The sequence below is a fragment of the Leptolyngbya sp. UWPOB_LEPTO1 genome (assembly GCF_017302695.1).
Lineage (GTDB): Bacteria > Cyanobacteriota > Cyanobacteriia > Leptolyngbyales > Leptolyngbyaceae > Leptolyngbya > Leptolyngbya boryana.
The window spans coordinates 173,014-230,269 of record NZ_JAFLCJ010000007.1 but is presented as its reverse complement, the minus strand read 5'-3'; the positions used below and the strand labels follow the sequence as shown (position 1 = coordinate 230,269).

56 protein-coding genes are annotated in these 57,256 nt (G+C 47.3%); 23 read left to right on the top strand and 33 right to left on the bottom strand.

All coding sequences use genetic code 11. The annotated features are described in order from the left end of the window. Window positions 1-179 precede the first annotated feature (179 nt). The 5 genes from J0L70_RS13495 to J0L70_RS13475 all read right to left on the bottom strand — a co-directional run bounded on the left by J0L70_RS13495 (window position 180) and on the right by J0L70_RS13475 (window position 6,053). Window positions 180-1,682 carry a mannitol dehydrogenase family protein gene (locus tag J0L70_RS13495; RefSeq protein ID WP_287454967.1) on the bottom strand — a complete coding sequence of 501 codons (1,503 nt, stop codon included), beginning with the start codon at window positions 1,680-1,682 and terminating at the stop codon, window positions 180-182. Beyond that, a complete protein-coding gene (locus J0L70_RS13490) occupies window positions 1,639-2,796 on the bottom strand; it encodes an ABC transporter ATP-binding protein (protein ID WP_017287271.1) in 1,158 nt (385 codons plus the stop codon). The genes J0L70_RS13495 and J0L70_RS13490 overlap by 44 nt, the downstream gene beginning before the upstream one ends. Before the next feature lie 36 nt (window positions 2,797-2,832). Beyond that, window positions 2,833-3,654, bottom strand: coding sequence for a carbohydrate ABC transporter permease (locus J0L70_RS13485; RefSeq protein WP_017287272.1), 822 nt, complete (start codon window positions 3,652-3,654; stop codon window positions 2,833-2,835). 14 nt (window positions 3,655-3,668) lie between these two features. Further along, the gene (locus tag J0L70_RS13480; RefSeq protein ID WP_017287273.1) at window positions 3,669-4,586 is read right to left on the bottom strand and encodes a carbohydrate ABC transporter permease; all 918 of its coding nucleotides are present in this window, start codon (window positions 4,584-4,586) and stop codon (window positions 3,669-3,671) included. Between the two features lie 120 nt (window positions 4,587-4,706). Next, window positions 4,707-6,053 (bottom strand): ABC transporter substrate-binding protein, encoded by a 1,347-nt coding sequence (locus tag J0L70_RS13475; RefSeq protein WP_017287274.1) that lies wholly within the window; start codon window positions 6,051-6,053, stop codon window positions 4,707-4,709. Between the two features lie 157 nt (window positions 6,054-6,210). On the opposite strand from J0L70_RS13475, the gene J0L70_RS13470 reads away from it, so the two are divergent. Both J0L70_RS13470 and J0L70_RS13465 read left to right on the top strand, forming a co-directional pair. Continuing rightward, window positions 6,211-7,014, top strand: a complete 804-nt coding sequence (locus tag J0L70_RS13470; protein ID WP_287454965.1) for an SDR family NAD(P)-dependent oxidoreductase — start codon at window positions 6,211-6,213, stop codon at window positions 7,012-7,014. Between the two features lie 135 nt (window positions 7,015-7,149). After that, window positions 7,150-8,112 carry a sugar-binding transcriptional regulator gene (locus tag J0L70_RS13465; RefSeq protein WP_287454964.1) on the top strand — a complete coding sequence of 321 codons (963 nt, stop codon included), beginning with the start codon at window positions 7,150-7,152 and terminating at the stop codon, window positions 8,110-8,112. Between the two features lie 100 nt (window positions 8,113-8,212). On the opposite strand, the gene J0L70_RS13460 is transcribed toward J0L70_RS13465, so the two are convergent. Next, window positions 8,213-8,515 (bottom strand): hypothetical protein, encoded by a 303-nt coding sequence (locus tag J0L70_RS13460; protein WP_287454963.1) that lies wholly within the window; start codon window positions 8,513-8,515, stop codon window positions 8,213-8,215. A gap of 108 nt (window positions 8,516-8,623) precedes the next feature. On the opposite strand from J0L70_RS13460, the gene J0L70_RS13455 reads away from it, so the two are divergent. Next, a complete protein-coding gene (locus tag J0L70_RS13455) occupies window positions 8,624-9,853 on the top strand; it encodes an ROK family transcriptional regulator (protein WP_287454962.1) in 1,230 nt (409 codons plus the stop codon). A gap of 26 nt (window positions 9,854-9,879) precedes the next feature. Here J0L70_RS13455 and xylB read toward each other — a convergent pair whose 3' ends face one another. The 8 genes from xylB to J0L70_RS13415 form a co-directional block, all read right to left on the bottom strand. Next, complete coding sequence (xylB, locus tag J0L70_RS13450; RefSeq protein WP_287454961.1) at window positions 9,880-11,346, bottom strand: xylulokinase; 1,467 nt, start codon at window positions 11,344-11,346, stop codon at window positions 9,880-9,882. Continuing rightward, window positions 11,339-12,691, bottom strand: coding sequence for an NAD(P)/FAD-dependent oxidoreductase (locus J0L70_RS13445; protein ID WP_353736638.1), 1,353 nt, complete (start codon window positions 12,689-12,691; stop codon window positions 11,339-11,341). Before J0L70_RS13445 ends, xylB begins: the two co-directional genes overlap by 8 nt. A 328-nt stretch (window positions 12,692-13,019) precedes the next feature. Then, window positions 13,020-13,364, bottom strand: a complete 345-nt coding sequence (locus J0L70_RS13440) for a hypothetical protein (RefSeq protein ID WP_287454960.1) — start codon at window positions 13,362-13,364, stop codon at window positions 13,020-13,022. A gap of 341 nt (window positions 13,365-13,705) precedes the next feature. After that, window positions 13,706-14,092, bottom strand: a complete 387-nt coding sequence (locus J0L70_RS13435; protein ID WP_287454959.1) for a hypothetical protein — start codon at window positions 14,090-14,092, stop codon at window positions 13,706-13,708. 212 nt (window positions 14,093-14,304) lie between these two features. Continuing rightward, on the bottom strand, window positions 14,305-15,297 hold the full coding sequence (locus tag J0L70_RS13430; protein ID WP_017287283.1) for an ABC transporter permease subunit: 993 nt from the start codon (window positions 15,295-15,297) through the stop codon (window positions 14,305-14,307). After that, complete coding sequence (locus J0L70_RS13425) at window positions 15,294-16,847, bottom strand: sugar ABC transporter ATP-binding protein (protein WP_287454957.1); 1,554 nt, start codon at window positions 16,845-16,847, stop codon at window positions 15,294-15,296. Before J0L70_RS13425 ends, J0L70_RS13430 begins: the two co-directional genes overlap by 4 nt. After that, window positions 16,847-17,926, bottom strand: coding sequence for an ABC transporter substrate-binding protein (locus tag J0L70_RS13420; RefSeq protein ID WP_017287285.1), 1,080 nt, complete (start codon window positions 17,924-17,926; stop codon window positions 16,847-16,849). Before J0L70_RS13420 ends, J0L70_RS13425 begins: the two co-directional genes overlap by 1 nt. A 424-nt stretch (window positions 17,927-18,350) precedes the next feature. Continuing rightward, window positions 18,351-18,476, bottom strand: a complete 126-nt coding sequence (locus J0L70_RS13415) for a hypothetical protein (protein ID WP_287454956.1) — start codon at window positions 18,474-18,476, stop codon at window positions 18,351-18,353. 212 nt (window positions 18,477-18,688) lie between these two features. On the opposite strand from J0L70_RS13415, the gene J0L70_RS13410 reads away from it, so the two are divergent. Then, complete coding sequence (locus J0L70_RS13410) at window positions 18,689-19,105, top strand: DoxX family protein (RefSeq protein WP_287454955.1); 417 nt, start codon at window positions 18,689-18,691, stop codon at window positions 19,103-19,105. Window positions 19,106-19,201: 96 nt separating this feature from the next. On the opposite strand, the gene J0L70_RS13405 is transcribed toward J0L70_RS13410, so the two are convergent. From J0L70_RS13405 to J0L70_RS13395, 3 genes are all read right to left on the bottom strand, one after another. After that, window positions 19,202-20,257, bottom strand: a complete 1,056-nt coding sequence (locus J0L70_RS13405; RefSeq protein WP_287454954.1) for an NAD(P)-dependent alcohol dehydrogenase — start codon at window positions 20,255-20,257, stop codon at window positions 19,202-19,204. Window positions 20,258-20,499: 242 nt separating this feature from the next. Beyond that, the gene (locus J0L70_RS13400; RefSeq protein ID WP_190651597.1) at window positions 20,500-20,982 is read right to left on the bottom strand and encodes a hypothetical protein; all 483 of its coding nucleotides are present in this window, start codon (window positions 20,980-20,982) and stop codon (window positions 20,500-20,502) included. Between the two features lie 51 nt (window positions 20,983-21,033). Beyond that, window positions 21,034-21,771 (bottom strand): phycocyanobilin:ferredoxin oxidoreductase, encoded by a 738-nt coding sequence (locus J0L70_RS13395; RefSeq protein WP_017287290.1) that lies wholly within the window; start codon window positions 21,769-21,771, stop codon window positions 21,034-21,036. Window positions 21,772-21,898: 127 nt separating this feature from the next. Between J0L70_RS13395 and J0L70_RS13390 the strand changes: the two genes are divergently transcribed. After that, entirely contained in the window at window positions 21,899-22,717 is an 819-nt protein-coding gene (locus J0L70_RS13390; RefSeq protein WP_017287291.1) for a serine/threonine protein kinase, read from the top strand. Window positions 22,718-22,928: 211 nt separating this feature from the next. Here the strand turns inward: J0L70_RS13390 and obgE are convergent, their stop codons facing one another. Next, window positions 22,929-23,996 (bottom strand): GTPase ObgE, encoded by a 1,068-nt coding sequence (gene obgE / locus J0L70_RS13385; protein WP_287454952.1) that lies wholly within the window; start codon window positions 23,994-23,996, stop codon window positions 22,929-22,931. Window positions 23,997-24,119: 123 nt separating this feature from the next. Here obgE and J0L70_RS13380 point away from each other — a divergent pair, with 123 nt between their 5' ends. Next, entirely contained in the window at window positions 24,120-25,103 is a 984-nt protein-coding gene (locus J0L70_RS13380) for a cysteine synthase A (RefSeq protein WP_268242041.1), read from the top strand. Further along, a complete protein-coding gene (locus J0L70_RS13375; RefSeq protein WP_287454950.1) occupies window positions 25,100-25,381 on the top strand; it encodes a (2Fe-2S) ferredoxin domain-containing protein in 282 nt (93 codons plus the stop codon). The genes J0L70_RS13380 and J0L70_RS13375 overlap by 4 nt, the downstream gene beginning before the upstream one ends. A gap of 122 nt (window positions 25,382-25,503) precedes the next feature. Here J0L70_RS13375 and J0L70_RS13370 read toward each other — a convergent pair whose 3' ends face one another. The 4 genes from J0L70_RS13370 to J0L70_RS13355 all read right to left on the bottom strand — a co-directional run bounded on the left by J0L70_RS13370 (window position 25,504) and on the right by J0L70_RS13355 (window position 28,657). After that, window positions 25,504-25,752 (bottom strand): hypothetical protein, encoded by a 249-nt coding sequence (locus J0L70_RS13370; protein WP_017287295.1) that lies wholly within the window; start codon window positions 25,750-25,752, stop codon window positions 25,504-25,506. Further along, on the bottom strand, window positions 25,734-26,756 hold the full coding sequence (locus tag J0L70_RS13365) for a ParM/StbA family protein (RefSeq protein ID WP_017287296.1): 1,023 nt from the start codon (window positions 26,754-26,756) through the stop codon (window positions 25,734-25,736). The genes J0L70_RS13370 and J0L70_RS13365 overlap by 19 nt, the downstream gene beginning before the upstream one ends. A 209-nt stretch (window positions 26,757-26,965) precedes the next feature. Next, window positions 26,966-28,261, bottom strand: a complete 1,296-nt coding sequence (locus J0L70_RS13360) for a D-alanyl-D-alanine carboxypeptidase (protein ID WP_287454948.1) — start codon at window positions 28,259-28,261, stop codon at window positions 26,966-26,968. 162 nt (window positions 28,262-28,423) lie between these two features. Continuing rightward, window positions 28,424-28,657: a Nif11-like leader peptide family natural product precursor gene (locus J0L70_RS13355; RefSeq protein ID WP_017287299.1), complete on the bottom strand. Its 234-nt coding sequence runs from the start codon at window positions 28,655-28,657 to the stop codon at window positions 28,424-28,426. Between the two features lie 171 nt (window positions 28,658-28,828). Here J0L70_RS13355 and J0L70_RS13350 point away from each other — a divergent pair, with 171 nt between their 5' ends. The 6 genes from J0L70_RS13350 (at window position 28,829) to J0L70_RS13325 (ending at window position 36,997) form a co-directional block, all read left to right on the top strand. Beyond that, window positions 28,829-29,461: an HAD-IA family hydrolase gene (locus J0L70_RS13350; protein ID WP_287454946.1), complete on the top strand. Its 633-nt coding sequence runs from the start codon at window positions 28,829-28,831 to the stop codon at window positions 29,459-29,461. Between the two features lie 183 nt (window positions 29,462-29,644). Continuing rightward, window positions 29,645-30,706 (top strand): class 1 fructose-bisphosphatase, encoded by a 1,062-nt coding sequence (fbp, locus tag J0L70_RS13345; RefSeq protein ID WP_017287301.1) that lies wholly within the window; start codon window positions 29,645-29,647, stop codon window positions 30,704-30,706. Window positions 30,707-30,717: 11 nt separating this feature from the next. Beyond that, window positions 30,718-31,866 carry a transaldolase gene (gene tal, locus J0L70_RS13340; RefSeq protein WP_287454944.1) on the top strand — a complete coding sequence of 383 codons (1,149 nt, stop codon included), beginning with the start codon at window positions 30,718-30,720 and terminating at the stop codon, window positions 31,864-31,866. Window positions 31,867-32,058: 192 nt separating this feature from the next. Further along, window positions 32,059-33,588 (top strand): glucose-6-phosphate dehydrogenase, encoded by a 1,530-nt coding sequence (zwf, locus tag J0L70_RS13335; protein WP_017287303.1) that lies wholly within the window; start codon window positions 32,059-32,061, stop codon window positions 33,586-33,588. A 155-nt stretch (window positions 33,589-33,743) separates the two neighbouring features. Next, window positions 33,744-35,105: a glucose-6-phosphate dehydrogenase assembly protein OpcA gene (gene opcA, locus J0L70_RS13330; RefSeq protein WP_017287304.1), complete on the top strand. Its 1,362-nt coding sequence runs from the start codon at window positions 33,744-33,746 to the stop codon at window positions 35,103-35,105. Window positions 35,106-35,362: 257 nt separating this feature from the next. Further along, window positions 35,363-36,997: a mechanosensitive ion channel family protein gene (locus tag J0L70_RS13325; protein ID WP_051077786.1), complete on the top strand. Its 1,635-nt coding sequence runs from the start codon at window positions 35,363-35,365 to the stop codon at window positions 36,995-36,997. Between the two features lie 24 nt (window positions 36,998-37,021). On the opposite strand, the gene J0L70_RS13320 is transcribed toward J0L70_RS13325, so the two are convergent. The 5 genes from J0L70_RS13320 to J0L70_RS13300 form a co-directional block, all read right to left on the bottom strand. Further along, window positions 37,022-37,930 (bottom strand): succinate--CoA ligase subunit alpha, encoded by a 909-nt coding sequence (locus J0L70_RS13320; RefSeq protein WP_017287306.1) that lies wholly within the window; start codon window positions 37,928-37,930, stop codon window positions 37,022-37,024. Window positions 37,931-38,303: 373 nt separating this feature from the next. Continuing rightward, the gene (locus J0L70_RS13315) at window positions 38,304-39,587 is read right to left on the bottom strand and encodes a succinate--CoA ligase subunit beta (RefSeq protein ID WP_242044454.1); all 1,284 of its coding nucleotides are present in this window, start codon (window positions 39,585-39,587) and stop codon (window positions 38,304-38,306) included. Then, window positions 39,497-40,405 (bottom strand): SDR family NAD(P)-dependent oxidoreductase, encoded by a 909-nt coding sequence (locus J0L70_RS13310; RefSeq protein WP_287454940.1) that lies wholly within the window; start codon window positions 40,403-40,405, stop codon window positions 39,497-39,499. The genes J0L70_RS13315 and J0L70_RS13310 overlap by 91 nt, the downstream gene beginning before the upstream one ends. A 75-nt stretch (window positions 40,406-40,480) precedes the next feature. Then, window positions 40,481-41,815 carry a sensor histidine kinase gene (locus tag J0L70_RS13305; RefSeq protein ID WP_287454938.1) on the bottom strand — a complete coding sequence of 445 codons (1,335 nt, stop codon included), beginning with the start codon at window positions 41,813-41,815 and terminating at the stop codon, window positions 40,481-40,483. A gap of 6 nt (window positions 41,816-41,821) precedes the next feature. Beyond that, window positions 41,822-42,373 (bottom strand): heme NO-binding domain-containing protein, encoded by a 552-nt coding sequence (locus J0L70_RS13300; protein ID WP_287454937.1) that lies wholly within the window; start codon window positions 42,371-42,373, stop codon window positions 41,822-41,824. 173 nt (window positions 42,374-42,546) lie between these two features. On the opposite strand from J0L70_RS13300, the gene J0L70_RS13295 reads away from it, so the two are divergent. Genes J0L70_RS13295 through J0L70_RS13285 form a run of 3 tightly spaced genes read left to right on the top strand, consistent with a single transcriptional unit; the run spans window position 42,547 to window position 43,997 of the window. Continuing rightward, the gene (locus J0L70_RS13295) at window positions 42,547-43,161 is read left to right on the top strand and encodes a sigma-70 family RNA polymerase sigma factor (RefSeq protein ID WP_225903959.1); all 615 of its coding nucleotides are present in this window, start codon (window positions 42,547-42,549) and stop codon (window positions 43,159-43,161) included. Next, window positions 43,158-43,496 carry a hypothetical protein gene (locus tag J0L70_RS13290; RefSeq protein WP_268242034.1) on the top strand — a complete coding sequence of 113 codons (339 nt, stop codon included), beginning with the start codon at window positions 43,158-43,160 and terminating at the stop codon, window positions 43,494-43,496. Before J0L70_RS13295 ends, J0L70_RS13290 begins: the two co-directional genes overlap by 4 nt. 12 nt (window positions 43,497-43,508) lie before the next feature. Then, on the top strand, window positions 43,509-43,997 hold the full coding sequence (locus J0L70_RS13285; protein ID WP_268242033.1) for a Spy/CpxP family protein refolding chaperone: 489 nt from the start codon (window positions 43,509-43,511) through the stop codon (window positions 43,995-43,997). A 49-nt stretch (window positions 43,998-44,046) separates the two neighbouring features. Here the strand turns inward: J0L70_RS13285 and J0L70_RS13280 are convergent, their stop codons facing one another. After that, complete coding sequence (locus J0L70_RS13280; RefSeq protein ID WP_017287314.1) at window positions 44,047-44,415, bottom strand: single-stranded DNA-binding protein; 369 nt, start codon at window positions 44,413-44,415, stop codon at window positions 44,047-44,049. Between the two features lie 222 nt (window positions 44,416-44,637). Here J0L70_RS13280 and J0L70_RS13275 point away from each other — a divergent pair, with 222 nt between their 5' ends. The 4 genes from J0L70_RS13275 to J0L70_RS13260 all read left to right on the top strand — a co-directional run bounded on the left by J0L70_RS13275 (window position 44,638) and on the right by J0L70_RS13260 (window position 48,579). After that, window positions 44,638-45,639, top strand: coding sequence for a rod shape-determining protein (locus J0L70_RS13275; protein WP_017287315.1), 1,002 nt, complete (start codon window positions 44,638-44,640; stop codon window positions 45,637-45,639). A gap of 98 nt (window positions 45,640-45,737) precedes the next feature. After that, complete coding sequence (gene mreC / locus J0L70_RS13270) at window positions 45,738-46,619, top strand: rod shape-determining protein MreC (protein ID WP_268242032.1); 882 nt, start codon at window positions 45,738-45,740, stop codon at window positions 46,617-46,619. Further along, window positions 46,616-47,176 carry a rod shape-determining protein MreD gene (gene mreD / locus J0L70_RS13265; protein WP_017287317.1) on the top strand — a complete coding sequence of 187 codons (561 nt, stop codon included), beginning with the start codon at window positions 46,616-46,618 and terminating at the stop codon, window positions 47,174-47,176. Before mreC ends, mreD begins: the two co-directional genes overlap by 4 nt. Window positions 47,177-47,487: 311 nt before the next feature. Further along, complete coding sequence (locus J0L70_RS13260; RefSeq protein WP_190651623.1) at window positions 47,488-48,579, top strand: beta-galactosidase; 1,092 nt, start codon at window positions 47,488-47,490, stop codon at window positions 48,577-48,579. Between the two features lie 117 nt (window positions 48,580-48,696). On the opposite strand, the gene J0L70_RS13255 is transcribed toward J0L70_RS13260, so the two are convergent. The 3 genes from J0L70_RS13255 to era form a co-directional block, all read right to left on the bottom strand. Beyond that, entirely contained in the window at window positions 48,697-49,032 is a 336-nt protein-coding gene (locus J0L70_RS13255; protein ID WP_287454935.1) for a XisI protein, read from the bottom strand. After that, a complete protein-coding gene (locus tag J0L70_RS13250) occupies window positions 49,020-49,436 on the bottom strand; it encodes a XisH family protein (RefSeq protein ID WP_190651626.1) in 417 nt (138 codons plus the stop codon). The genes J0L70_RS13255 and J0L70_RS13250 overlap by 13 nt, the downstream gene beginning before the upstream one ends. 154 nt (window positions 49,437-49,590) lie before the next feature. Beyond that, window positions 49,591-50,523 carry a GTPase Era gene (gene era, locus J0L70_RS13245; protein WP_287454933.1) on the bottom strand — a complete coding sequence of 311 codons (933 nt, stop codon included), beginning with the start codon at window positions 50,521-50,523 and terminating at the stop codon, window positions 49,591-49,593. A gap of 80 nt (window positions 50,524-50,603) precedes the next feature. On the opposite strand from era, the gene J0L70_RS13240 reads away from it, so the two are divergent. The 3 genes from J0L70_RS13240 to J0L70_RS13230 are packed head-to-tail and all read left to right on the top strand — an operon-like array spanning window position 50,604 to window position 52,757. Continuing rightward, complete coding sequence (locus J0L70_RS13240; protein WP_017287322.1) at window positions 50,604-51,683, top strand: ATP-dependent 6-phosphofructokinase; 1,080 nt, start codon at window positions 50,604-50,606, stop codon at window positions 51,681-51,683. Continuing rightward, window positions 51,684-52,361 (top strand): 5'/3'-nucleotidase SurE, encoded by a 678-nt coding sequence (gene surE / locus J0L70_RS13235; RefSeq protein WP_287454931.1) that lies wholly within the window; start codon window positions 51,684-51,686, stop codon window positions 52,359-52,361. A gap of 30 nt (window positions 52,362-52,391) precedes the next feature. Further along, window positions 52,392-52,757, top strand: a complete 366-nt coding sequence (locus J0L70_RS13230) for a glyoxalase superfamily protein (protein WP_287454929.1) — start codon at window positions 52,392-52,394, stop codon at window positions 52,755-52,757. A 121-nt stretch (window positions 52,758-52,878) separates the two neighbouring features. Here the strand turns inward: J0L70_RS13230 and J0L70_RS13225 are convergent, their stop codons facing one another. Together J0L70_RS13225 and mfd are read right to left on the bottom strand one after the other, a co-directional pair. After that, window positions 52,879-53,571, bottom strand: a complete 693-nt coding sequence (locus J0L70_RS13225) for a PFE-CTERM domain-containing protein (protein WP_287454927.1) — start codon at window positions 53,569-53,571, stop codon at window positions 52,879-52,881. 201 nt (window positions 53,572-53,772) lie between these two features. Next, window positions 53,773-57,231 carry a transcription-repair coupling factor gene (gene mfd, locus J0L70_RS13220; protein ID WP_287454925.1) on the bottom strand — a complete coding sequence of 1,153 codons (3,459 nt, stop codon included), beginning with the start codon at window positions 57,229-57,231 and terminating at the stop codon, window positions 53,773-53,775. Between the last annotated feature and the right edge of the window lie 25 nt (window positions 57,232-57,256).

The following is a 57,256-nucleotide window of genomic DNA, read 5'->3' as shown; positions in this document are numbered from 1 at the left end:
ACTCTCAAAGATCTCCCAGTCTCAATAAAAACCTCATAATTGTTTTTAGAGAGCAGGCGAAGATAGTCACGCTCGACAAATCAGATAAATTTTGAGAATGTTCCTCAGAATGGATTTTGCCCAACACTAAGCCCCTTATGATGACGAGAACGCTTCACGAGCGAGTAACTTCAATCTCTTCATTGATGAACCTGAAGCAGCCCGATTAAGGTCTCTTTTGCTCCGAGGTCATATAGATTGCGGAGATGATGCGTCACTGCCTCAACGAAACGCGAGGACTGCGGGAGATCGCCAAAAAGTTCAGAAAGCCCGAAGAGACTACTGGGATCGGAACCGCCTGCTTGGGCACGTTGAGTGAGAGCATCTGCCATTGGATCATCAATTGAAATCGGCTTCTTCTGGTCATCCAGTCCATTTAAGTAGCGGAACCAAGCAGCGATCATCAAACTCAGATAGTCAATGGATTCACCTTGCTGTAGTTTCTCCCGCAGTGGACTGAGCACCCACTTAGGTAGCTTAGCTGAACTATTGAAACACAAGCGTGGAAGCTGATCTCGGATTTTGGGATTTGCAAATCGCTCAATCAATGTTTTTTTATAGGTGTCCAAGTCAATTCCAGGAACAGGCTGAAGCGTCGATGTGACTTCCTCCATCAATTGTTCAACGGCTTGTCGAATGAGCCGATCTGCCATTGCTTCATGAACATAGGAATAGCCCATCAATGTGCCGAGATAGCCGATCAGCAGATGGCTAGCATTGAGCAGGCGAATCTTCATCATCTCGTAAGGATGAACATTATTCGTAAATTGAACGCCCACTGCTTCGAGTTCCGGTCTACCTGCACAGAAGTTATCTTCGATGACCCACTGAAGAAAAGGTTCAGCAACGACTGGAAAAGCATCTTCAATGCCAAACTGATTCCGAACCATTTCAATATCCGCTGGAGTGGTCGCGGGAGTAATGCGATCGACCATACAGTTTGGAAAAGCAACATGGTCAGCAATCCAACGCCCCAATTCTGGATCGTGCAGTTCTGCAAACGTCGTTAGCATTTTTTTGACAATGTTGCCGTTCCCCTGCAAGTTATCGCAAGACAGGACAGTAAAGGGCGCTAATCCCTGTTGACGACGTTGATCTAATGCAGCGGTCAAAAAACCATAGACCCCGATCGGTTGATCTGGATGTTGTAAATCATGCTGAATTGTTGGGTGATTGACATCAAATTCACCGCTGCCCTCAATGTAGTAGTAGCCTCCTTCTGTAATCGTGAGTGTCACAATGCGACATTGAGGATGGGCTAAGGCATCAATCACAGCTTGCCGATTTTCTGGTGCAAATAGGTACTGTGTAATCGAACCAATGACTCTAGCATTATCGCTTTCGGGCGATCGCTCTACTAAGGTGTATAAGCAATCTTGTGACTTCAAAGCATCTCGCATCCGCTGATCGAATTCCAGCAAGCCAACTCCACAAATGCCCCAATCGCTGTTGGGATGCTGGTGAAAGTAATTGTCAAGATAAAGGGCTTGATGGGCGCGATGAAATCCGCCTACCCCAATGTGAATAATTCCATTTGTGATTTGATGGCGATCGTATTGGGGAATGTGAACATCACTCGTTAAACGAGCAAGAGAGGCTTCATTCAGCTTGATGGCTGATTCGGTTTTGATATTGGGGTTCATGGGATTCATCCATTGTTAAGTGGTGACGACGAGCTTTGGGAACAGATTCACCGTTTTGATTAAACAGATGGCACAGATCGCCATCTACATGAATAAATGCGCGATCGTGCATCCGGCTGGGATTGTCACCATCGGTTTGCACTACCAATGTGTCACCCCCCGCAATTCTGACGTAGAGAAATGTTTCTCCACCTAGTTGTTCTACGACAAGCACTTCACCTGTCAGAGTTGGATCATTGTGATCCAGTCTTAAGTGTTCTGGTCGAATTCCTAAGGTTGCTCCATCTCCAGTAGAAAGGCTTCCAGGTCTAACGGGAATGGTCACGCGAGCACCACCCGGAAGTTGAACTGTTGTCCCGGAGTCATTGACGGCGGATACCGTGACGGGGAGAAAGTTCATTTTCGGTGAACCGATGAATCCAGCCACGAATAGATTTCGAGGATGATGGTAGAGTTCCAGCGGTGATCCTACTTGTTCCACAATCCCGCCCTGCAAGACCACAATCTTATCGGCAAGTGTCATTGCTTCGACCTGATCGTGCGTGACATAAATCATCGTGGATTGCAGGCTATCGTGTAGGCTTGCAAGTTCTAGCCGCATCTGTACTCGCAAAGCTGCATCTAAGTTTGACAAAGGTTCATCAAACAAAAATACCTTGGGATTCCGAACAAGTGCCCGACCGATCGCGACGCGCTGACGTTGACCGCCCGATAGCTCTTTCGGCTTCCGGTTTAAGAGAGGTTCTAATTGCAGGATACGAGCAACATCTCGCGCCCGTTCCATTCGTCGTGCTTTTGGCATACCCGAGAGCCGTAGACTGAATGCCATATTTTCTGCCACGGTCATGTGAGGATAGAGCGCATAGGTTTGGAACACCATGGCTAATCCCCGTTTGTCGGGTGGTACATCATTCACCCGTTCTCCATCAATCAACAGATCCCCCGAGGAAATGTCCTCAAGTCCAGCAATCATGCGAAGTAATGTTGATTTCCCACAGCCTGATGGACCCACAAACACCACAAACTCACGATCGTTAATATCCAGATCAATGCCTTTGATGATTTCAACGTCAGTGTACCGTTTATGGATATTTCTTAAAGTAACTGTAGACATGAACTGCTCCTATCGATGATTAAAAACAAGCAGATGCTATTTCACGGCGCCAAAGGTCAGACCTCGAACTAATTGTCGTTGGCTTAACCAACCAAAGATGAGAATGGGTGCGATCGCTAACGTTGATGCAGCAGAAAGCTTTGCCCAGAACAATCCCTGCGGACTGGAGAATGAAGCAATAAACGCAGTGAGTGGAGCTGCATCAGACGTGGTGAGATTCAAGCTCCAGAAGGCTTCGTTCCACGACAGAATGATAGATAGTAGCGCAGTAGAAGCAATTCCCGGCAGTGCTAATGGCAGTAACACGTGGCGAAGTTCTTGTTGAGTACTAGCACCATCCATCCGATCGGCTTCTAGAATTTCTTTGGGGACATCTTTGAAGAAGCTATAGATCATCCAAACGACGATCGGTAAATTGGTCAGCGTGTAAATGATAATCAAAGCGAGACGAGTATCTAGCAGCCCCGCATTCCGACACAGGATATAGATGGGAACTAGAACGCCAACAGACGGTAGCATTTTGGTGGACAACATCCAGGTCAAGGTTCCCTTGGTGCGTTTGGTGGGGAAGAATGCCATCGCATAGGCAGCAGGAATAGCAAGTAGTAGTGCAAGAATCGTTGAGCCGAGGGAAACGGCTACGCTGTTAAACGCATAATTGAAGTAACTTGCCCGATCCTGGATAGTCACATAATTTTCCACGGTTGGCTGGAAGAACAACTGAGGTGGAGTCGCAACCGCAGCAACTTCAGTTTTGAAACTGGTGATAAACATCCAGAAGATTGGGAAGAACAGGAGTAAAGCAGTTAACCAGCCCAGCACTGCCCACAGCCATGTACGAGAATTTTTACGTGCCATTTTAAGTGCCCCAATTAGGTATCCAAATTACGAGCAACACTCCGCAACAAGAAGATTGCTACGATATTTGCCAAAATTACGGCAATCAAACCACCGGCTGAAGCACCACCGACATCAAATTCTAGTAGCGCTTTCAGGAAGATGTAATAGGCTAGGTTTGTTGTTGCTAAACCAGGCCCACCACCCGTCGTTACGAAGATTTCCGCAAAGATGGTGAGGAAGAAAATTGTTTCAATCATTGCGACAACGGCGATCGCACGGCTGAGGTGCGGCAGCATCACGAATCGGAATAGCGCGATCGCATTTGCGCCATCCATCCGAGCAGCTTCTAACTGCTCATGATCAAGCGACTGAATTGCGGTCAATAAGATCAGCAACGCAAAAGGAAGCCACTCCCATGACACAATGATGATGATTGCTAGTAATGGGAAATTGGCAAACCAATCGATCGCGCCTAATCCTAAGCCTCGTGTAATTTGAGCAAACAACCCATTGACCGGATGCATCAGCATATTCTTCCAAATCAATGCACTAACTGTAGGCATGACAAAGAAAGGAGAAATCGCTAGCACCCGCGCAATTCCCTGTCCGGGAAAGTCTTGATCAAACAAGATGGCGAGTAATGTCCCAAGTCCGATCGTAATTGCCAAAACGGCAGCAACTAGCACGATCGTAGTCCCAAGCGAAATCCAAAAACCTGAATCACCGAGGATAAAGGTGAAATTCTCAATCCCAATGAACTTTTGTGCATCTGGATTCAACAGGTTATACCGCTGAAAAGAAAACCAGATGGTCATCACCAGCGGTACAATCATCCATAGCAGCAGCGCAATGACGGAAGGCGCAACAAGCGGTAAGGTTGATGCCTGACGACGAGTTCGTCGTCTGGGTGGCGGTGTTTCGGGGTGACGTTCTACAACAATTGAAGACATAGTTTTGAAGACATAGTTTTAACGATCGCAAATTGAATGGTCTTTGAACCGCATTGGTCAGAAAGTAGGAACAGATCTCAAGCGATTGAGTAACCTTGAAAACTGCTGCTCAATCTGTCCCTACTGGATATAGCCTGTATGTCTCATGAAGCGCTCCGTTGTGCGTTGAGATTGCTGCAATGCTTGATCAACAGAGGTACTACCAGTCAGTGCAGCCGCGATCGTTTGTCCAGTCGATGATCCAATCGCTTGGAATTCTGGAATATCCACATACTGAATGCCTTTATAAGGTGTGGGTTGAGCCGCAGGTCGGGTGACATCAGCAGATTGGATAGAACGCAGCACGATCGAGGCAAAAGGAGCGGCTTTTTGATAGTTAGGATTCTGATAGGTGGAAGTGCGAGTACCCGGTGGTACGGCAACCCAACCATTTTGTTCAGCAACTAGCTGGATATACTCTTTCGAGGTTGCCCAAGCAATAAACCGTTCCGCTGCTTCTGGGGCCTTCGAGGTTTTAGGAACTGCTAAAGCCCAAGCCCAGAGCCAATTTGAACCATTGGGATATTTCTCGATCGGCGCACGAGCAAAGCCTAGCTTGTCATACACTTTAGACTCTTTCGGGTTCGAGAGGAGTCCCGCCGCAACGGTTGCATCAACCCACATTCCGCACTTGCCTGTTGAGAACAAGGCTAAATTTTCATTGAATCCATTAGAACTTGCTCCAGGTGGGCCGTAGTTCCGCATGAGATCTACATAGTAGGTGATCGCTTCTTTCCAAGCGGGTGTATTAATGGTTGGATTCCAGTTCGTGTCAAACCATTGACCTCCATAGGTATTCACGAGCGTTGAAATGAACCCCATATTTTCACCCCAACCCGGTTTCCCCCGTAAGCACACGCCATAAACCCCATTTTTGGGATCATGGATTTTACTTGCCCACTCTTTAATTTGAGGATAGGTGGGCTGTTCAGGAACCGTAATTCCTGCTTTTTCAAATAAATCCTTGCGATAATAAAGCATCGAACTTTCGCCATAGAACGGCACCGCATAGAGTTTGCCGTCATTAGAAAGTCCTTCTCGAATCGGTTTTAACAGGTCGTTGACATCATAGCTAGCAGGCAAATTTAGTGGTCTGAGCCAATCGCGTCTTGCCCAGATCGGAGTCTCATAAGATCCGATCGTCAAAACATCAAATTGCCCACCTTGGCTGGCAACATCAGTCGTGACCCGCTGGCGCAATACATTTTCTTCCAACACGACCCATCTCAGTTGAATGTCGGGGTTCGCTTTCTCAAACTGGCTGGAAAGCTCTTGCATGATCACCATATCGCCGTTATTGACGGTGGCGATCGTGAGTCTTGTTTTTTCTGCCGCTTGCGAACCTGACGAACAAGCATGTAACAGTTGCGTCAACATCATGCCAATCAGGAACACAACGATGATCTTGGCGAAGCGAGGTGTACGCATCGCTAGCTCCTTATATTAAAGATCGAGCAAGTAATATTGAGTTTATGCTCTACTTTTGGGCAAAAGCTCAATAATAGAAATCATACTGATCTCAGTTCTAAAACTAAATCGTTCATTCGGATTTGAAACAATTCTTGATTAACAAGGAGATAAGACCGTGACGGCAAACGCAACTTATTCGTTTGAGGGAAAAACGATTTTAATCACAGGTGGTGCTGGAGATATTGGAAAAGCAACGGCACAACGCTTTGCAGCCAATGGTGCTGGAGTAGTTTTGCTGGATTTGAATGAAACCAAAATGGCAGAAGTGGTGCAGGAATTAGAGGAGTACAATGTCCCTCTTGGTGCATTTCAGTGTGATGTGACGCTTGCAGACAGTGTGGCAAATGCATTTTCGGGTGCGATGGCGCAGGTTGGACAGATTGACTACATCTTTAACAATGCTGGCTATCAAGGAGTCTTTGCCAAAACGGATGAGTATCCAGCGGATGATTTTCAAAAGGTCATAGATATCAATGTCATTGGCGTTTTTCATGTGCTAAAAGCTGCGGCTCAACATCTCCGGGATTCAGGGGGTGGCGCTATCGTCAATATGGCGAGCCATGCAGGAGTGGATGGTCCTCCGAACATGCTGGCTTATGCAGCTTCCAAGTTTGCCGTGATTGGCATGACTCAAACGGCTGCAAAAGATTTAGCAGCTTACGGAATTCGAGTGAATTCTCTCTCACCTTCACTCATTGGACCGGGCGTAATGTGGACACGGCAAACTGAATTGCAGGCAGCCGTGGGTTCTCAGTATTTTGATCTCGATCCCAAAGTTGTAGAACAACAAATGATCAGCTCAGTGCCAATGCGCCGTTTAGGAAGTTTAGAAGAGGTTGCCAACGGGGTTGCTTTTCTCATGAGTGACGAAGCGAGTTATATAACAGGATTTAACCTGGACATTACAGGCGGACAATAGCGATCGCAGAATTTTGAGTAGATTTTTGTGAGAGAAATGTGATAAACCTGACAAAGAGATTTGAGCAAATGCTCTAGCTTTAGATATAGGCTCAAAAATCTCTTTGGGTAGATGCTTTTTTCTGGATGGTGAGATATGGGAGAACCTTTTATTGAGCGACGCGATCGTAAACTGGATCTTGCGGCTCATGCAGCTTGGCTCTATTACATTGGTGGCAACACTCAAGAAGAAGTTGCCAGTAAGCTCAATGTCTCCCGTCAGGCTGCTCAACGCCTCGTTGCACTGGCTGTTAGCGAAAAACTGATCAAGTTTCGCCTTGATCATCCTTTAAGGGAGTGTATCGAGCTAGCTGAAATGTTACGGGACAAATTCCAATTGTCTTTGTGTGAAGTAGTGCCCAGTGATACCAGCAAAGTTGACGATCTGAGTGGGATTGGCGTGTGCGCTGCTGATTATTTAGAGACTTATTTACTCGCAAAAGCTCCAACCATTTTGGCATTTTCTTCTGGACGGACATTGCGTGCAATGGTGGAACAGATCCCATCCATGGATCAACCTCAACACAAAATCATCTCTATTATTGGCAACCTGTCCCACTATGGGCGTGCAGGTCGTTATGAAGTTGTTATGCATCTCGCCGATCGCGTCGGTTCTCAAGCCTATCCTGTTCCGACTCCGGTTGTTGCGACCAGCGTTGAAGAACGGCAGCTATTACAGACACAGCGATCGTTTATTACTGTAAAGACCTTAGCAGAGCAAGCTAAAGTCACATTTGTTGGAATTGGTCACATTGCTTGGAATGCTCCACTTCATCAGGACGGCTTTATTAACGATGAAGAAGTTGCGAAATTGATTGAGCTAGGAGCAGTTGGAGAGATTGCAGGTTGGGCATATAACTACGAGGGAGTTTTGCTACAAGAAGGTATCAATAGTCGCGTCGCCAGCGTTCCTTTGCAGCAACCCGCTCAGCGTTTGGTCATTGGTGTTGCAGGGAGTGAAAAAAAGGCAGAAGCCATTCTAGCTGCGATGCGGGGTAAGCTCATTACAGGACTCGTCACTGATAAAGCCGTTGCTGAAGCAATTCTTGCCAAAGTGTAAGTGCGGTAGAACATCAACCCAGAATTGATCAAGAACGACTGTGTGAATTGAAGCCTTATACAGTCGTTCTTAATCACTCTCAAGGCTGGAAATTAGTAGCCTATCCATCGATGTTCCATAAATTTGCCCGTGAGCGCCGATAGATTTGTCTATCTAACCACTCCATGACTGCTTGCTCATCCTCGAAGCGGATAGTGAGATGATGCAGAGGATCATAAGCCTGCCAGTATAGAGTGCCAGAGCTATCCATTTTCTGTCGAACCTTGGGTTCGCTAGAAGGTAATTGCCAGAGATTCGACAAAACCTCCCAAACCCAGCGGAAGCTTGAGGCAGTTAATTGATCAAGTTGTGGCGGAAGTTGTTCAAGCCGTTCGTAGTTTCGTTGCTGTTGAAACGTTCGCATCATTAAGACTCCTTAACACTACAATCCCACCTTAGATTGTTTGAATCGTGAACAAACACCCTTATGATTGTTTGTCATCTCAACAAACCTGAAGTTGGATAGTTTCTTATGAAAGCAAACCTCAGTAAGAAACCCCTGGCGACGGATGCGAGCTTGCTGAAGCAAATTAACTTTACGCGAATTCTCAGCCTATTACGGTATTTGCCCCATCTGACTCGTGCCAAGATTGCCCATCGAACTGGCTTGACTCGTTCAACGGTTACTCTCATTACGGCTGAATTAATTGAGGCTGGACTGGTACGTGAGGGAAAATCAACGGCATCTGGAACTGAAGGCGGGCGACCTGGCATCGAGCTAGAACTCAATCCAGAAGGTGCTTTTTTTATTGGAGTTGCGATCGAAGATGAAAGCCTACGAGTGGTTGAACTGAATTTTGCAGCTCAAGTGACCCGACGAGTCGAAATCCCGATTACCGACACGGCTCCAGACATTATTGCTCAGCAGTTAATTGAGTTAATTCAACAGGTCTGGGAAGCAAACCCAGAGAGTAAAGCGCGATCGCGGGGAATTGGTATCACGATTCCAGGGAGCTTAGATCGGCAAGGAATTGTCCTTCGTGCTCCCAGACTAGGCTGGAAGAATATCGACTTACGAACTTATTTGGATCTATATCTGGATGTGCCGCTCTACATTGAAAACGATGCTAATGCAGGTGCTCTCGCTGAGATGTACTTGAGTGGATCGATGCCCAGTCATAGTTTGCTTTACTTATTTCTCAATGTTGGTATTGGCGCTGGCATGGTCTTAAACAATCGCCTAGTCCGTGGAGCGGGAGGCACTGCTAGTGAAGTATCTGAACTGATGATTGACCCGCACGATTCTGATACTCCAGCCGATGTGCGTCCTGGAACCTTTGAAGCTTTGTGCAGCAAGCAAGGTCTATTACACGCTTATTACCGCCGCACTGGAGAAATCATCAATCTTGAAACTCTGCTGTGCTGTTTAGAAGGGGGTGACGCGATCGCTCAAGCTGTCGTGAACGAGTGGGGAAAATATCTGAGTTGGGGAGTTCGAGGATTGGTTGGAGTACTGAATCCAGAACAGATTGTTTTTGGAGGACAACTCGCAGGATTAATCCCCTATGTGCGAGATCAGTTTGATGAAATGTTGCAAGGTTGCTTGCCGGATGGGAGCGGCTATGGTTTTGATCAGGCTGCTCGTTTTCGGCTCAAGATTTCTAGATTTGGAAAGGATTCTACAGCGATCGGGGGTGCAGTCCTGGTTTATCAATCACTGTTTCAAATGCCTGATTTATTACTGCTGCATCATATCGTGTGAATGGCTATTGAATAGTCGTGAATGATTCAACGCACTGCTTTAAGAGCTTCATATAATTGCTGATATTTTTGAAAAGCAGACTCATAAATTAGATTTTTCTGTGGTTGTACAACGTTTTCAGCTTGGGGAAGGATCTGAAATGCAGCTTCTAAATTGGAATACACCCCAACTCCTACCATCGCTAGAATTGCAGCTCCATAGGCAGCACCTTCTTCAGCTTTAGGTGCAATCAATTCTGTCTGCAAAATATCTGCTAGAATCTTGAGCCAAACACTCGATCGTGCTCCTCCTCCGGTTGCCAAGAGTTGCTTCATTGGAGTGATGTTGTGAATTATATCCAAGGCTTCTCGTAGACTGAATGCAACGCCTTCCAGTACAGCCCGGATGAGATCAGCTTGCGAATGGGCTAAAGCTAGATTGACCCAGGCACCCCGAGTTTCTGGATCAAGGTGAGGGCTGCGTTCTCCCGCAAGGTGAGGCAGAAATAAAACACCCCGAGCACCCGGCTGTGAACGTTCCGCCAACTGCATCAGATCCGCGAAGGCAATTTGGGGAGCGATCGTGTCTCGATACCAGCGCAACGAGCCGCCTGCCGCGAGCGTCACACCCAACAAGTGATAGCCGCCATCCGCGTGACAAAACAGATGCACTCGTCCCTCTGGGTCAGGGATGGGATGCTCCAAAGGAGCAAAAATCACGCCCGACGTACCGATACTCAGACTTCCTCGATTCAGATTGCTAGCTGAAATTCCCAACCCAATTGCGGCGGCGGCATTATCACCCCCTCCAGCAATGACGGGTAATCCGGCTGGTAGCCCCACGTGTGCTGCGATCTCTGGTTTCAAGCGCCCGGCGATCGCTGTAGACTCCACGACAGGTGGAAACCAGGCTGGATTCATCTTAAGCGCATTTAGAATATCAATGTCCCATTGCCGATTTGCTAGATTCAGACAGCCTGTTCCTGAAGCATCGGAGGGTTCTGTAACCGCGACTCCAGTGAGGACATAGCCCAAATAATCCTTAGGCAGCAAGATTTGCTGAACTTGAGCATAGGCTTGTGGCTCTTCTGTTCGCAACCAGACGAGCTTTGGAAGCTGAAACCCTGTAATTGCAGGATTGCCAGTTCGTTGAATCAATTCTTGGCGAGAAATTGTCGATTCGATCGCTTCTACTGCTTTTCCAGTACGCTGGTCGTTCCATAAAATGGCGGGTCTGATCACATGACCTTCTGCATCGAGCGGAACCATCCCGTGCATTTGCCCGGATAACCCGAGCGCGATCGCACGATGTTCACTAAGCTGTTGAGCAATGTCTGATAAAGCCTTCAGGCTAGCTTCTACCCAATCTGCCGGATTTTGCTCTGTCCAACCCGGTTGTGGTGTGAACAGGGGATAACTTTTTGTGGTCTGAGCCATGAGTTGTCCATGCAGATCAACCGCGATCGCACGCACCCCGCCTGTTCCTAGATCTAGACCGATTACTAAGTCAGCCAAGCTTCCCTCCTAGTTCTGAATGGTTTAATGGGTTTTCTTCCTGTGTAATCAGGCGAGAACCTCCTTTACGGCTGAAGTAATTCCAGGCCCACTGGATCATCACCACCAGCTTGTTATCAAACTCAATTAAGTAATAAATATGAGCAAACACCCAAATCAGCCAAGCCAGGAACCCAGACAGCTTTAACCAGCCCAAGTTCACCACAGCCGCATTCTGTCCAATCACTGCTAAACTTCCGACATCTGAATAATGGAAGGATGGTAATTCTCGTCCTTGTAGACGATATCGAATTAATTTAGCGATATAAGCACCTTCCTGCATCGCAACGGGAGCAAGTCCTGGCAGTGGTTGATCACCTTGGTGTTTGTAATGAGCGAGATCTCCAACAACAAAAATGTCTGGTTGTCCTGGCACGCTTAAGTCAGGATTGACGATCACTCGTCCTACACGATCGAGCGTTGCACCTGTCCGCTCAGCTAGTACTTTTCCCATGCCTGAAGCGCGAACGCCTGCTGCCCAAAGCACCGTTTGAGTCTGGATTGTCTCAGTTTGTTCCCCGTGGCGAACCGTAACTGTATTCTCCGTAATCCCTGTCACAAAGGACTGTGTATGTACGGTAACGCCTAAATTTTCGAGAGATTTTGCAGCAGCAGTTGAAAGCTCAGGAGGATAAGGCGGTAAAACGCGATCGAGACCTTCTAGTAGCAAAATCTGGGTTTCTCTCGTGTCAATGTTGCGAAAATCATGCTTCAACGCATAGTGAGCTAATTCGCCTAAAGCGCCAGCTAGCTCTACTCCCGTGGGGCCAGCACCCACAACTACAAACGTCAACCAAGCTCGACGCTTTTCTGGATCAGTTTCTTTTTCAGCGACTTCAAACGCCCGAAAAATTCGTCGTCGTATTCCGATCGCATCTTCAACAGTTTTGAGTCCGGGTGCTATCTCTGCCCATTGATTCTGACCAAAGTAATCGTGACTTACACCAGTTGCTACAACCAAGGTGTCGTAGGGGAGAACTCCAGTTTTTAGAATGACTTGATGCTGCTCGGGGACAATATCGATCGCTTCATCCATCAGCACTTTGACGTTGCGATAGTGGCTGAGGATTGAGCGTAAGGGTGAAGAAATATCTCCAGGAGAAAGCTTTCCGGTTGCAACTTGGTAGAGCAAGGGTTGAAACAGATGAAAGTTACGTTTATCGATTAACGTAATTTCAATCTGTTTAGAACGTCCCAGGGCTTTAGCCGCATATAAGCCACCAAACCCACCACCAACAATCACAACTCGGTGAGGAACGGGATGACCACCTGCATTTGCGATCGCAAACTGTTCCATTTTAGACATCCATGAATAGAATCCATTGAAAATAGACTTAGTTACCGATCACAGTTCACTTTTTACGCTGTAGCGATCGCGAAACAGAATCCTCAGATCCATGAGCAAACTGATATCAAATACCCTCAATAACGGCACCGATACAAGTTTTCTCTGTATCAGAACAAAGTCTTGAATGAATCACGCTTGCCTTAAGTGTATTAGAACTTCCGCAAAGCGTTCATACTCTCAGAAAATGACCCTGAAACAAAAAAAGACCCGTCAAATCTGACGAGTCTAGGTGAGATGATTGACCTTAAGATTTTAAAAAATCGGCAATCAATAGCTCTAGCGAAACTTAATTCGTGAATTCTAGATCGGGTTCGCTGCAAAAGTCGAACTCAGCAGCTTCAGAGGGGCCATCTGCATAAACTCCCCGGACTTGCCAAACGCAGTTCGAGTCATCTGTAGCAGGTGCCCACTGCATGGTTGCAGTTTCACCAGGGTCGATCGAACTGCCCTTAAATTCTCCCCAAGTCTCGCCATCCTCGGATGCTTCCACCTTGAGCAAAGGAGTGCTGCCACTATTGGTGACTTGAAACGTCCAGCCGGATGCTTGAGCAAATGGCATATTCAGCACAAAAATAGAAACAGCGCTGACAAGACCAATCAGAGGTTTGCGATAGCTATAGTTCAGGTTCATTGGATCATATTCCTATTAGGAGATAACCCTACAGTTCCCGGTTCTTAGATTAGAACAATAAGCTTATTGAAAATTTTACAGTTACGAAATTTTACTAGGATACCGTTTTGGTTGCTGTTCAGGGATTTTCTCAGCACCCTGTAAACATACGGAAAGTCTTCAACCAGACTTCTTTGCGTATGGAATAGCTACTGCCGACTTTCACATTAGATCTCAATGAATCACGCCTGCCTTTAAGTGTCTTGGAACTTCTAGAAAGCGTTCATACTTTGTCAAATGAAAGCTTTTCGCGTGCGGATCACTAAAAATGCTTTTATAAAATGTTATGTTTCAACGCGATGTCAGCAATGCTGCTCTAAATCCAGAAAATAGGCTTCAGTGTGATCCACGAGGGTGGGTTTGTCCTGCTGGATTGCCCAAATTTTGCCACCGCTAATGTGAATTTGACCATTGCTCAACACGGCACGATGCTTATGAATCCAGCCTAGAGCTTCTCCACAAGTTTTCACTTTCTCGATCGCAAACGTGGAGCAGTTCAAGCGATAGACTGGGGTTTCGCCGATAGTGCGATCGCCCAGATATCCCAAGTTACCGATGATGTAGATCCAACCCGCAACCCAAGTCGCAGTGTGGAAATCAGTCGGTGGAAAAACGGTTGTCGGATAGCCATAAATTTGGAAATTGCCTTGTCCATCGTAGACGACGACATCGTTGTAAAAGCGGCTCAAACACCTTTACTGCTATCTTGAGCCACCGACTGAATGTGCAGGAGCTTAAGATAGCAGTAAAGGTTCTAGAAGGTTAAGTTCAGTCTGAAACTGAGAAGGCAAATTACCTGTTGCTGATCCAAGTCAGGTTAGGCAAGACTTATTGCACACAATTTTAGGTAGACCTTAAGTAAAAGTCTGCACACCTACGAAATTGAGAAATTAAATTCAGATTATCGTGTAGAACGACGGCGCAATCGATCGATAACGACAGCTACAATAATCACTAAACCTTTGACAACAAGCTGCCAGAAGTAAGACATATTGAGGAGCGTTAGCCCATTGTTCAGGACTGCAATAATCAATGCACCAAGCAGCGTTCCTGGAATTGTACCAATCCCACCTGTAAAGCTTGTCCCGCCTAAGATCACAGCCGCGATCGCATCTAACTCATATCCATTTCCGAGCAAACCAGTCGCACTATATAGCCGACTAGAACTCATAATGCCAGCCAACCCTGCTAACAATCCGCTGACACCATAAACAAAGAGCAAGACACGGTTCACCTTAATCCCGGTCAGTCGTGCTGCTCGCTGATTTCCCCCAACCGCATAGATTTGTACCCCTAACACTGTCCGACGCAAGACAAACCAACTTGCTAAAACAGTAAGCAGTGCAATCACAACGAGCCACGGAAAAGGGCCTAAATAACTATTACCAACCCAGGCAAAATTGAGATTACGATTCAAAACCGTAGTGCCATTGGCAACGAGATAAGCCGTCCCTCGTAGCGCAGTCAAACCGCCTAATGTCACGATAAAAGGCGGGAGATCTAGAAACGCAATCAATGCACCGTTGATTAATCCGATGGCTAATCCAGTCAACAAAGCGGCTGGAATGGCAAGCCAGCTCACCGCAGACAATGAGACTAATACACCAACCACCGCCGACACGCCTAAAATCGATCCAACAGACAGATCAATTCCTCCGGTCAGAATGACAAAGGTGAGTCCCGTTGCTAAGACAATGTTGATAGATGCTTGACGAAAGATATTGACAACGTTTCCAGCGGTAGGAAAGTTCGGAGTGAGAATCGAGAAGAGAATACAGATGATGACCAAGATTGGCAAAATTCCAGCAATCTGAAGCCAGTTGCCCGTGGATTTTCGCCGATTCGGGGGGCGATCGCTGGGTTCTTTTAAAGGTCGTAGTTCGGTTTGACTCATAGTGCGGCGACCTCCGATGCGCCAGTAGCATAATGCATAATGTTTTCTTGGGTAATTTCTCGATGAGTTGAGCCACCAAGCTCACCCACAATTTGTCCTTGGCGCATCACTAGAACGCGATCGCTCAGTCCGATCACTTCGGGCAGTTCACTCGATACCATCAAGACTGCAACGCCTTGTTGTGCTAAATCGCTAATAATGCGATAGATTTCGCTTTTCGCACCAATATCAACGCCGCGAGTCGGTTCATCAAGTAAGAGGACGCGCGGTTTGATCGCTAGCCAGCGCGCCAGTAAAAGCTTCTGTTGGTTGCCCCCCGACAGATCCATCGCGCGAATTTCTAGATTGGCTAATCGAATGTTGAAGCTCTCGACCGCAGCATTCGCAATTCCGCCTAGAGTCTTCCAGTTAATGACGCCAGCTTTCGCATCTTGCTTGAGCATATTCAGCGTAATGTTCTGACCGGAACTCATTTCCAGGAATAAGCCTTGATCTTTGCGATCTTCTGGAACGTAGCCGATGCCTGCTGCGATCGCGTCTCCAGGCGTATGAATATCTAGCTTTTTCCCATTGAGAAATACTTCTCCACTGGTCTTCGGATCTGCCCCAAAAATCAAGCGTGATAGTTCGGTTCGTCCTGCTCCAACTAATCCGGCTAATCCGACAATCTCTCCGGCTCGCAGGACTAAATCAGTCGGTTGAACTTTATGACCGTCGCTAATTTGTCTGACTTCTAGCACCACGTTGCCTGGAGTCGTTTGTGGGTGGTGTTCGTAGAAGCCTTCCGTTGATCGCCCGACCATCATTTGCACGAGTCGCTCTGGCGTAATTTCAGACCGCTCTAAACTGCCAATGTACTGACCATCTCGCAGGACACTGACTCGATTTGCCAACGCATAGACTTCTTCCATGCGGTGACTAATATAGACGATCGCAATTCCATCCTGTCTCAGTTTGTGAATCACCTCGAATAGGCGCTCTGTTTCTCGCTCAGAGAGTGCAGCCGTTGGCTCATCCATCACGAGAATGCGGCTTTTGTCTTTGAGCGCACGAGCAATTTCGACTTGCTGCTGTTCTGCGATCGACAAACTTGAGACCAGATCATCTGGTGCAAAACTTGCCCCTAGATCTTGGAGGACTTTTGTAGCTTCTCGCAACATGCCTTCTCGATCTAGCAGTTGCCCATGACTGAGTTCACTGCCCATGAACATGTTTTCGGCAACGGTCAAGTTCGGTGCAACGTTTAGCTCTTGATAGATCAGATTAATTCCAGCTCGTTTCGCAACTCCTGGATCAGTAATATGGAGCCGTTGACCATTCACCCAAATCTCGCCTTCATCAGCAATGTAAGCTCCGGCAAGAATCTTCATGAGTGTGCTTTTTCCGGCTCCGTTTTCGCCCATCAGAGCATGGACTTCACCTGGATACAGCGTAAGATTGACGTTTTGTAGGGCTGGAACGCCATTAAAGCGTTTCGTAATGCCCCGCATCTCTAGCACTGGAGCTACGGTCGGAGCATGATCTGGCATCGTTTCTGGATTGGTTGTCATTACTGCCACCCTTTGTATTGGCTCACGTTGTCTCGCGTAATCAGCTTGACGGGAATCTGAATGTTGGGATCCGCAGGTTTTTTACCGTTTAGAATGTCATTGCCGACTTGCACCGCTTTCTGAGTCATGCCTAATGGATCTTGCGCGGCGGTTGCTACAAACAAGCTGCTTTTATCTTCGATCGCGCTTTTTGCTTCTGGTGCGCCATCGACTCCCACAATAAAGAACTCATTGCGCTTGGCTTGTCGGGACGCTAATTCTGCACCAACTCCACACGGATCATTAATGGCAAAGACTGCATCAATTTTCGGGAACGAGGTCAGTAAGTCCGTCATGACGCGCAACCCACCATCACGGCTCCCTTCAGCATTTTGGTCTTTTGATAGTAGTTTGATGCCAGGATATTTTGCAAAAACCTTCTCGCAGCCTTCAACGCGATCAAAAACGGATTGCACAGGAGGGCCATTGATAATCACAACATTGCCTTTCCCTTTTAAGCGATCGGCAATGTACTGACAACTGAGTTGTCCCGCTTGCAAGTTGTTCGAGGTAATCGTTGCATCGACTCCTCCATCTGCTCCTGTATCCACTGCAATCACTGCAATGCCAGCTTGTTTTGCTTTCTCAACCGCAGGGGCAATTCCTTTACTATCTCCCGCATTCAGAATAATCAAGTTAGTATTTGCAGCAATAAAGTTTTCGATTTGATTGAACTGTTGATTCAAGTCATATCCACTTGAAACCACAGTTGTCCGAACTGTATCGCCTCCAATTTTTCTAGCTTCTTCTTCTGCTCCTCGACCCATCAGCACAAAGAAAGGATTGCTCAAATCTCCCACTGTAACGGCTACCGATTTCAGCTTTGAATCACTCTGATTAGTCTGCTGTGTAGAGGAACAAGCTAGTAAAAGCCCCCCGATCAGACCCAATACGCCGATCGTGCTTAAACTACGACGTAGCGCAACTTTATTCACGCCTGTTTCACTCCCAAAAAGTAATTGAAGAGAATCAACTGAATCTAACTCTGCGGATTGGATGTAGCTTGCAGCGCTAGATTCAGTTGATTCTCTATGTTTCATCGTGCGCTGAAGCTGAAATATTTCACATCTATCGAATAGTTTATGCCTCAAGATAGAGCACTTAAGATGAACTGCTCAAATTATCTCCCTGTAAGGCTTTTCAGAAATGCGCTGTTGAAGTTCGGCGTGAACAGTTCATAAAATGTAACCTAACATACAAACAATCATATACATTCAGGGTCAGCGTGATGGCTCAATCCGATTTGTTCAACAAGGGCGGGAATCTATTGGAAAACATTGCAGCTTGAGTGCGATCGCGAACATTCAACTGGCTCAGAATGTGAATAATAGGTTCTTCTATAGTTCACTTTGAGATATATGGTGCAGCTGCGATTTCATCATTGCTTGCTTTGCACACTAACCTCAACCTCTATCCGATTCGTTCGGTCTAACTCTATCAGTTTTACAAATTTTTTACTATGAACTACAAATTCGCTGTCGCAGCGATCGCACCTTCGATCAGCTTTACTATTTTGCTGAGCACATCTGTCTCAGCAGCAGGCACCGAGCGAGCCGCAAGCGCAAACATTTCTAACGAGTCGTCAGTCAATCTGAGTCAAAGTCGCCTGGGTAGGGAGAATTGATAGGAGAGAGAAGTAATCTGCACTGCTTAGTTCTGCTTTCGTTTACTGAATTCGATAGATGAAGAAAATTGAGGAATCGCCTATGCTAATGCGATCATCAATTCCGTTTGTTTTTTATCAAATTTTCATCCCTCAAAAGGCACATAACTGATCTACACGGAGGAAAGAGATTACAACCATGCTGACTCGATACTCACCCTATATTTATGCAATCTTGCGAATCATTGTAGGATTGTCCTTTCTGCTGCATGGAACTCAGAAAATATTCGGGATTCCAAGTGGTAAAGCTCCGGTTCCGATCACATCATTAATTGGCATAGCCGGAGTACTCGAAGTTCTTTGCGGTCTACTCGTTGCCTTGGGACTCTGGGGAAGCTATGCTGCATTTCTTGCGAGTGGTGAGATGGCAGCCGCTTACTTTATCGCACATGCTTCCAAAGGATTGCTCCCGATCGTCAATGGTGGTGAGCTTGCAGTTCTCTACTGTTTCATTTTCCTCTACATGGCAGCTCATGGTTCAGGAATCTGGAGTGTGGACGCATTTCTCAATAAAACAGGCAACCAATTATCATCTCCCACTCAGTTAAGAAACTAAGAGGTTTGTGTGCTGTCAGCACAATAGCAATCCAGTCACTTGTTCAACAACTGCAATTTCAGCCGCCGTTAAACAAGTGACTGGCGGGTTAATAAATTATTCAGATTTGAGTGATGCCATATCGATCGAGAAACGATACTTGACATCGGACTTGAGCAGTCGATCGTAAGCTTCATTGACTTTTTGAATCGGGATAACTTCAACATCAGCTGTGATGTTGTGTTCGCCGCAAAAGTCGAGCATCTCTTGAGTTTCGGCAATCCCACCGATGTTGGAGCCAGAAAGATTTCGCCGACCCATGATCAGGCTGAATGCTGCGACCTCCAGAGGCTTCGGAGGCGCACCAACTAGGGTAATATTGCCATCGAGCCGAAGTAGATTGAGATAGGCGTTAATGTCGTGATTGGCGGCGACCGTATCGAGAATGAAGTCGAAACTGTTCACATGCTGCTGCATCTCGTCCAAGTTGCGGGAGACGACCACTTCATCAGCACCAAGCCGGAGCGCATCTTCCTTTTTGTCAGGTGAAGTTGTGAAGACGACGACGTGCGCTCCAAGTGCATGAGCAAACTTCACGCCCATGTGTCCTAGTCCGCCAAGACCAACCACTCCTACTTTTTTGCCTTTAGTCACGCCATGGTGGCGCAGGGGCGAATAGGTAGTGATACCAGCACAAAGCAGGGGCGCAACTCCAGCAAGATCGAGATTCGAGGGGACACGCAGCACGAAGCGTTGATCGACGACGATGCTATCCGAATAGCCGCCGTAGGTGATACCATCAAGGTGCTTGTCCGGAGAGTTATACGTAAGAGTCATGTTCGGGCAGAACTGCTCTAAACCTGCTTTGCATTGGGGACAAGTGCCATCCGAATCGACCATACAGCCCACTCCTGCAAGATCGCCAGGTTTAAATTTGGTGACTGCTGAGCCGACTTGAGTGATACGACCAACGATCTCATGACCCGGAACGATCGGATAAACCGTAGGCGCGACGCTCCACTCATTGCGCACCATGTGCAGGTCAGAATGACAAACGCCACAGAAAAGAATTTCGATTTGTACGTCCTGTTCGGTTAGATCGCGACGCTCGATCGTATCGGAAGCCAGGGGCGAGGTTGCACTGGCGGCGGAGTACGCTTTCGCGTTGGACATGAATGATTCTCCTAGATTACAAAATCTTTATCGATGCGGTTTCGGTTGCCCCCAATCGTAGAGATTTGACCCTGATCATTTGCTCTATCCGTAGAGATAAGAGTTTTTGAAACAGGGTTAAGCTGTATGCCGTTTGGGTGATCGATCGACAAGCGTTTAGTTCAGGAGAAACTGAGTTGGGAGTGCAAGGTATTCTGTGAGAATATACGACCTAGCACATGACCGAACCTTCTCTTAGATCCCTAATCATCGCCCTTCCACGCTTCAATGATGTCATCGACGGTCTTCCCTAAAATCCGAGACAGGGGAATCAATTGATGACTTTCAATCTCTTCTCCACCATAAATCTCGCGCAGTTCTGCTCGCGATAATCGATAAGAATCACAGAACTTAGCAAACTCATCATCTGTCAGATCCAAATCGATCTGACGTTCTTTTAGCAAGACCGCAATCAATGCACTGCCTTGGAGTGGGCGCTCTGCTTTTGCAAGATAGCGCTTTACCAACTCACCTACGCTTTCTGAAGACCCACCCGATCGCGCAACCAACTCATAACACGCTAATTGCAATGCCTTTTGAAGCACCTCCGCCTCATTGAGTGATTTGGCAATCTCAGTTGCACAATCTGGGCGACAAAATCCTACCACTTCTCCCTCAAAAGAAAGCGGTACATAAGCAGATTTGGTAGAGCATTCCCACGGTAGGGGAGGTTTTACTTTTGGCATAGTGACACCGCAACGAAAATCTCTGCTTAAGATTCCCGTTCGCTCGTGACATCACTCAGGCAAATCAAACAAAACTGTCGTAATGTAGCGATCTGCCCAAGCTTCCCCGAATGCCTTCTCCAAAACTCGCCGAGTCTTGTCATTCTTTTGCTGCTGAGAACAGTAATAGTGCTGACCTGCCAAAATTTCTGCCTTTCGCTCCGGAGTGGGCGCAGTCGCGATCGCTCTTTGACAATGAATCTTCAAATATGCCTTCACCTGATCGAGAAACGCATTCTCCTCTTCCGCACTGCCCGGACGCACCAATAAACAAAAATCCGAGAAAATATCCCCCCACTCTGGAACTGCCCGACGTTGCACAAATTTCGTTTCGGGAACTGCTTTCAACTCGGTCTGATATTCAAGTGGCAACTGGCGATCGTGACTCAATGCCGAGAGATCCGCGATCGCCAAACTCACCTGCCCGGTCTTTCCACCGACTAAATCCGCACCAAACATTGGCAGCACATACTCTGGGCGAGGAAACATGACACAGTGCAAGATATCGAGCGAAGAACCCAATTTCGCTAGCTCTAAATGCAACTTCCGAAATTGAGGAGTCTGAAAACACTTATTTTCAATCACCAATTTCTCCCCTTCCATGCGTCCCTCTACATACCCCAAATCTTCAGGGAGGTGATAAGGCGAAAGGTCTAAATGCTCATGCCAAATTTGCTCGATCGCATCCGCTAAATTTCGGATTAAGGGATGTTGCTGTTGACGCAGCGAAGGATTTGAAATTGAAGACATATTAAATCAGAGATAAAGGATAGGGGCAGAGCGATGAACTTTTGCTCAAATTCCTAGCTATATAAGGATATCAGCTTGCGGTTGGTAAATTATCAAAGCTATAACGGCTCTAGAATTCGGTGAAATTATGGCAGGGCAAATCCTGGGCGATCGTTATCAAGTTGAACGAGAATTAGGGAAACATGCAGGACGCTGGACGTTACTTGCACACGATCTCCATGCCAAAGAACGGGTTGTGGTGAAATTATTGTGTTCGGATGAAGACTTGCGTCCGGATGACCTGAAACTGTTCGATCGAGAAGTCGAAACTTTAAAGTCTCTTTCTCATCCTTGTATTCCAAAGTATTTGGGCTACTTCCAACATCGCCTCCCTGGAGGTCGAGCACTGGCACTCGTTCAAACTTACGTAGCCGGTAAATCTTTGGCAGATTGTCTCAAACGAGGTCGCACCTTTACTGAAGCAGAAGCCAGACAGATTGCGAAGTCAGTGCTCTATATCTTGATCTATCTGCAAGGTCGTAATCCCTCGATCGTGCATCGGGATATCAAACCGAGCAACATTTTACTCGGCGATCGCCGAGTGCACCTTGTCGATTTTGGCTCGGTGAAAACGATTTTGAATCGGCAAGACGGGACTTCAGCATTCACTTTGGTGAATACACACGACTTCACACCGCCAGAGCAATATACAGGTCGATCGGTAACGGCTTCTGATCTATATAGTTTGGGTTTGACGATTATGACAGCCCTGACAGGACTTCAACCCTCACAGCTTCCGCGTAAAGGTAGTCGCTTTGATTTGGAAGCGGTGGTTGATGTCAGCCCAGTCTTTGTCGATTGGTTGCAATGGATGACGGAAACTACACTGGAACGACGGCTTCAGTCGGCAATAGTGGCATTGCAAGCGTTGGATGCAGGTCAGGTCAGGAATGCGGTCGCGTTGTAGGAGTTTACGACGTTAGTTTTGCAGAGTGGTGAGATAGGGAGGGGTGAAATAGGGAGCGGCAACTATAATTTCAGATTTTTCTCGGTTCTTCTATCTCCCCGATGCTCAACCCGTTAAGCTGAAAATTTTGGTCATTGCGGCTCCGCTCAACGCAGCTTGCCTATTTCAGGTGAACACTCCAAGGTTTTCCATTCGCCTTGGAGGTTTGAAATTAACTCTCGACGAGAGATGGAGTGGATTGGAGTTGTTCCAATGCTTGCAATTCCTCTTCTTCTTGGGACTTCAATTCATCTAGCTCTTGCCAAACTCGTTGCATCAAGGAATCTAATCCCATATGCGCTACCGCTGAGATTCGATAAACCGATGTGCCGCTGAGTTGTTCAAGTTGAGACGCGATCGCTTGAACTTCTTCACTCTCTGGATCAACCGCGTCTAATTTGTTAATTGCAAGAATTTGTAGTCGATCGCTTAATCCGCGACCATAGGCATCTAATTCACCTTGAATCGTTTGATAATCTGCGATGGGATCTTCTGCAGTCACATCGACGAGATGCAACAGCAATCGAGTCCGCTCCACATGGCGCAGAAAATCATGCCCTAATCCGATTCCCATATGTGCCCCTTCGATCAGCCCTGGAATATCGGCAAAAACAGTTCCATCCCCACTGGGTTTACGAACCACGCCTAAGTTTGGAACGAGCGTTGTGAAAGGATAATTTGCAATTTTGGGACGTGCAGCAGAGAGCGCTGAGATCAACGTCGATTTACCTGCATTGGGTAAGCCGATAATGCCAACTTCTGCTAAAAGTTTGAGTTCGAGTCGTAGCGATCGCAGTTCTCCGGGTTGTCCTGGAAACGCATTCTCTGGCGCACGGTTGCGATTACTGAGAAAACAATGATTTCCGAGTCCACCTTTTCCGCCTTCGGCAACTTTCAGCGTTTGACCATGCGTGGTTAGATCCCCGATCAGTTCCTCGGTTTCAAGGTCATAAATCATCGTGCCGCACGGAACTTCAATAATGCGATCGCGTCCTGAAGCGCCAGTGCAATTACTCGTTCCGCCTTTTTGCCCGTTATCGGCTTTGAACAATCGCATATAGCGAAAGTCTAAAAGCGTTTGTAAATTCTCATCGGCTTGTAACACGATCGAGCCACCGCGTCCGCCGTTGCCGCCGTTTGGGCCTCCAGCCGGGACGTACTTCTCACGACGAAAAGACACCATTCCATCGCCGCCATCGCCTGCCTGAACTTGAATTTCTGCTTGATCAATAAACTGCATGGGTGGGTTGCGTCTGAATGTGAGTGAGGCTTGATTATATCAATTTGATTGCAACTCCTGCGCACCAAACGATTCTATAATCCGTCAAAATGGCAATAGGGAACACATCGCGCAAAAACTGGCATGGATATCAAACACGGATTCGTAGATACGATCGGCAACACTCCCTTAATTCGGCTCAATAGCTTCAGTGATGAAACAGGCTGTGAAATTCTAGGAAAAGCGGAATTCCTCAATCCAGGCGGCTCTGTGAAAGATCGCGCTGCACTCTACATTATTGAAGATGCGGAAAGACAAGGACTTCTAAAGCCTGGCGGAACGGTTGTTGAAGGAACCGCAGGCAATACAGGGATTGGACTTGCCCATATTTGCAACGCGAAAGGCTATAAGTGTTTGATCATTATTCCAGAGACGCAATCTCAGGAGAAAATCGATTTATTGCGAACCTTGGGCGCAGAAGTCCGAACGGTTCCCGCTGTGCCTTATAAAGATCCGAATAACTATGTGCGCCTGTCTGGCAGAATTGCGTCAGAAATGGAGAATGCGGTCTGGGCGAATCAGTTTGATAACCTGGCAAATCGTCGCGCTCATTATGAAACCACTGCGGCTGAGATCTGGGCACAGACAGATGGAAAAGTTGATGTCTGGACGACTGCGACCGGAACGGGTGGAACTTATGCCGGGGTAGCGCTCTATCTCAAAGAAAAGAATCCTCAAATTAAATGTGTGCTGGCTGACCCAATGGGAAGTGCGCTCTATAGCTATGTCAAAACGGGTGAGACGGTTTCTGAAGGCAGCTCAGTCACAGAAGGGATTGGCAATAGTCGCGTGACTGCCAATATGCAGGGTGCGCCTGCGGATGATGCAATTCAAATCGACGATCGAGAAGCGCTGCGAGTGCTGTATCAACTGCTCGAAAAAGATGGTTTATTCCTCGGTGGGTCTGTGGGGATCAATGTTGGGGCGGCAGTCGCACTTGCAAAACAGATGGGACCAGGACATACGATCGTGACGATTCTCTGCGATGGGGGCAGTCGATATCAATCTAAGTTGTTCAATCGGGAGTGGTTAGCAACCAAAGGACTTCTACCCGATTCTGAGTCATGATAACGGTGCGAATTTGTCAGCATCAGTCTTGCCGAAAACAGGGCGCAGCGAAAATTCTTCAAGTCTTTCAATCGCTTGCGCCTGTTGGGGTGAACATCGAGCCTTCTAGCTGTCTCGGTCAGTGTGGCAATGGCGTGATGGTGCTCGTTTTACCCGATCAGATTTGGTACGATCGCGTTCGACCGGAAGAAGTGGGAGCGATCGTCGATCGACATTTAATTCGAGGCGAACCGATCCGAGCTATGCTTTATCGCAAATTTCACCCCACGCAAATTTGATCAGGATTAATGCTCATCCGCAGGCCTGGCTAGAAGCACAGAGGAGTAGACCGATTCTTTTCGTCATTTAGGCTTGACTCTACGCTTTGGACAAATTAAGAATCGATCTACAACAATCGAACTTACAATCCCAACAAATCATCCAATTCGTCGATCGCATCACATGCAACTGCCTGACTATCTCGATCGACGATCGGTTGGGGTGCATGAATCATCGTTGTACCTTGCAATCGTCCGTATAGATAATCATCTGCATACTTGCGAAATACAGCCTCGATCGCAGCGCGAGAATTTTTCAATCCCCATTCTTCTGCAATCAATTCTGCTTTTTCAATCACATCTTTGCTCAGTCTTACTTTGTTGTCATACATAGCTGCCATCCTTCTGCGATCGGAAACAATCCACGAACATTTGCGAACTGCGGATCAGGCATCACCGCAAACAATTTTCGTCCTGCAAGCCGTTCTGCAATCAAATGAGAACTGCCACCTGTGACTAAAAATCGAGTCACGCGCGGCATATAAGGGGTGTACTGTGCCTTAATCGTTTGGAAAATTCCCTTAAACCAGGGATCTAAATACTCTTCTAACCACAATGACCAAGAGAGTCCTGTGTCGGCATAGACATGCCCGGACTTGAAGCCATCCATGACGATCGCCGGATCAACGGTTGTACCCAAGCCATCAATCAATCGGCGATCGAAGCTAATCGACGTTGCTAGCTCATAGGATCCGCCGCGATCCATCACGTTTTCATCGATCACATCGCCTTCTGCATCGACGAGCCGTGTTAACCAGGTTCCGCCACCGATGTCTACGACAATCGTATAGCCATTGTCAGGAATGAGTCCTAACTGTTGCGCATAGCGATATGATCCGATTCCTTCTCGTTCTACTTCAACGTGTTCAACTGTAACTTTAAATGGAATTCCATTGCGCTTGAATTCATGCACTCCCATCAATTGAGCTTTGATCTCTGCTGCATTGCGGTTTGGATCAGGAGTAGACGCATAGACATGCAGTGGAAACTGGCTCAGTTGTTCATCGCGTTCCGGTTCTAGGCAAGCATACAGATGCAACCGCGACAAATCGACCTTGTTTTCTACAACAGTTTGTTGCTGGCGGCGATACTTATACGCTTGTGTGCCAAAATGATATCGCGTTCCATCGGGTAACTCGATCAAGGGAGAGTGATCCGAGAAACGAACGGGATCGCGTCCTTGAGGGAGTTGAAACCTCACAGAGCGAATCGCTCTTGGATGTCCTGCACCGTTCCAAAACTTGAGATCATAGTTTCCAGCATCTAGAGCGATCGTGCGATGTGAAACTCCAATGGTCTCTTTGGGAGGTCTGCTGCGTGTACCTAATCCGTTCATGGCGTTTTCCTCAACGAGATTTGGGTAATACAAATGTTTTTAGTACTTAGGTACTATAGTCAGTTTGAATCTCTGTGTCAACCTGGGGACGGAAAGTTTTTTCAGATCAAAGTTGAAACCCTAGCTTGATATGCGTTCAAGCTAGGGTTTCAATCAGTTCAATTTTTCAATCAAGCATCGATTTCAAAACGTTGCGTTACACGTTCCCATCAGTTTGCTTTTTCAATCAAGGATTTCAAACTTGCGCGATCGCGATTTGCTGCCAATTGGGCGGGAACTGCTGAAACTGCTCCCCACTGATTTGCAAAAGTATTCACTAGCGACTCTTGCCCTGCCCGGAACCCTTCTAAGTTTGCGCCTCCGCCATTCATCACGACAAACCAAACCACTCCTTTCTGGCTCGTCGGCAATGCTCCTGCGAGCGCACTAACTTCATTCAAACTTCCGGATTTTGTAACTAATCCTTTGGGCAGCTTTCGCTGATCCAAAATTCCAGCATCCTCACCCACGATCGCAAAAATATCTCCCACGGTCATTTGACTCGGTTTGAGATATTGCTCGATCGCGAGAAACATCGCACATACTGCACGCGGCGAAATCCGATTTTCTGGAGAGAGTCCTGAACCGTTGACGAGAATCACTTCTTGTTGAGGGACACCTGCTGCCTGTGCAGACTTCAAAGCAACCACTTTTGCTCCACCAACCGCAAGTGCGACCATCTCTGCCATCGCATTGTTGCTATAGCGATTCATCTTTTTCAGCAGTTCCGGCAAAGGTAGAGAACGATGTCGAATTAAGGTTTGAGCGATTGAGGGATTGGTCGCAACTTTCACATTGCCCGCGATCGCAATTTGCGGTTTTGGAGTTCCAGCGGGTAAGGTGGCATATTGTTCGGCAACTTCACCTGTCCAAGTATTCGCATTCAGAGCTTGCTTAAACAACTCACCGGATGTGTTTAATTCTGGATTGAAGTTCATAAAGAAGCGACCCGACACAATCAGATTGCCTGTGACTTTTTTGATGCCGAGTTGTGAAAGCGCATTGGCAACTGCGATCGCTTCTTCCCAGACAAAGAGAGGATTACCATTGCCTTGAAGAATCAGATCGCCATTGAGAACGCCGTCTTTGATCGTGCCATTGGTTCCAATGACCGTCTCAAACCGATGATCAATTCCGAAAGTCTGAAGGGCTGCAAGAGAGGTGGCAACTTTCGTTAAAGAGGCAGCAGACAGAGGGATAGTTCCTTGATTCTGCGCTAATAACGTATTGCCGGATTGCATCCAGATGCCTTGAACCGTTTGCGGATAGCCTTGAGCAGAGATCTGGCTCAAATACTTTTGAACGATCGCGCTAGTGTTGGGATCGACTGGAGAAGTTGGAGAAACTGATAAAGGTGCAGTCGGGGGAGCAGGCGGAAATGTCAGCGTACGGCGGGCTTCTTCCGGTGTCGGATTTGGAGATGCAGTCGGAGAATCTGCGGTTTTCGGAGCTGTGCAACTCGTCACAAGCAGCAAACTAACGAAGCACACGAAAGAAGAGTAGCGCATGGAACATTTTGCCAAAATAGTCGGAATCAAGCTTAACGCAATCTTTCAACAATTTTGGAATGGTGTGACAGCAAAAATCGGGGATTTATCCAACCCCCGATGATTCACTCACTCTAGAGGCTATCGTGGAATTAACCGTTGCCGCCCCCCAACACCAGGATTAAAAATCGCAGCCAATTCGGATTCCGGGAATTGTTCCAATGCATTCTCTAGCTCAGTTTCTGTAAACTGATAGCCTCGATCGCTAGCAATTTTCACAAACGTCTGCGGATCGCTTGTTGCCTGCAATCGGGTTTTCAATGCCTGATCATTGCGAACCGATTTGAAGAACTCAGCAGCATGAAGTTGCGACATATGAAATTCCTCTCAGATTGAAGTGTGAAGAGACTGGAACGTAGCGCTAAGATCTCTAACTCTCAGAATAGAGGAACCTGAGAAAAGTAGGATTAAATTGATATCAAAGTTGATTACCCTGTAAATAAGTATTAATCTTGCTGTTGGCTTTATCGTTTCATACCTTCACCTGTGAAAGTTATCTTGTTCGATTTTGATGGCACGATCGTCGATAGTGTCGAAGTTGGAATTGCGATCACGAATCGATTAGCGGCTGAGTTTCGCTTTCCGCCGTTTGATGAAGAAACCTTAGAAGAACTCAAGCAACTCGGATCGCGAGAAGCCCTACGCCGATCCCGAATTCCGGTTTGGAAACTCCCATTTTTGATTCGACGTTTTACGCAAGAACTCAATCGAGAAATTTCCTCTTTACAGCTTTTCCCAGAAATGAGAGAAACGCTTTTACATTTGAAAGAGCATGGACATTTATTAGGAATTGTTTCGACAAATTCAGTTAGAAATATTCAGGAATTTCTCAGAATCCAAGAATTAACTTCGACATTCGATTTTGTTTCGGCAAGCTATGCTTTGTTTGGCAAAAGTCGCCTGATTCTTAAGATTTTGCGCCAGCATCAATTCCATCCGTCTCAGGTCTATTACGTGGGGGATGAAACCCGTGATATCGAAGCGGCAAGAAAAAGTGGAGTGTGCGCGATCGCGGCAACTTGGGGATTGAATTCTACTGAGATTTTACAAGCGAATCATCCTGATTTTTTGATTCAGTCTCCTCAAGAATTAGTTCCTTTAATCGTTGACAGATTCTAATTCTGAGGCATTCAGCTTTGTCTCCGTATCATTGCTTACTTAAATGGATTGACATTCTTTAGCTCATCTTAAAGAACGCCCCGTTTCGAGAATGCCTTCTTAAGATAGAAGTATCCGCACAGTCGCCTTTACTAATTTAGAGACGTGTGAAATAAAAACCCTGATCTCAGGGAGGAAACTGGAATGGTCGATGCTCAACCTCTGCTCGATCGCGATTTGACCCTCGATCGAGACTGCACTACTCTCTCTCGTCATGTTCTGGAACAACTGCAAAGTTTTTCAGCCGATGCTCAGGATTTGAGTGCGATCATGTCGCGAATTGCGCTTGCTGGAAAACTCATCGCTCGTCGCCTCAGTCGCGCCGGGTTGATGGAAGGCGTTTTAGGATTTACGGGCAGTACAAATATTCAAGGCGAGTCTGTCAAGAAAATGGATCTCTATGCCAATGAGGTCTTTATCTCTGTGTTTAAGCAGAGTGGGCTAGTCTGTCGCCTGGCTTCAGAAGAGATGGACGAACCCTATTACATTCCAGAGAACTGCCCTTTGGGTCGATATACGTTGCTATATGACCCGATCGATGGCTCCTCGAATGTCGATATCAATATCAATGTTGGCTCTATTTTTGCGATTCGACAGCAAGAAGGAGACGACGCAGACGGAACAGCACAGGATTTGTTAAGTCACGGTCGCAAACAGATCGCCGCAGGCTACATTCTGTACGGCCCGAGCACGATGCTGGTTTATTCGATCGGCAAAGGGGTGCATTCCTTCGTGCTTGACCCAAGTTTGGGAGAGTTTATCTTAGCGGATGAAAATATCCGAATTCCTGAACATGGCGCAATCTACAGCGTCAATGAAGGGAATTTCTGGCAGTGGGAAGAGTCCTACCGGGATTTTATTCGCTACGTGCATCGGCATGAAGGCTATACCGCACGCTATGGCGGCGCGTTGATTGGTGATTTTCACCGCATTTTGTATCAAGGTGGTGTATTCCTTTATCCCGGTACAGTCAAAAAGCCAGAAGGCAAGCTGCGATTGCTTTACGAAGCTTCGCCGTTGGCATTTTTGGCAGAACAAGCAGGTGGGCGGGCAAGCACTGGAACCCAGGAAATTCTAGATGTTGTTCCTGATAAGTTACACGACAGGGTTCCATTGATTATTGGAAGCACCGAAGATGTTGCGCTGGTTGAATCCTTTGTTCAAGAGCGCATCCGAGAAAAGACAATTTTAGGTTCGTACAAATAGGAGCAGACCCCATGGTAACGGTAAACCACATTCTCGAAATCAAAGATTACGGTCAAAGTATCTGGATGGATAACTTGGCGCGCGATCTGATTCAATCCGGCGAACTTAAGCGCATGATTGAAGAGCGTGGATTACGCGGACTAACCTCGAATCCAGCGATTTTCGAGAAAGCGATTAAAGGAAACAAAATTTACGATGCGGATATCGAAGCAGGGATTCGTGCGGGTAAGCCGTTGCTCGAACTCTATGAGTCGCTGATTTTTGATGACATTCGCAATGCCTGTGACATCTTTCTGCCTGTGTATGAAGAGTCCGGCGGTTTGGATGGCTATGTGAGTATCGAAGTTCCGCCCAATATTGCCAACGATACCGAGAAGACGATTCAAGAAGCGCGTCGATACTACAAAGAAATTGGTCGTCCCAATGTGATGATCAAGATTCCTGGTACGTCAGCCGGATTGCCTGCGGTGGAAGCGGTGATTGCAGATGGGATCAATGTCAACGTGACGCTATTGTTCTCGGTTCAAAGCTATGTCAACACGGCTTGGGCATACATTCGAGGCTTAGAAAAACGCGTTGAAAAAGGCGAAGACATCAGCAAAATTGCTTCAGTTGCTAGTTTCTTCTTAAGCCGGATTGATAGTAGTATCGATGCTCAAATCGACGAAAAATTAGCAAAAGGTGTAGATACTGCTGAACAAGAAGCGAAGCTACGTGCTGTGAAGGGAAAAATTGCGATCGCGAATGCCAAAATTGCTTACCAAGAGTACAAGACGATCATTAATGATCCCCGTTGGCTCGCTCTGAAAGAAAAAGGTGCGAATGTTCAACGCCTGCTCTGGGCAAGTACCGGAACGAAGAATCCAGAGTACAGCGATGTGATGTACGTCGATGAACTGGTTGGTCCGGATACCGTAAATACGTTGCCGCCAGCCACGATCGAAGCCTGTGCAGATCATTGTGACGTGGCTTCTCGTATTGATACTGGCGTTGAAGAAGCTTACAACTTGATTGAAAGCTTGAACGATCCCGATATCAATATCAATCTTGCAGGAGTGATGACGGAATTGCTAGAAGACGGCATTGCAAAGTTTGTGCAGCCGTTTGAAGCGTTGATGGCTTCGCTGCAAGAAAAGGTCGATCGACTAGCTGCGGTCTAAGCTTAGTCTTGGATAACGCCCCCAATCCATAGAAATCGCGGCGGACAGACAAAACCGCACAGATGGTCTATCCCATCTCCATAACTGTAAGTGTTCTTATCTGTTCGTCGCGACTTCAACTAACAGGCTCTCAGCTACTCTCTTCATTAGCTCTGCACTCCGAAATTCACTCCCCTGATTTCCCCTCCCAATATGGTTACTCTCTTACAGAATCCTCTGCGCGTTGGACTTCAACAGCAACGAATGCCCGAACCGAACATCATTGTGTTCTTCGGTGCCTCCGGCGATTTGACGAAACGCAAACTTGTTCCGGCTCTCTATCACCTCAAGCGAGAGCGGAGACTCCCTCCAGAATTAACGATCGTTGGTGTCGCCCGTCGGGAATGGAGCGATGATTACTTCCGCGAACAAATGCGAGAAGGCGTTGAAGAATTCTCCGATGGCGTTGGCTCCGATGCGCTCTGGCAAGACTTCGCGCAAGGACTGTTCTACTGTCCCGGTGACATTGATAACCCAGACAGCTATCAAAAACTCAAACAACGCCTAGAAGAAATCGACAAAATTCGAGGCACAAGAGGCAATCGAGTCTTTTACCTCTCGGTTGCACCGAAATTCTTCCCGGAAGCCATTCAGCAACTCGGCAAAGCTGGAATGCTCAAAGACGCGCAGAAAACGCGCCTCGTAATTGAAAAACCTTTTGGGCGGGATCTCAGTTCGGCGCAAGCGCTCAACCGCGTGGTGAATGAAGTCTGTCAAGAACATCAGGTTTATCGGATCGATCACTATCTCGGCAAAGAAACGGTTCAAAACTTATTAGTCTTCAGATTTGGCAATGCGATCTTTGAGCCGTTGTGGAATCGTCAATTTATCGATCACGTTCAAATTACCGTTGCTGAAACTGTGGGCGTTGAAGATCGAGCGGGTTATTACGAATCTTCTGGCGCTCTGCGAGACATGGTGCAGAATCACTTGATGCAGCTATTTTGTCTGACAGCAATGGAGCCACCGAACTCACTCGATGCCGATAGCATTCGGACTGAGAAAGTGAAAGTGATTCAAGCGACTCACCTCGCGGATGTGGCTCGCTTAGAACACTCCGCTGTGCGGGGACAGTATTCTTCAGGCTGGATGAAAGGCAAGCAGGTGCCAGGATATCGAGAAGAACCGGGAGTCGATCCGAATTCGCTCGTTCCGACCTATGTGGCGATGAAATTTATGGTCGATAACTGGCGATGGCAAGGGGTTCCTTTCTATCTCCGCACTGGAAAACGCCTGCCGAAGAAAGTCAGCGAAATCGCCATTCAGTTCCGGGATGTCCCCTATTTGATCTTTCAGTCGGCAGCAAAGCAGGCAAATGCGAATGTTCTCGTTATGCGGCTGCAACCGAATGAAGGAATTGGCATGCGGTTTGAAGTCAAAATGCCGGGAGCGGATCTGAGAACGCGATCGGTAGAAATGGACTTCAGTTATGGGTCTTCGTTCGGCGTAACCGGAGGAGAAGCCTACGATCGCTTACTGCTCGACTGCATGATGGGCGATCAAACGCTGTTCACTCGTTCTGACGAAGTAGAAGCCGCGTGGCGCGTTGTCACCCCTGCTCTAACCGCTTGGGAAGCCCGCACTGATCCGAGCCTGATGCCTCAGTATGAAGCTGGAACCTGGGAACCTTCTGAAGCTGAGCAGTTGATTAACCGTGATGGTCGTCGTTGGCGAAGACTCTAGAGAAATTGGAGGTTAGAGATTGGATGAGCGATCGAACTGCCCAGACTCTAAACTCCAGATTCTTCAGAAGCTTGCCTGAGGTTGGATAGCTGATCGCTTGACTCAGCCTCCAAACTCCAAACTCCAAACTCCAAACTCTAAAACTCCGCAGTGTTATGGCTCCTAAATCTGCTCCACTCGTTTCACTCCAAGCTCCTAAGGATGTCTCGCTCAATGAGATCGAACAAGAGCTAAATCAAATTTGGCAAGGGTATCGAGAAGTTGGTGGTGATAATTCAGGTATGGTTGCCACCCGGGCTACAACGTTTACCTTAGTCGTTTATGAACCAGAAGAAACCCAGCGATTGTTGGCGATGATGGGCTTTTATACTGGTCCCGTGGACGGGATTGACGGTCCGAGAACCGAAGCTGCCATTCGAGTTGCACAGGCAGCTTATGGGCTGGAAGTGAACGGATATTCCAGTCCTGAACTGTTAGCGAAGCTGCGCGAGGACCTAGCCAAGCGAAAGGGAGAAATTCCGACTCAGAACTCAGAAGCCCCTCGCTATGTATCAGATGCAGCAGGCTCTGGAATTGCCGATGTCGTTGCGAGCCAAAATCCTTGTCGAATTATTTCGCTGTTTCCTTTTGCGGGAGAAGATGAAGGCGTTTCGGCTCAGGTTTCGGCTTACTGTCCAATCAATAAAGCCAATCAGGCGGCTCTCGTCTGTTGTGAGTATGTTTCGTTGAAAGGAACAGAAGCCGCTTTGAATCGAGCCAGTGACTTAGCAACTTCTTTACTGATTAGCGAATTGCCCCGGATTGTTTGGTGGAAGGGCGCACCGCATCTTGATCAACCGCTCTTTCAACGGTTGTCGAAGCTTTCCAATCAGATTATTTTTGATTCCAGTCGGTTTGCTGCGGATGCTGAAGCAGAACTCTTAAAGCTTGCGAACTTACGTGAAGAGGGTGTGTTTGTCACTGACCTCAATTGGCGACGGTTAGCTGCTTGGCAGGAACTTGCAGCAGAAGCATTTGATGCTCCGGAGCGGCGGGATGCAATTTGGGAAGTCGATCAAGTTGTCATTGATTACGAAAAGGGCAATTCTGCACAAGCATTGATGTATCTCGGTTGGTTAGCCAGTCGTTTGGAGTGGGAGCCGGTCTCGCGCGAAAAAGAAAATGACATTTATGATTTGCAGCGCGTCTTCTTTATGGCGGCGAACGGGCGCAAAATTGAGGCGGAACTTGCGGGGATTCCGACCGCAGACGTGGGAGAAGTGAAAGGCGATATGGTGAGCTTGAAACTGTCTTCGACGAATTTGCGCGCGGATTGCTGCACAGTGTTGTGTTCTCAGACGACTGGATGTATGCGAATGGAAGCAGGAGGGGGCGCCCAGGCGTGCCGGATCAATCAAGTGACCCCACTGAATGATCAGAAGGCTGAAACGTTGTTGAGTGAACAGCTTCAGCGGGTCGGGCAGGATGTGCTGTACGAGGAAAGTATGGCTGTGACTGCAAAAATCATTCAGTTGTAACCGTTCAGTTGTCACCAAAGTCGTCAACGAATGCCTGATCTTCGAGTTTTCGGAGATCTTTTTTTGTCAGAAGTTCTATCGCGGTGGAGAATCGATCGCGCACTCAGTTTGGTTATCTTGGTCGATCGAGACTAAATTTCAACTGGATCTAGTCAGGGGATCAAACTCTGTCAATCCAATGCTGTATTTAAAAAATAGGAGGCTTAAGGTTGCGTCGTTTCGGCTTTCTTTTCGGTTTTGCTCTGAGCCTAATCCTAGTGCTCAGTCCAACGACTTTGGCACAAACCCCAATTCTGCCAACTCCTAAAATTGCCCTTCCCCAAATCAATAGCACCGATATTGTCACGACCGGGATTCAACTTGACGGACGGGAACTCTTCACGATCGCGCTGCCTGCGACGGCTCAGCCGAATCAACCGAACCAAAGAAGCGCGATCGCAGTTCGTCGTCAAAGTATTGAAGCCACATTGCAACGATTCGCAAATCAACGGAACGCCCCTGACCTTCAAGTTAATTCCACACTAGACGCAAATAGCAACCTGCCGATCATTTCCATCAATCAACGGTATTTGATGACCGTGACAACATTGGATGCCCAACTTCAGGGACAAGAACCGACTCCTTATGCAGAAGAACTCACTCGGATCATTCGCACCGCTTTACTCGAAGCAGAACGGGAACGACAGCCTGAAGTGATCACGCAACAAACGGGAAAAGCGATCGCGACTCTGGGTGGCATGTTTGCACTCAGTTGGCTCGTTTCCCGCTTGCAAAAATATTTGCGCAAGCGACAAAGGCTGCTTGAAGACGAAACGCCCTCCCCGGCTGACATTCTGCCGAACACACCAGAAACAGCGAGTCCGCGCACTCAACTCACTGTCAAACAACAGATGAAAAGTAGGCGGGAGCGAACCTTGCAAGATATGCAACGGCGATCGCTGCAACTGATGCAGATCGGAATCTGGATGGCTGGCATCTATTTCATTTTGGGACTCTTTCCAGATTCGCGTCCCCTCCAACCGCTCGTCCTTTCAACACCGTTAAAGGTACTTGGAATTATTGTTGCGACTTATCTGGTGATTCGATTGAGTGATCTGATCGTCGATCGCATTTTCGGAGCACTTGATATTTCTGAATCAACGCCAGATGCCTCTCAACGGGTGGCACTGAGAGTTTCAACGTTTTCGGGCGTTGCAAAAGGTATCCTCAGCTTAATGTGGATTAGCATTGGCATTGTGATTATTCTATCGATTATCGGAATTCAAATTCTGCCATTGCTCGCGGGTGCAGGAATTATTGGGATTGGTATCTCTTTAGCGTCTCAGAATTTGATCAAAGATATGATCAATGGATTTCTTATTTTATTTGAAGATCAATATGCAGTAGGCGATATTATTCAAGTCGATGATGTCAGTGGATTAGTCGAATTTATTAGTCTCAGAATTACTCAGATTCGTAGTGCAGATGGACGATTAATCACGATTCCCAATAGTTCGATCGCGATCGTCGAAAATCTCTCGAAAGATTGGTCAAGAGTCGATTTGTCGATTGTCATTTCATACGATGCAGATGTCGATCGCGCAATTCAGCTGATCGAAAAAGTTGGCAGAGATCTCAGCGCAGATCCCGATTGGCACACCAAAATTCTCGAAGCCCCGCAAGTGTTAGGCGTTGAGGATTTTAGCAATGCAGGGATTACCTTACGAACTTGGATTAAAACCCAACCTTTGCAACCAGCCGTGGTCGGGCGAGAATTCCGGCGGCGAGTCAAACAAGCTTTGGACGCAGCAGGGATTTCGATCGGAATTCCCCAACAGGTATTCTCGGTTCGAGAAGCATTCCAAGATGATCCATTTGACTCCCCGAATCGATCCAACCCAGAAAAGCAATAGAAATGGGTCTGCGAAGTTGGGGCTTTAGATTGCTTTTTTCACAGAGGTTTTCAGAATCCGGTTGACCAACTCAGGAATTTCTGAAGGTCTTTCCGCCACTGGAATCCCTGCCCGCTTAAATGCCGCCACCTTACTTTCAGCCGTGCCTAAATCTGGTCCTAGATCTGCTGCCTGCGAATCAATAATCGCGCCAGCATGTCCCATCCGGCGATTGCGAGGTGCACTCCGACCCGCAACATACGCAACGACAGGCTTATCGATCGCTTCTGCAATATAGTGCGCTGCCACTTCCTCACAATCTCCGCCAATTTCCCCAACCAGTACAATCACATCGGTCTGAGGATCTTCATCCAAAATCTGCAACCACTGCGGAAACGTCGAACCCATAATCGTATCGCCGCCAATACTCACCGCGATCGATTGCCCTAAGCCCGCTTGTGACAACACCCAAGCTACCTCATACGTTAGGGTTCCATTTCGACTCACCAGTCCGACTGACCCAGGTCGATAAAAGTCTGGAGGATGAATCCCGAGGAGCATTTGCCCTGGAACAATCACACCCGGACTATTAGGTCCCACAATGAGCGTATCGGTTGCCTCAGCCTTACGGATCAGATGTACCATATCTAAAGGAGGAATCCCTTGGCTAATCAGAATAATCTGACGAATTCCAACTGCGATCGCTTCTAAGGCAGCGTCTAAGGCAGCATAGGGGGGCGAAAAAATTACCGTTGTATCGATCGATCCCAGTTTCGGGATCGCTTGCTCCAGCATGTCAAATACCGGAATTCCAGCCAGCGAACGACCTCCTTTGCCAGGGCTAACCCCTGCGACAATCTGAGTTCCGTACTTCTGCATCAAAGGAGTATAAATTTCTCCCAATGGTTCCAGAATGCCTTGCACAATCACTTTGCTGGCTGGCGTAAATATCATAAGAAATAGATGATCGCTGGTAGACTAAAAATCATTCCGCTGAATGGCGCGCGAAACTGTTCAAAATGAGCTTTTCGCTAGAACTATAGACGGTTGACTTTGGCGATACAATCCGTTTAGGTTCAGCATTCTATGACACAAGTATTCGTATTTCTAATATCACTACGGAATTGCAATCTGCTCGAAGCATTCTCGTAGATCCCGTTATGATAACGCTATTCCCAGGATCAAGTCATCCCTAGAATTATAGTTGTGTGAGTTAAGGCACAGTTGCCTAGATTTGCCAAACTCCAAAAAAGAAACGATTTGGTCAAGCAAAAAATCCGTAAAAACACTCGAATTATATTTTGGTTAAGACAAGGTTAATACCGTCTTAACCTTCGCGCCGCTTTGTGAAAGCAATCAGTTGCTCGATCGCGCTATCGAGATCGTCTAGAACCAGGGCAGGAGTGCTTGCTAGGATTTCTTTTGCTTCATTCATGTTGGTGCCTAACAGCCGAATCACCAGCTTAGGAACTGGCACGCCTCGGCTAATCCGGAGATTATCTTTATGTGCCCCAATCGCGATCGGAGGCGCAGGCGGACGCTGGAGAAATTTTGAGATCGTTGAAGCAATACGATCGCTCGGAACCGTTCCACCGACGAGGTTCACTAAAATGACTTTGACTTGCTTGTTCTGCGACAGCATTTTCAAGCCTTGGTCAACCCGGTCACAGAGCGTTTCAGGTTGCCAATCGTGATGGGTTTCGCTGCCAATGTTGAGATAGTGCAGGAGCTTGCCACCCGCTTGACTGACTAAATCCATCGTTGCCATGGTCAACGCTGCCCCATTGCAAAGAATGGCAATCTGTCCATCGGCATCGATCGTGGTCAGCGAATCCGGTAAGCGATCGAGCACAAATTTTTGGGGTCGGTTATCCAAAGCAGCAAGCGCTGGATGCCGTCCTAGGGCCGCATCATTCACGCTGACTTTTCCGTCGAGTGCCATGACTTCGCCTGCGGCATTCACGCCCAAGGGATTGATTTCGACTAAATCGAGATCTTTATCAATGAACAGGCGATACATTCGCTCCACCACATCACTGACCAAGTTGATCAAATCGCCACTCAGTCCCATTTTGATCGTTAATCGACGCGCATAGAATGAGGAAAATTCTTGATCGACGACCACATGCTGCATCTCGTCGATCGAGGTCTGAACATCGATCCCGCCTTTCTTCGATCCCAGTAAGACAGGGCGACGAATCGAGCGATTTAACACAACCGCCAGATAAAATTCTTGCTGAGCATCGTATTTCGCTTCAGCCAAGAGAACTTTGGGGTATTCGCCGACGATCGATAAATTGAAAATCGAATGAGCGGCAGCAATGGCATCGATCGTATTACTGACAAAACGAATTCCGCCGACTCGTCCCCGTTCTCCCACGTATACCTGGGATTTCAATACAACGGGGTAAGGAATTTTCAGTGCTTTCAAATCAGTTGGACGCTCAATTCGCTGGGCTGGAAGCACTGGAATTCCAACTTCGCGAAATAGCTCTTTGGCTTGATATTCGAGTAAATTCATTACAGGGAGGGCTGACGTTGACGATTTTTCCACTCTTTGGCGACTCGATCGATGCCGTAAAACTTCTGCCAAAAGAGATCGACGATCCATGTCGGTAACACCTTAGTCATCATAAACAACAGGAATCCACCCGCCGTCGCTGCTACATATCGGGGTTGAGGATATTCTGCCATGATAGCTTTAACGATGACCGCTGCAACTTTGTCAGAACTCCAAGCCTGGCTTTTTGTGAGTTTATCTAGGTTATCTAGATTCTCAAAAGCTGCGCGATATGGCGTATCTTTCCCGTCCGGCATCGTGATATTCACTTCCCGCTCCACCACATCAAAGAATTCTGTACTGACGGGACCGGGTTCAATCACACTAACTCGAATATTAAACGGTTCTAATTCTCGCCGCAAACTATCACTGAGCGATTCTAGAGCGAATTTAGAAGCACTGTACATTCCACAAAATGGAAATGCAATCCGTCCTCCAAGCGAACTGACATTAATAATTTTGCCGCCCCCTTGATCTCGCATCACCGGAATCAGGGCTTGAATTAATGCGATCGCGCCAATCACATTGACTTGGAACTGGCGCTGAGCTGCCTCGATCGGCATCAGTTCGATCGGTCCCATTTGCCCATACCCCGCATTATTGACTAACACATCAACTCTGCCAAATTTCTCGATCGCGGTGTTTGCCAACGCTTTCACTTGATCCGGCTCAGCCATATCTGTTGCAACGGTGAGCACTTCGGCTCCTTTTTTTCGAGCACGATCGGCAACAAGATCAAGCTTGGCTAAATTCCGCGCCGCTAAAATTAATCGAATGTTGGGAATGCGATCGGCGAGGGCTTGAGCAAGTGCGGCTCCAATTCCCGCAGATGCACCCGTGATCAGAACAACTTGAGGCGACGCAGACATAAGCAAAAAGAATGATTTCTCCTTCTCAATCCTATGCTAAGTCGATAAATTGTAGCGGATCAGTTATTGCGCGGCTTATGAGATCGGCAGAGTGATACAAAATTGAGTCCCTTGTCCGAGTTCTGAAATGCATTGGATCGTGCCTTTATGTCGCTCTGTAATCACCTGATAGCTAATAGAGAGTCCCAGTCCCGTTCCTTGCCCTACAGGCTTTGTTGTAAAAAACGGGTCAAACAGCTTTGCTTGAATTGAAGCTGGAATGCCAGTGCCATTATCTGCAATCACAATCGAGACAGAATGCTCAGACTGCATCTCTGAAGTGATCGTAATGGTGGCTGGATTGGCTTCACACTCTCGTTTTGAGCATTGGGATGCAGCTTCATCCAGGGCATCGATCGCATTCATGAGCAAGTTCATAAAAACCTGGTTCAATTGCCCCGGATAACATTTCAGAGGGGGCAGATTGCCATAATTTTTAATGATTCTAATTTCTGGGCGGTCTATTTTTGACTTGAGGCGGTTTTGCAGAATCAACAGAGTACTATCGATTCCCTCGTGGATATCGGCAATTTTCATGCCATCCTCATCCAAGCGGGAGAAATTCCTTAAGGATTTAACAATTTCTTGAATCCGAATCGTACCGATATCCATCGAAGCTAAAACTTTCGGTAAATCCACACGGAGAAATTCAAGGTCAACCGCTTCGCTTAGATCGACGATCGTCGCGACCGGATGCGGATACGATCGCTCGTAAGCTTGCAGCATATCCAATAAGTCCTGCATATACTTCTCAACGTAATGCAAATTCCCGTGAATAAAGTTGACGGGATTATTAATTTCATGAGCAACGCCTGCCACTAATTGTCCTAGGCTAGACATCTTCTCACTTTGCACCAATTGCATTTGGGTTTGCTGCAATTCCTGGATCGTTTGAGAGAGATCTTGGGTTAACTGGCGGGCTTCGTTGAGTGCTGCATTTTTGGCTTGCATTAAAAACAGAAAATCGATGATCGGATCGTGAATCGCAAAATCCTTAAATTTCAAACCCAATTGGGCTAATTGCTGGGTGTCATTGATCCGAGGGGAACCGAGAAAGAAGATGACATTTTGTTCTTCGACATACACCATTTGCCCTCGAATGTGTAGATCACTATGCAGGAGTTCCAGCAAAAATAGAGCCTGCGACTGTTTCTGAATTGCCTCAAACTCGAGTTGTATTCTTGGACGGCTGATTTTGAAGTGATCGAGGAGGGAACTGCCGACCAAGGGTTTTCGGCTCATACGTTGCAACACTTCCCCGGTTTGAATGATCGTTAAACTGCGATCGTAAACAAAGTGAAAGGGAAATGCGGTCGTAAAGAGATGCGGGGGTAGGCTCCAAGCTTCACGGGGCAACTCAGGTGAAGTCATAGGTGATTAGTCTTGATGGTATTGAATCACAAACTCATCATGGTCAGCCCCTTCTGCTTTGCTTTGTGTCTGGGTCACTTCTACCTCAGTCTCAAATCGGTTGCCTAAGCCCTTAACCAATCCAACAACCATGGGGGCAAGTCCTTCTCGATGCGTGTGGTATTCCAAAGTCATTGATGCTTCATCTGTCTCAGTGCACTCAAACGAAGGAGGCTGAAGTTTGGGAAAGGCAACGCCAACTCGTGCATGGAGGGTATCGAGATTCTGCAAGAATTCGGGTAAGTTCTCTCCACTCATTGCCATCAATTCTCCGTACCCTTCTTCTGCGGTATACTGCACCCAAAATTCGCCAAATGCCTGCATGATTTCGGCAGAAGAGAGTCCCAAGACCTGGCTGGCTGCTTTCACTAACCGATGAGTCAAGTCATCAGGATATCCTTCCATCGTCAGAAAAACGTCGATCTCAATATCAGCTTTTTGTCGAATTTCGTGCCAAGTTGCCTCACCAAAATGAGCGCAAACCATGTCGCGAATTGCCTTATTCACTAAGCCATACATAAAATATCTTTCCTTAGATGGATGGAAAATTAGTGAGCCTAGTATTCCCAGGAGAATAATCGACCCAACAGAGCGAGATTGCGGTTCGGTGAAGTTGGGGTTGACCGATTGAACTCTTTTGAACTTAGTGCAGTCAAAAGAGTATCCTCAATAAATTGAAGGCACATCTTTCAGTGTTAGCGGTAGCAATTTCTTGGATAGGTTCTACATTTCCGGTGCAAGCAAATGATTCTTCCTCAAATTCTGCGGATCAGGGCGATCGCGAACTGATTTTAGCTGCGATCGAGGGAGATACTCAGAGCTTCCGTCATCTGTATCGTCGCTATCATCCGCGTGTGCGTGCATTGCTCTACCAACTTTGTGATGTCTACGCCATTGATGATCTGGTTCAAGAAGTGTTTCTGCGAGTCTGGAAAGGCTTGCCTAAATTTCGGCAGTCTTCGCAATTCTCGACGTGGCTCTATCGAATTGTTTGGAATGTTGCATCCGACTATCGGCAATCTGCGGCAAAAGGTCGATCGCGCTTAGAAGTTTTGACTCAACAAGCTTCCAAGCAGCAGGATGCACCGGATCTCATGCAATTACATTACGAAGATATTGTTAGGCGAGGATTACAAGACTTAAGTTTTGACCATCGAACGGTCTTGGTGATGCATGATTTAGAAGGAATGCAGCAAAAAGAAATTGCGGACATTCTACAAATTCCAGTAGGTACAGTTAAATCTCGATTGTTTCATGCGCGTGGTGCGATGCGTCAATTTCTCGATCGTCAAGGAGTCCAATTATGAAACCTTTTCCTGAAGATGACGAGGATCTGACTCAGTTTCTCCAACGTCATCGGTCGAATCCTCCCCCTCCTGCCCTCGGCTTAGAAGACCAGATTATTCAATCCCTGCCGCGCAGAACTGCGCGATCGCGATCGCTGATTTTTCTAGTGACTGGAATTGCTGCCTGCCTTTTGGCAACGGTGATCACGCGACCTGGACAAACGCCTTATCCGGTGGCTGATGCCGATGAGATAGAAAGCTTTATGACCAGCAATTGGTCCAGTGTGGTGGAGGGAGCATCGATAAACGATATGCCCGATTATCTCGCCTTGGTTGAACCAAATTTGAATGAATAGGAGTTGAAATCTATGTTTCGTCGTGTCGCGATCGTGGCAGCTTCAACCGTGCTTGTTTTAGTGGGAAGCGCGGCGGTTTTGCGGGCGATCGATTTTGGAAATGAGAATTCACCTACGATCGCCCAGGCTCCCAACGAACGTCCTGGCAAGCGAGGACCTGGATTGATGCGTGACTTAAATCTCTCTGCTGATCAGATGCGATCGATCCAGCAGATTCGATCGCGCTATCGAGATCAATTAGACAGCGATCGCACGGCTGCCCGTCAAGCTCAACAAGAGTTACGCAAATTAATGGCTGGCTCGGCAAAAGACGATGAGATTCGCGATAAATTTCGCCAGGTTCAATCTCTCAGAGCAAAAGCCGCAGAAGCGCAATTCAACAGCATGTTAGAAATGCGCGGCGTTCTGACTCAAGAACAACGTCAGAAATTTTCGGAACACATGGAGAAACGGCGCGGAGAAATGCGAGAACGGTTTAGAGATAGAATGCCGGGGATTTGATGGGGGAATGGGGAATGGCGAATGATAAATTCCCCACTCTCCTACTTTTCTAAAAATCTTCCTCGTAACCTGCCGACTCTCCACCGCCGCCTTCATTGTCACGCTTCGAGCCGAGTAATTGCAGCCGATCGACTAGAATGACAGGAGACGACCGCGCCGCACCCGAATTTTTATCTGTCCAAGTATCGAGCTTCAGCGATCCCTTAACCCCGATTAAGCTACCTTTACGAACATAATTGGCAGCCACATCTGCTTGCTTGCCCCAAAGTTCTAAATTAAACCAATCTGGCTGATCGCTATTGCGTGTCTGACGATTCACTGCCAGCGTCAGCCGACACTTGACGCTGCCTGACTCAAAATACTTGACATCCGGATCTCCACCGACTCGCCCAACCAGCGTGACAACATTTAAGCTCATGGTTCTTTTGTACTAAATAATGCAGTTGCCTCCCATATTAAATGATTTTCTGGGTCATTGCTCTTAACTTGTGCTAACCCCTAGACTCAGGGGTGAAACTGTAATAAAATCCACTATCGATCAGCATCATTGCTTACCATTTCATTTGATCAGCGTACTCATTGCAGTTAAAGAGGCAAGAATCTAGTGGGTTTTTTCAATCGCTTCTCCCTCTCGCGGGACATGGGTATCGATCTCGGTACCGCTAACACCCTGGTCTACGTATCCGGAAAAGGTATTGTTCTCTCAGAACCTTCCGTCGTGGCGATCGACCAGTCTGACAGAGTCCCCTTGGCTGTCGGAGAAGACGCAAAGCGGATGCTAGGTCGAACTCCCGGAAACGTTGTGGCATTACGCCCACTTCGAGATGGCGTAATCGCCGATTTTGATACGGCTGAGTTAATGCTCAAACACTTCATTCAGCGCGTGCATGAAGGAAAAGCATTAGTTTCTCCGCGGATTGTGATTGGAATTCCTAGCGGTGTTACTGGCGTTGAACGCCGTGCGGTGATGGAAGCTGCGTCTCAGGCAGGTGCACGTGAGGTTTATTTGATCGATGAACCAGTAGCCGCCGCGATCGGGGCAGGATTGCCGGTTGCTGAACCCACAGGGAATATGATCATTGATATTGGTGGTGGGACAACGGAAGTTGCTGTTCTCAGCTTGCAAGGAACCGTTTTGAGCGAGTCGGTTCGAGTTGCAGGGGACGAACTCAGTGACGCGATCGTGCAATATATGAAAAAAGTCCACAACCTGGTGATTGGGGAACGGACGGCGGAAGAAATTAAAATTCAGATCGGCTCGGCATATCCGGGTGCAGTCGATGAAGAAATGATGGAAGTGCGCGGACTTCATTTGCTGTCTGGATTGCCACGAACTGTGACGATTAAGGGACCTGAAATTCGTGAAAGTATGTCAGAGCCTTTGTCTGTGATTGTCGATGCTGTGAAACGGACGTTGGAAAGAACTCCGCCAGAACTTGCCGCCGATATTATCGATCGAGGCATTATGTTGGCAGGTGGTGGAGCATTGCTCAAAGGCATTGATACCCTGATCAGTCATGAGACCGGAATCGTCGTACACGTTGCCGCTGATCCTCTCAGTTGTGTTGTGTTGGGAACCGGGCGCGTGTTAGAAAACTTTAAGCAATTAGAGCGGGTGTTTAGTACTCGTCCGCCTCGCTAAAGTTGTCCTGATAGGGCGACCTTAAGTGTGAAAATTGTGTTTAATCTTGCTTCGGTAAGGTGTATTGTTAGGCTGCTCACTGATTGAGAACGCGCTGAATGTACGAACTGCGTCGCTGGTGGGATCGATTTGGGATTCCATTCACTCTTGCTACTCTTGGATTGGGAACTGCACTCTTGATACGTCAGAGTCAGGCCGGGTTTGTGATGGAAACTTACCAGTGGTTAACTCGCCCATTTCAGAGTAAGCCAGTGGCGATGGATCGGTTGATGAATGCTCAAACCCGTGAGTTACAGCAGCGCTTAATCGAGCTAGAAAGCAAGAATCAAAAGCTGGAAGAACTGCTGGGATTCGCCAAGTCGAAGAAGGCAGAAGGGATTCCAGCCTCAGTGATTGGGCGGAGTGCGGATCATTGGTGGCAGCATGTGACGTTGAGTCGTGGCTCGAACGATGGTGTGAAAGAAGGAGCCGTGGTCATGAGTCCGGGCGGACTGGTCGGACGGATCATTGATGTTAGCCCGAGTACGAGTCGAGTGTTGTTATTGAGCGATCCTTCTAGTCGGGTTGGGGTTGCGATTAGCCGTAGTCGATTTATGGGCTATCTGCGCGGGAAAACAGGAAATCGTGCGGTTATGGAATTTTTTGAGAAGGTTCCAGATGTCCGCAAAGATGATGTGGTGACGACTTCTTCGTTTAGTCAACTGTTTCCGGCGGGAATTCCGATCGGACGAGTTGAATCTGTTGATCTCACCAAAAGTCCGGCTCCTGAAGCCACGATCGAACTGACTGCCCCGATTAATTATTTAGAGTGGGCAATGATTTATCCGCATTCTCCTGCTCTCGCAGATCCTCAACCTGCAGCTAAACCAAATCTGGTTCCGTCTCCCTCTGCCTCGCCTGATCCCACTGTTTCACCGAGTCCTGATGCTAGTTTGACTGTTTCGCCCACTCCTGAAGCTTTACCGAGTTCTACGCCATGAGCCTGCGTGCGATCGAGAATTTTGTCGATACCTATCCGAGCGCTCGCCCGCTTGTGAATGGAGCCGTAACTGTCGCATCGGTATTTTTATGTTTGTTGATTTTGCCTCTGCGATTGCCAGGAATGGAACTGGCAGGAATTAGTCCAAATTGGCTCTTAATTTGGGTGGTCGCTTGGAGTGTCAAACGAGTGGTTTGGCAAGGTGCAATGGCAGGTTTAATCTTAGGACTGCTGCAAGATGGCATGACTGCACCCGAACCGACTCATGCGATCGGCTTGATGATTGTGGGAGCTTTGACTGCAAAATTACAAAAGCAACGGTACGTGCAAGAAGACTTTATTTCTGTTGCACTCATTGTCTTTCTCATGGCAGTGATTTCAGAAACGATCACTGCGCTACAGTTTAGTTTCTTAGGGGAACGATCGCTGTCTGACATTTGGACGTATCACCAATTTATTGCGCTGAGTTCTGCAATTTTAAGCAGCTTGTGGGCACCGGTCGTTTATTTTCCACTGAATCGGTGGTGGGAAATGATGGGCATTGACGAACAGAGCTAAATCGATTTTAGATTGGGATTTTTAGACTGGGGATGGCTCAGTCTGAATTTGCGATCGACATAAATTTTGAAGATCAAGCGTGAATGAGGGGGTTGAACTAACGACCTCAAGATTTCGCGCGCAACTTAGATTGAGTAGCATAATATACTCACCTAGACTGATTTTTTGCTGTGAAATTACTTGCATTATTTTCTGCGATCGTTCACCCGTAACCGCTAGCATTGCCTTTGTTGTTGAAAGTGAGCACGATTGCGAATGCAATGATTTGAAAAGTAGATCAGCGTGCTGAGTTCGTTATCTTACTTTGAGCCATGATATTTCATCGAGCTTCTCGCAACTTAACCCGCAGGCAGTTCACCGCACTTTCGACTTTTGGTTTTCTCAATTTAATGGCTGCTAGTGCAGGGGCAACGATCTCTCTGCCGGATCTTGTTACTCCACCTCGATCGATGAAATTAGGGACGACGTTTAGCCAGTTGCAATGTTGGTATTTGGGATTGGATTATCGTGAGACATTCCAAGCGATTTGCGATTTGGGATTTAAGCGGTTGCGGCTGTGTGCTTATTGGCATGAATTGCAGCCGCAGGCGAATCAGTTTGATTTCAGTAAGATTGATTGGCTCTTAGATGAGAGCCATCGACGCGGGATTCAGGTCGTATTAGCAGTCGGTATGAAAGCGCCTCGCTATCCTGAGTTTCATTTTCCAGATTGGATGCGAGCAAAGTACGATACGACGAGTGCGAGGGTTTTGGATCGAGATCCTGCGATCGCGGATTTGACGTTGAAGATGCTCGATCGTGTTGTCAGTCATGCGAAAACGGCTCCAGCGATTCGGTATTGGCAAGTTGAGAATGAGCCGTTTACAACGCTAGAAATTACGCATGGGCGATCGTTGAGTGAGAAGTTTGTTCGACAAGAAGTGAAATTAGTACGATCTCGCGCGCAAGCAGGTCAGAAAATTTTACTAACGAATGCAATTACCCTCCCAGATGGACAGGGACAAGAAGACGATCAAGCCTTTCGAGCCAGTCTTTGGTTAGCCGATGCGATTGGATTTAATGTGTATACGAAAGTGCCACAAGGGGCGAGTCAGGCATATCTTGAGGCGCAGCCTTCGTATTGGAAAAAGTTAAAAGATTGGCGATCGCAGTTGCGACGATGGGGGAAAGAGAGCTGGATTGCTGAAGCACAGGCGGAACCTTGGGAGGCGAATGAGTTAGTTCCGGTATCGCAGCTTGAGTATCCGAGTTCATCCCCACTTCAGGCAACGAGTATTGTCGATCGAGTTCAAGAAATCGGCTTTGATCCGGTGATGTTGTGGGGCTGTGAATATTGGTATTGGCAGCGCAAGCAAGGGCGCGATCAGTGGTGGCTGGCAATGCAGCAATTGTTGAGTTTGTGATATCTCTTAATTGCTTCTGAGCGAGTCATTGACCGCAATAAATCTGATAAGGGGATAGGGTGAAGATCTGAAATCATGGTTTCTGCTCCTATCTCCCCAAGCGCACTTTTCCTCTCTTCAGGCGACACCATAGTCTGTATAGGGTCGTTTGTAAGGCGGCTGTAATCCTAAAACAATGTCTTCTCTAGGTACGCCCATCTTGATTAGCTCCTCAGCCGGATTCTGATCAGTTAGGTTCTGTTGAATCCAAATTTTTTCAGCCTTGATATCAATGTGCATGACACAACGGTAGATCCGATTCAACCCTTGCCAACCAACATTCATCCACTGATAATGATCCCGTTCAGCGTCAAGAATGAGTTGCACCTCAACTTGCTCATCTGAAATATCATCGCTGGCGTACTGGCTCAACAGCGTTTGAACATACTGGCGGTATTGAATTAGTTTGTCCATTGCATGATCACCTCATTGGCAGGATCGTACACAATTATTAGAACTTGATAGCGTTGTATCGCAATTTGGGTGAATTCGTACTGAAAAAAGGTTTGATAGGTATCGAACGGAACTGCAAGGTATAAGGTTCGATCAGGATGAATCGATTCTAAGGCAAGGCGATAGCTCAGAAATTGCCCTAATGCAGCGTAGAAATCTGTAATTGCTGATGGATTAAGAAAGCTTTTGATTTCGACTGCGATTTTCTCGCCCGATCGCTCTGCGGCAAGCAGTTGTTCTGCTCCTAAATCAACTTGAAAGTTGACGTTGCCAAATTTGAACTTCAAAGGATCGTCTGTGATCGTCCATTGTTCTTTCTGCAATGCGTGTTTGACAGCATCATGAAAAAAATCTTTGGCAGACACAGATCGAATCTCATTACGGCAAACTTATGATACTTTGTGCGATCGCTGTATTTTTGATGCGATCGCACAAGTGCAAAGCGATTTGCTAATCGTTCAAAAACTAAATCTATCGCAGCGCTGCTCAAAGTCGCGATTAACAACTTTGAGCAGTTCACTACTCTTCCTCGACTCGATAGCCAAATTCTGCAAGCTTGACTCGCGATTGTCGCCATTTCGGCATGACTTTCACAAATAGCTCTAAGTGAATTTTGCCTTCAACTAGCTTTTGCATTTGCTCGCGGGCAGCAGTCCCGATCGCTTTAATCATTCCTCCACCTTTGCCAAGCAAAATGGCTTTTTGTGAAGGACGTTCAACATTGATGGCAGCAAAGACTCGCGTGATCTTTTCTTCCTCCACAACTTTCTCAATTTCAACCGCAACCGAATGGGGAACTTCTTCACGAGTCATCATCAAGATTTGTTCTCGAATCAACTCGCCCATAATGAAACGTTCGGGCTGATCGGTGACTAAATCCGGTGGATAGTAGTAGGGGCCGGGTTCAAGCTGTTCGATAATTGCCTGCTGCAATTCTTCCATGCCATCGCCTTGCAGGGCTGAAAATTTTGCGATCGTCCAGTTTCGATCCGCCGCTAAGGTTTGGTAGGTTTGATCGAATTCTACATCTGATTGCTGATCAGATTTGTTCAAACCCAGAATGACAGGCGTTTCAGTCTGGGCTAGAAGTTCTGCAACATAGCGATCGCCTCCTCCTGCGACAACAGAGCAATCGACGACAAATAGAACCACATCCACTGAGTCGATCGCACTTTGAGCATTTTTGACTAAGACTCGTCCGAGTTGATGATGCGGTTTGTGAATCCCAGGGGTATCCACAAAGATAATTTGGGCTTCAGGCGTGGTTAAAATGCCCCGTAACCGATTTCGAGTTGTCTGGGCAACGGGAGAGGTGATCGCGATCTTTTGACCCACGAGAAAGTTCATAATCGTGGACTTGCCGACATTGGGGCGACCAATAATGCCAACAAAGCCCGATCGATAGTTCTCAGGCGGCGTGGGAATCGTGAAAATGTCTGGATGTTCTGACATTCCTAAATGAATTCTGTAATCTGGGACACTGTCTGACGTGGCGTATTAAACTCACACAGCCTATTCAGTGTAGGGGATTTATGGGTGAAGTCAAACGGATTGGAATTTTAACCAGTGGTGGAGACTGTGCTGGGTTGAATGCGATCATTCGCGCTGTGGTGTATCGAGCGACGGGCTATGGCTGGAAAGTGTTTGGAATTTCACGAGCGACAAACGGGCTGATGGCTCGCCCGCCAGAGTTTACGGCTTTGGAGATTGAAAAAGTCGATCGCATTTTGACCCAGGGTGGCACGATGCTAGGAACGACGAACAAAGGCAATCCCTTCGCTTTCCCGATGCCGGATGGGCAAATTCTCGATCGCTCTGAAGAGATTATCGAAGGCTATCGTATGCTCAACCTCGATGCCATCATTGGTATCGGGGGCGATGGCAGTATGGCAATTCTTCGCAAACTGGCGCAACAAGGCGGAATGAACCTCGTCACCATTCCGAAAACCATTGATAACGATGTCGATATTACAGAACAATCGATTGGATTTGATACGGCTGTGAATATCGCTACAGAAGCGCTCGATCGCTTACATTTCACAGCGGCAAGTCATTCGCGCGTGATGATTTTAGAAGTGATGGGACGAGATGCCGGACATATTGCCATTAGTGCAGGAATCGCCGGGGGAGCGGATGTGATTTTGATTCCTGAAATTCCCTATACGATTAGCAATTTGTGTCGCAAATTGGATGAACGGCAAGCCCAAGGTAAAAATTATTCATTGATTATTGTTTCGGAAGCAGTCAAAACTGAGGCAGGTCAAGCCGTCAACTGTACTCATGCATTTGGAGAGATGCGATATGGAGGAGTCGGACAGTATCTTGCCGATGTCATCCATGAATGTCATGGTGCAGAAACACGAGTGACGGTGCTAGGACATGCTCAGCGAGGCGGCACACCTTCCCCGCTCGATCGCTTACTGGCTTCTGCCTTTGGAGTTGCCGCAGTGGATCTGATCGCGCAAGGTAAGTTTGATCGCATGGTGGCTTGGCGCGATCGCAATGTGATCGATGTACCGATTTTGGATGCCATTCAGCAGTACTGTGTGGTCGATCCAGATAGTACACTCGTCAGGACGGCACGAGGGTTAGGAATTTATTTGGGAGATTGAATGACGGTTATTTTGACAAATGATGATGGCATTGATGCCCCAGGCATTCGAGCTTTACTGAAAGCGGTGAATGGATCTGGAATTTTGGTTGCGCCAAGTGGTCATTATTCCGGTTGTGGGCATCAAGTCACAACGACCGCACCGATTCGAGTTGAGAAAAGAACTGATCAAGAATATGCGATCGCGGGTACTCCAGCGGATTGTAGTCGCATTGCGCTAAATTATCTTTTTCCTGATACTAAGCTAGTTCTGTCAGGTATTAACTCCGGTGGTAACATGGGCGTTGATGTTTATATTTCAGGAACGGTTGCAGCAATTCGAGAAGCAGCATTTCATCGTGTGCCTGGAATCGCCATCTCACAATATAAAAAAGGTAGAATTCCGGTGGATTGGGAACGCTCGGCACGATGGGCAGCCCGAGTTGTCGAGCATCTCGCAAATCGTCCCTATGAGCCGGGATTTTATTGGAATGTGAATCTTCCCTACGTTGAACCTGATGATCCTGAGCCTGAAATGGTGTTTTGTCATCCTTGCACTCAGCCCTTACCAACGGATTTTCGGATTGAGGGCGATGAGTTTTATTACTGCGGCGAATATGGGGCGAGAAAGCGCGATCGCGGTTCTGACGTTGAGATTTGTTTGTCTGGAAAGATTGCGATTACTTACCTCAGCATTTAGAATTAGTACAAAACAACTCAAGGCATACAAATGGCAAGGCTGAGAAGGATTTGCCCATTTATTCCAGCAGGTGACGATGTTGCAAAGACGATCGCATTCTATGAGCAGAAGCTAGGCTTCAAGCGTCAATGGCAAGATAGCGAAACACCTGAATTAGCTTTGATTACGCGCGATGACATTGAGTTATTTCTACAAAAGAATCCAGATCCAGAGTGCGCGGAATGGACAACTTTGAGAGTTGAAGTGCAGGACATTGCTGACCTATATCGGGAGATTGTGGAGCGCGATCGTACCCTGATTCATCCCAATGGCAGGTTAGAAAAGAAATCTTGGGGAAGTACTGACTTTACGATTCTCGATTGCAATGATGTTTGTATTACTTTTTATGAGTTCTAACGGGTTTTGGTAGTTCATTGCAGTGGTTTACATCAGTTCAAACAGCAAAGAAGCAAAACGACAAAGCCTTGGAACTAGGAGATTTAGATTCTAGTTCCAAAGCTTTCTCATGCACTAATTGCTAAGCAAATCGTTTACGCAAACGATTGATTCCACACAGCAGACCAGAAACCGCTAACCCTGGAAGCGGCGTGAAGCCGAAAGGCACAGGCGTAGCCTCTCCGACTTGAAGACTGCTAATTCCTGCTGCTCTCAGATCCGAGCCGCCTACAGCAATCTGGATTTGGTCGAATGTTACCCCTGTAAAGCCATAGTATTCTCCGGGAGGTCCATTAGTGACACTACTAGAGGTGAACGATTCTATCAGTGTGCCATTCAGTAGGGCTGTGAAGGTTACAGTAGGTGTACTACTGTAGATTTTGAAGGCTGCCTGCGTTTGGGGAGATGCGAACTGGATAGAGAAGGGGTTCACAGTTGTCATTCCATTGGAAAGACTAGTGATATTGAATGCAGATGCCGAATCTTGGTAAGGGAATTCGCCAAAACTTATAGTGTCAAAATCCGCAGACCCCACAAAATAAAGGTTAGAAAACGTGACTCCCACGCTGGAATATTGATTAGTAAGCGCAGTTGTACCAAATGATCCCCCGCCAGCCAGGTCACTAAAGTCGATCGTTTGAGCCGGATTTGCAAGTCCAGTGGGCGAGGTATCAATTGCTAACGCATGAGCCGGGGCAATATCAACACTCGATAGTGCGATCGCTATCGCTGCTCCAGCTTGAGCAACGAGCGTACACTTCAAAAATGAGTTCATCGTCTAACACCTGTTAGGAAACAAGACCATTTTGTTGATCTCTTAACCTGCGCCATCCACAGTTCTGCTTACATCTATTCTCTTGCATTTAGAGAAAATGTGAAGATATACTGACTTGTTTTTCCAATGCACCTCGCAATTCGCGCCATACTTTCGATGTCACCCCAATTATGCAAGGCAGTACAACGTTACGACGCACACTCACTTACTTGCTCCCGTCAACACAGGCTCAGGCAACGCTCCTTGCATTCGACCTAGCCAATCGATCAAATTGCTCAATTGTTGATCTGCACTTAGCGCACCTAAACCGCGCACAGTGACTTTTCCAGCCGTGAAGATAAAGCGCGATCGCAAATGATCGGGTAAGTTCTCTTTCAGCAGATTCCAAGCGGGTTCTTCCATTGGAGTCTCTAAAATCACATGTTGCTTGCCTTCGGGCTTGATGCGTGAGAAACCAAGCTTTTTCGCAATTTGCTTGAGTTCCATCACTCTTAGCAATTGTTGGGCAGCGAGTGGAATCTGTCCATACCAATCAATCCAATCGGCTGAAACTTGCATCAGTTCAGTTTTGGATTGAGCCGCAGCAACCGCGCGATAAGCGGACATTTTCTGATCGAGATCGGGAATGTAATCGGCGGGAATAAATGCCGTCAGGCTGAGATCAATCTGCGTGTCATCGACTTGCGGAATCTCTTGACCTCGAATCTCTTGAATCGCTTCTTGCAGCATTTCCATGTAGAGATCAAACCCGATCGCATCCATCTGCCCCGATTGTTCTGCACCGAGTAAGTTACCGACTCCTCGAATCTCCATATCTCGAACGGCTAATTGATAGCCTGATCCAAGCTGTGTGAATTCTTGCAAGGCTCGAAGTCTTTGTCTGGCATTGTCTGAGAGTTGATGTTGCTTGGGATAGAACAACCAGGCATGAGCTTGAATTCCCGCCCGTCCGACTCGACCTCGAAGCTGATAAAGCTGCGATAAGCCAAATTTCTGAGCATCCTCGATGAGAATTGTATTGACTCTGGGAATGTCTAACCCAGATTCGATAATCGTGGTACAGAGTAAAACATCTGCTTCGCCTGCACCAAACGTTAGCATCACTGATTCGAGTTCAGCTTCGGGCATCTGCCCATGCGCGATCGCAATTCTCACACCCGGAATCATTTCTCGAATGCGCGCTGAAATCTCTTCAATTCCTTCGACACGCGGCACAACATAAAAGATTTGTCCCCCACGATCGAGTTCTTGGCGAATTGCCGATCGCACCATTTCCCCATCGTAAGGAGAGAGATGTGTTTTAATCGGACGACGCGATGGGGGTGGAGTCGTAATTAAACTCATTTCTCGCACCCCTGAAAGTGCCATATACAAGGTTCTCGGAATTGGAGTTGCACTGAGCGTCAGAACATCAACTTGCGTTTTCAGGGATTTGATCTTCTCTTTCTGATTCACTCCAAATCGTTGTTCTTCATCGACCACGAGTAAGCCTAAATCTTTGAATGCAACGCCTTTTCCGAGAAGCTGATGGGTTCCGACAACAATGTCAAGTTCACCTGTGATCATTCGACGCTGAATATCTTTGCGTTCTTCGGCAGATCGAAATCGATTGAGCAATCCCACTTGAATCGGATAGGGGGCAAACCGCTCTTTAATTGTGTGATAGTGCTGCTGAGTCAGAATAGTCGTCGGTGCGAGTAACGCAACTTGCTTTCCAGCCGTTACTGCTTTGAAAATTGCTCGAATTGCAACTTCAGTTTTACCAAAGCCAACATCACCGCAGACTAAACGATCCATCGGTCGATCGCTTTCCATATCGAGCTTCACATCTTGAACTGCTTTTAACTGATCCGGTGTGGGCTGGTAAGGGAAAGAATCTTCCATCTCTTGCTGCCAAGGCATGTCAACCGGATAAGTAAAGCCTTGCTGCTGAGCGCGTTGTGCATAGAGTTGTAGCAAATCGACTGCAACTTTTTTAACGGCTTTGCGAACTTTGCTTTTCGTTTTTTCCCAAGCTTTACTCGACATCTTGTTTAGCTCAGGCTTGGCATCGCCCATGCCTCGAAAACGCGAGAGTGAACCGAGTTGATCCGCAGCGACTCTTAGCAATCCGTCTGCATACTTCAGAACGAGATATTCACGAGTTTCATTGTTAATCGTCAAGCTTTCGAGCTTGATAAATTGCCCGATGCCATGACTTTTGTGAACGACAAAATCGCCTTGCTCTAGCTTGTTTGGATCGACTTGTTTTGATGCGGCTCGGCGACGTTTGCGAACATAAGTTGGAGTTGCTAACGTTTGCTGTCCAAAGAATTCTTTATCTGTAACAACGACTAACCGAAACGTTGGGAGAATGAACCCTTCAAGTTCTGCTAAGCCAGAGTATTTGACTGCGACAGGAACGTGTTGAATTTGCAGTTTCTCGATCGCTAAATAATCTTTCGGATTCGGAACGAACTGCGCTGGACAGTCATGTTCTTGAAGCAAAGCAACCGAGCGAGAAGGCTGTGCTGAAACGAGCCAAATTGCAAAATTACGATCGCGTTCCCCCCTCAATGTCTCGGCTAATCGCGCAAACTGATGGGGAATTGCTGGAACCGGACGACTTGAAAGGTTCAGACCATTGTTGACCTCTGCTAACTCAGCGAGATTAATCCGCTCGAACCTCGCCAATTCGACCAGCGAATCCTCGAACGATCGATGAATCTTGGGCACAGTCGGCTTAACTTCTTGCCAATGCTCTTCGACATGTTCCAGCCAGCGATCGCTGTGGGCTTGCGCCATGTCTGGCTCATCGAGTGCCACCAGCGTATTCTCAGGTAAATAATCGAGCAAAGAAGCTGGCTGCTCAAATGCCAAGCCTAAAAAGCGGCGAATTCCCTCGATCGGTGTACCTTCGACAAATCGCTCTTGGTCTTCAGGTGAGAGAAGATCGAGAACGTCTTCTCCGAGTGCAGATTGAATAATCGGGCTAAAGCTCGTCGGCGTGAAGGTAACTTGCGTGACGCGATCGAGCGATCGCTGCGTAGACGGATCAAACTCCCGAATCTGATCCAACTCGTCGCCAAATAGCTCTAAGCGCACAGGAAGTTCTGCGGCAACGGGAAACACATCAATAATGTCGCCTCTACGGCTCCACTGCCCTTCGGTTTCGACCAAATTCGATCGCTCATATCCCAACTTCGCCAACGTATCGCTTAACTGAGCGAGATTGAGGCTACTTCCTTTCTCTAACGTCAGAAAATAGGGCAAAAAAGCGGCAGGCGGTGGTAAATGGGGCTGGAGCGCGCGCTCAGTTGCCACGATCGCAATCTTCTCTCCCGCTTTTACTAGATCCGCGAGCGTCTGCAACTGTCCCCAAGTCATCTCCGCTTCCGGGTCAAACGGTTCATACGGCGAAGATTCCGATGTGGGATAAAAATGCACCGTATTCCAGCCCATCGCATCCATCTGGACACTCCATCGCCCAGCTTCTTCCAAAGTCGAAGTTACGACTAAAAGCGTGCGATCGCTTGCCTGTGCCAACGTCGAAGCGACAATTCCTTTCGCCAAACGAGAAAGACCACTCAAATTCAGTGTCGAATTTTGTTTCAGTTTGCTCAGGAGTTCTGCCGTGAGCGGCGATCGACCCAGTGCGCGAATAATCGAAGAAAAAGCCATGTCGGACAAGAGGAGCTGAAATGAG

Coding starts and splice junctions, on each gene's coding strand:
- J0L70_RS13280 (WP_017287314.1), bottom strand. CDS start 44,415: ATGAGCTTAAATGTTGTCACGCTGGTTGGGCGAGTCGGTGGAGATCCG.
- J0L70_RS13495 (WP_287454967.1), bottom strand. CDS start 1,682: ATGAACCCCAATATCAAAACCGAATCAGCCATCAAGCTGAATGAAGCC.
- J0L70_RS13240 (WP_017287322.1), top strand. CDS start 50,604: ATGGGTGAAGTCAAACGGATTGGAATTTTAACCAGTGGTGGAGACTGT.
- J0L70_RS13480 (WP_017287273.1), bottom strand. CDS start 4,586: ATGTCTTCAATTGTTGTAGAACGTCACCCCGAAACACCGCCACCCAGA.
- opcA (WP_017287304.1), top strand. CDS start 33,744: ATGGCTCCTAAATCTGCTCCACTCGTTTCACTCCAAGCTCCTAAGGAT.
- J0L70_RS13305 (WP_287454938.1), bottom strand. CDS start 41,815: ATGACTTCACCTGAGTTGCCCCGTGAAGCTTGGAGCCTACCCCCGCAT.
- J0L70_RS13445 (WP_353736638.1), bottom strand. CDS start 12,691: ATGTCTAAAATGGAACAGTTTGCGATCGCAAATGCAGGTGGTCATCCC.
- J0L70_RS13430 (WP_017287283.1), bottom strand. CDS start 15,297: ATGAGTCAAACCGAACTACGACCTTTAAAAGAACCCAGCGATCGCCCC.
- mfd (WP_287454925.1), bottom strand. CDS start 57,231: ATGGCTTTTTCTTCGATTATTCGCGCACTGGGTCGATCGCCGCTCACG.
- J0L70_RS13390 (WP_017287291.1), top strand. CDS start 21,899: ATGGCAGGGCAAATCCTGGGCGATCGTTATCAAGTTGAACGAGAATTA.
- J0L70_RS13365 (WP_017287296.1), bottom strand. CDS start 26,756: ATGAACGGATTAGGTACACGCAGCAGACCTCCCAAAGAGACCATTGGA.
- J0L70_RS13490 (WP_017287271.1), bottom strand. CDS start 2,796: ATGTCTACAGTTACTTTAAGAAATATCCATAAACGGTACACTGACGTT.
- J0L70_RS13460 (WP_287454963.1), bottom strand. CDS start 8,515: ATGCGAACGTTTCAACAGCAACGAAACTACGAACGGCTTGAACAACTT.
- mreD (WP_017287317.1), top strand. CDS start 46,616: ATGAGCCTGCGTGCGATCGAGAATTTTGTCGATACCTATCCGAGCGCT.
- J0L70_RS13455 (WP_287454962.1), top strand. CDS start 8,624: ATGAAAGCAAACCTCAGTAAGAAACCCCTGGCGACGGATGCGAGCTTG.
- era (WP_287454933.1), bottom strand. CDS start 50,523: ATGTCAGAACATCCAGACATTTTCACGATTCCCACGCCGCCTGAGAAC.
- J0L70_RS13315 (WP_242044454.1), bottom strand. CDS start 39,587: ATGGATCGTCGATCTCTTTTGGCAGAAGTTTTACGGCATCGATCGAGT.
- J0L70_RS13290 (WP_268242034.1), top strand. CDS start 43,158: ATGAAACCTTTTCCTGAAGATGACGAGGATCTGACTCAGTTTCTCCAA.
- zwf (WP_017287303.1), top strand. CDS start 32,059: ATGGTTACTCTCTTACAGAATCCTCTGCGCGTTGGACTTCAACAGCAA.
- J0L70_RS13380 (WP_268242041.1), top strand. CDS start 24,120: ATGGATATCAAACACGGATTCGTAGATACGATCGGCAACACTCCCTTA.
- J0L70_RS13375 (WP_287454950.1), top strand. CDS start 25,100: ATGATAACGGTGCGAATTTGTCAGCATCAGTCTTGCCGAAAACAGGGC.
- J0L70_RS13310 (WP_287454940.1), bottom strand. CDS start 40,405: ATGTCTGCGTCGCCTCAAGTTGTTCTGATCACGGGTGCATCTGCGGGA.
- J0L70_RS13485 (WP_017287272.1), bottom strand. CDS start 3,654: ATGGCACGTAAAAATTCTCGTACATGGCTGTGGGCAGTGCTGGGCTGG.
- J0L70_RS13370 (WP_017287295.1), bottom strand. CDS start 25,752: ATGTATGACAACAAAGTAAGACTGAGCAAAGATGTGATTGAAAAAGCA.
- fbp (WP_017287301.1), top strand. CDS start 29,645: ATGGTCGATGCTCAACCTCTGCTCGATCGCGATTTGACCCTCGATCGA.
- J0L70_RS13285 (WP_268242033.1), top strand. CDS start 43,509: ATGTTTCGTCGTGTCGCGATCGTGGCAGCTTCAACCGTGCTTGTTTTA.
- J0L70_RS13420 (WP_017287285.1), bottom strand. CDS start 17,926: ATGAAACATAGAGAATCAACTGAATCTAGCGCTGCAAGCTACATCCAA.
- surE (WP_287454931.1), top strand. CDS start 51,684: ATGACGGTTATTTTGACAAATGATGATGGCATTGATGCCCCAGGCATT.
- J0L70_RS13255 (WP_287454935.1), bottom strand. CDS start 49,032: ATGGACAAACTAATTCAATACCGCCAGTATGTTCAAACGCTGTTGAGC.
- mreC (WP_268242032.1), top strand. CDS start 45,738: ATGTACGAACTGCGTCGCTGGTGGGATCGATTTGGGATTCCATTCACT.
- J0L70_RS13275 (WP_017287315.1), top strand. CDS start 44,638: ATGGGTATCGATCTCGGTACCGCTAACACCCTGGTCTACGTATCCGGA.
- J0L70_RS13230 (WP_287454929.1), top strand. CDS start 52,392: ATGGCAAGGCTGAGAAGGATTTGCCCATTTATTCCAGCAGGTGACGAT.
- J0L70_RS13395 (WP_017287290.1), bottom strand. CDS start 21,771: ATGTCTTCAATTTCAAATCCTTCGCTGCGTCAACAGCAACATCCCTTA.
- J0L70_RS13320 (WP_017287306.1), bottom strand. CDS start 37,930: ATGATATTTACGCCAGCCAGCAAAGTGATTGTGCAAGGCATTCTGGAA.
- J0L70_RS13475 (WP_017287274.1), bottom strand. CDS start 6,053: ATGCGTACACCTCGCTTCGCCAAGATCATCGTTGTGTTCCTGATTGGC.
- J0L70_RS13260 (WP_190651623.1), top strand. CDS start 47,488: ATGATATTTCATCGAGCTTCTCGCAACTTAACCCGCAGGCAGTTCACC.
- J0L70_RS13355 (WP_017287299.1), bottom strand. CDS start 28,657: ATGTCGCAACTTCATGCTGCTGAGTTCTTCAAATCGGTTCGCAATGAT.
- J0L70_RS13400 (WP_190651597.1), bottom strand. CDS start 20,982: ATGCCAAAAGTAAAACCTCCCCTACCGTGGGAATGCTCTACCAAATCT.
- J0L70_RS13440 (WP_287454960.1), bottom strand. CDS start 13,364: ATGAACCTGAACTATAGCTATCGCAAACCTCTGATTGGTCTTGTCAGC.
- J0L70_RS13405 (WP_287454954.1), bottom strand. CDS start 20,257: ATGTCCAACGCGAAAGCGTACTCCGCCGCCAGTGCAACCTCGCCCCTG.
- obgE (WP_287454952.1), bottom strand. CDS start 23,996: ATGCAGTTTATTGATCAAGCAGAAATTCAAGTTCAGGCAGGCGATGGC.
- J0L70_RS13465 (WP_287454964.1), top strand. CDS start 7,150: ATGGGAGAACCTTTTATTGAGCGACGCGATCGTAAACTGGATCTTGCG.
- J0L70_RS13225 (WP_287454927.1), bottom strand. CDS start 53,571: ATGAACTCATTTTTGAAGTGTACGCTCGTTGCTCAAGCTGGAGCAGCG.
- J0L70_RS13425 (WP_287454957.1), bottom strand. CDS start 16,847: ATGACAACCAATCCAGAAACGATGCCAGATCATGCTCCGACCGTAGCT.
- J0L70_RS13410 (WP_287454955.1), top strand. CDS start 18,689: ATGCTGACTCGATACTCACCCTATATTTATGCAATCTTGCGAATCATT.
- tal (WP_287454944.1), top strand. CDS start 30,718: ATGGTAACGGTAAACCACATTCTCGAAATCAAAGATTACGGTCAAAGT.
- J0L70_RS13300 (WP_287454937.1), bottom strand. CDS start 42,373: ATGTATGGCTTAGTGAATAAGGCAATTCGCGACATGGTTTGCGCTCAT.